39 protein-coding genes, 1 pseudogene and 1 riboswitch are annotated in these 40718 nt (G+C 36.2%); of the genes and pseudogenes, 25 read left to right on the top strand and 15 right to left on the bottom strand.

Annotation, left to right across the window (positions count from 1 at the left end):
- Nucleotides 1-112: 112 nt before the first annotated feature.
- The gene (locus GQ593_RS10495) at nucleotides 113-349 is read right to left on the bottom strand and encodes a helix-turn-helix domain-containing protein (RefSeq protein WP_065637466.1); all 237 of its coding nucleotides are present in this window, start codon (nucleotides 347-349) and stop codon (nucleotides 113-115) included.
- A gap of 151 nt (nucleotides 350-500) precedes the next feature.
- Between GQ593_RS10495 and GQ593_RS10490 the strand changes: the two genes are divergently transcribed.
- From GQ593_RS10490 to GQ593_RS10455, 8 genes are all read left to right on the top strand, one after another.
- The gene (locus GQ593_RS10490) at nucleotides 501-1190 is read left to right on the top strand and encodes a LexA family transcriptional regulator (protein ID WP_160431969.1); all 690 of its coding nucleotides are present in this window, start codon (nucleotides 501-503) and stop codon (nucleotides 1188-1190) included.
- Between the two features lie 278 nt (nucleotides 1191-1468).
- Complete coding sequence (gene mnmA, locus GQ593_RS10485; RefSeq protein ID WP_160431968.1) at nucleotides 1469-2578, top strand: tRNA 2-thiouridine(34) synthase MnmA; 1110 nt, start codon at nucleotides 1469-1471, stop codon at nucleotides 2576-2578.
- Between the two features lies 1 nt (nucleotide 2579).
- Nucleotides 2580-3227, top strand: coding sequence for a high frequency lysogenization protein HflD (hflD, locus tag GQ593_RS10480; protein ID WP_160431967.1), 648 nt, complete (start codon nucleotides 2580-2582; stop codon nucleotides 3225-3227).
- 47 nt (nucleotides 3228-3274) lie between these two features.
- Nucleotides 3275-4645 carry an adenylosuccinate lyase gene (purB, locus tag GQ593_RS10475; RefSeq protein WP_160431966.1) on the top strand — a complete coding sequence of 457 codons (1371 nt, stop codon included), beginning with the start codon at nucleotides 3275-3277 and terminating at the stop codon, nucleotides 4643-4645.
- 136 nt (nucleotides 4646-4781) lie between these two features.
- On the top strand, nucleotides 4782-5708 hold the full coding sequence (hemC, locus tag GQ593_RS10470) for a hydroxymethylbilane synthase (RefSeq protein WP_160431975.1): 927 nt from the start codon (nucleotides 4782-4784) through the stop codon (nucleotides 5706-5708).
- Nucleotides 5705-6436, top strand: coding sequence for a uroporphyrinogen-III synthase (locus tag GQ593_RS10465; protein WP_160431965.1), 732 nt, complete (start codon nucleotides 5705-5707; stop codon nucleotides 6434-6436). The genes hemC and GQ593_RS10465 overlap by 4 nt, the downstream gene beginning before the upstream one ends.
- A gap of 242 nt (nucleotides 6437-6678) precedes the next feature.
- A complete protein-coding gene (locus tag GQ593_RS10460; RefSeq protein WP_160431964.1) occupies nucleotides 6679-8142 on the top strand; it encodes a uroporphyrinogen-III C-methyltransferase in 1464 nt (487 codons plus the stop codon).
- A gap of 10 nt (nucleotides 8143-8152) precedes the next feature.
- A complete protein-coding gene (locus tag GQ593_RS10455) occupies nucleotides 8153-9052 on the top strand; it encodes a heme biosynthesis HemY N-terminal domain-containing protein (RefSeq protein ID WP_160431963.1) in 900 nt (299 codons plus the stop codon).
- 79 nt (nucleotides 9053-9131) lie between these two features.
- Here the strand turns inward: GQ593_RS10455 and GQ593_RS10450 are convergent, their stop codons facing one another.
- Together GQ593_RS10450 and GQ593_RS14275 are read right to left on the bottom strand one after the other, a co-directional pair.
- Nucleotides 9132-9455, bottom strand: coding sequence for an AzlD domain-containing protein (locus GQ593_RS10450; protein ID WP_160431962.1), 324 nt, complete (start codon nucleotides 9453-9455; stop codon nucleotides 9132-9134).
- Nucleotides 9452-10147 (bottom strand): annotated as a pseudogene (locus GQ593_RS14275) (AzlC family ABC transporter permease). Before GQ593_RS14275 ends, GQ593_RS10450 begins: the two are co-directional and overlap by 4 nt.
- Before the next feature lie 226 nt (nucleotides 10148-10373).
- On the opposite strand from GQ593_RS14275, the gene gmk reads away from it, so the two are divergent.
- Entirely contained in the window at nucleotides 10374-11000 is a 627-nt protein-coding gene (gmk, locus tag GQ593_RS10440) for a guanylate kinase (RefSeq protein ID WP_160431961.1), read from the top strand.
- Nucleotides 11001-11054: 54 nt separating this feature from the next.
- Here the strand turns inward: gmk and gloA are convergent, their stop codons facing one another.
- The gene (gloA, locus tag GQ593_RS10435) at nucleotides 11055-11462 is read right to left on the bottom strand and encodes a lactoylglutathione lyase (RefSeq protein WP_160431960.1); all 408 of its coding nucleotides are present in this window, start codon (nucleotides 11460-11462) and stop codon (nucleotides 11055-11057) included.
- Nucleotides 11463-11689: 227 nt separating this feature from the next.
- Nucleotides 11690-12190, bottom strand: coding sequence for a glycine zipper 2TM domain-containing protein (locus GQ593_RS10430; RefSeq protein ID WP_160431974.1), 501 nt, complete (start codon nucleotides 12188-12190; stop codon nucleotides 11690-11692).
- A gap of 166 nt (nucleotides 12191-12356) precedes the next feature.
- Between GQ593_RS10430 and GQ593_RS10425 the strand changes: the two genes are divergently transcribed.
- The 3 genes from GQ593_RS10425 (at nucleotide 12357) to pgm (ending at nucleotide 14809) form a co-directional block, all read left to right on the top strand.
- On the top strand, nucleotides 12357-12542 hold the full coding sequence (locus tag GQ593_RS10425; RefSeq protein ID WP_160431959.1) for a hypothetical protein: 186 nt from the start codon (nucleotides 12357-12359) through the stop codon (nucleotides 12540-12542).
- A 22-nt stretch (nucleotides 12543-12564) separates the two neighbouring features.
- Nucleotides 12565-13068: a replication initiation regulator SeqA gene (locus GQ593_RS10420; RefSeq protein WP_160431958.1), complete on the top strand. Its 504-nt coding sequence runs from the start codon at nucleotides 12565-12567 to the stop codon at nucleotides 13066-13068.
- A 103-nt stretch (nucleotides 13069-13171) separates the two neighbouring features.
- Entirely contained in the window at nucleotides 13172-14809 is a 1638-nt protein-coding gene (gene pgm / locus GQ593_RS10415) for a phosphoglucomutase (alpha-D-glucose-1,6-bisphosphate-dependent) (protein WP_160431957.1), read from the top strand.
- 634 nt (nucleotides 14810-15443) lie between these two features.
- On the opposite strand, the gene GQ593_RS10410 is transcribed toward pgm, so the two are convergent.
- Both GQ593_RS10410 and GQ593_RS10405 read right to left on the bottom strand, forming a co-directional pair.
- A complete protein-coding gene (locus tag GQ593_RS10410) occupies nucleotides 15444-15758 on the bottom strand; it encodes a DMT family transporter (protein WP_065639205.1) in 315 nt (104 codons plus the stop codon).
- A gap of 27 nt (nucleotides 15759-15785) precedes the next feature.
- Nucleotides 15786-16109: a DMT family transporter gene (locus tag GQ593_RS10405; RefSeq protein ID WP_194240578.1), complete on the bottom strand. Its 324-nt coding sequence runs from the start codon at nucleotides 16107-16109 to the stop codon at nucleotides 15786-15788.
- A 552-nt stretch (nucleotides 16110-16661) separates the two neighbouring features.
- On the opposite strand from GQ593_RS10405, the gene GQ593_RS10400 reads away from it, so the two are divergent.
- The 3 genes from GQ593_RS10400 to GQ593_RS10390 are packed head-to-tail and all read left to right on the top strand — an operon-like array spanning nucleotide 16662 to nucleotide 18893.
- Complete coding sequence (locus tag GQ593_RS10400; protein ID WP_160431956.1) at nucleotides 16662-17318, top strand: nucleoside recognition domain-containing protein; 657 nt, start codon at nucleotides 16662-16664, stop codon at nucleotides 17316-17318.
- Nucleotides 17311-17778 (top strand): YjiG family protein, encoded by a 468-nt coding sequence (locus GQ593_RS10395; RefSeq protein WP_091349585.1) that lies wholly within the window; start codon nucleotides 17311-17313, stop codon nucleotides 17776-17778. Before GQ593_RS10400 ends, GQ593_RS10395 begins: the two co-directional genes overlap by 8 nt.
- A gap of 14 nt (nucleotides 17779-17792) precedes the next feature.
- Nucleotides 17793-18893: a M20 peptidase aminoacylase family protein gene (locus tag GQ593_RS10390; protein WP_160431955.1), complete on the top strand. Its 1101-nt coding sequence runs from the start codon at nucleotides 17793-17795 to the stop codon at nucleotides 18891-18893.
- 108 nt (nucleotides 18894-19001) lie between these two features.
- On the opposite strand, the gene ribB is transcribed toward GQ593_RS10390, so the two are convergent.
- The 6 genes from ribB to eco form a co-directional block, all read right to left on the bottom strand.
- Nucleotides 19002-19646 (bottom strand): 3,4-dihydroxy-2-butanone-4-phosphate synthase, encoded by a 645-nt coding sequence (gene ribB / locus GQ593_RS10385; protein ID WP_160431954.1) that lies wholly within the window; start codon nucleotides 19644-19646, stop codon nucleotides 19002-19004.
- Between the two features lie 187 nt (nucleotides 19647-19833).
- Nucleotides 19834-20010: riboswitch (FMN riboswitch) on the bottom strand.
- Nucleotides 20011-20120: 110 nt separating this feature from the next.
- On the bottom strand, nucleotides 20121-21122 hold the full coding sequence (locus GQ593_RS10380) for an ABC transporter permease subunit (protein WP_202115459.1): 1002 nt from the start codon (nucleotides 21120-21122) through the stop codon (nucleotides 20121-20123).
- Nucleotides 21123-22034: an ABC transporter permease subunit gene (locus GQ593_RS10375; RefSeq protein WP_160431971.1), complete on the bottom strand. Its 912-nt coding sequence runs from the start codon at nucleotides 22032-22034 to the stop codon at nucleotides 21123-21125.
- A 279-nt stretch (nucleotides 22035-22313) separates the two neighbouring features.
- Nucleotides 22314-23450 carry a putrescine ABC transporter ATP-binding subunit PotG gene (gene potG / locus GQ593_RS10370; RefSeq protein WP_337189720.1) on the bottom strand — a complete coding sequence of 379 codons (1137 nt, stop codon included), beginning with the start codon at nucleotides 23448-23450 and terminating at the stop codon, nucleotides 22314-22316.
- Between the two features lie 101 nt (nucleotides 23451-23551).
- The gene (locus GQ593_RS10365) at nucleotides 23552-24661 is read right to left on the bottom strand and encodes an extracellular solute-binding protein (protein WP_160431953.1); all 1110 of its coding nucleotides are present in this window, start codon (nucleotides 24659-24661) and stop codon (nucleotides 23552-23554) included.
- Nucleotides 24662-24999: 338 nt separating this feature from the next.
- Nucleotides 25000-25494 carry a serine protease inhibitor ecotin gene (gene eco / locus GQ593_RS10360; RefSeq protein WP_160431952.1) on the bottom strand — a complete coding sequence of 165 codons (495 nt, stop codon included), beginning with the start codon at nucleotides 25492-25494 and terminating at the stop codon, nucleotides 25000-25002.
- A gap of 101 nt (nucleotides 25495-25595) precedes the next feature.
- On the opposite strand from eco, the gene ydiK reads away from it, so the two are divergent.
- Complete coding sequence (gene ydiK / locus GQ593_RS10355; RefSeq protein ID WP_160431951.1) at nucleotides 25596-26648, top strand: AI-2E family transporter YdiK; 1053 nt, start codon at nucleotides 25596-25598, stop codon at nucleotides 26646-26648.
- Nucleotides 26649-26846: 198 nt separating this feature from the next.
- Complete coding sequence (pssA, locus tag GQ593_RS10350; protein ID WP_160431950.1) at nucleotides 26847-28202, top strand: CDP-diacylglycerol--serine O-phosphatidyltransferase; 1356 nt, start codon at nucleotides 26847-26849, stop codon at nucleotides 28200-28202.
- Between the two features lie 522 nt (nucleotides 28203-28724).
- Here the strand turns inward: pssA and GQ593_RS10345 are convergent.
- Nucleotides 28725-28958 carry a hypothetical protein gene (locus GQ593_RS10345; protein WP_160431949.1) on the bottom strand — a complete coding sequence of 78 codons (234 nt, stop codon included), beginning with the start codon at nucleotides 28956-28958 and terminating at the stop codon, nucleotides 28725-28727.
- Between the two features lie 291 nt (nucleotides 28959-29249).
- On the opposite strand from GQ593_RS10345, the gene prfA reads away from it, so the two are divergent.
- The 5 genes from prfA (at nucleotide 29250) to GQ593_RS10320 (ending at nucleotide 36678) form a co-directional block, all read left to right on the top strand.
- Nucleotides 29250-30335, top strand: coding sequence for a peptide chain release factor 1 (gene prfA, locus GQ593_RS10340; protein ID WP_160431948.1), 1086 nt, complete (start codon nucleotides 29250-29252; stop codon nucleotides 30333-30335).
- Entirely contained in the window at nucleotides 30332-31168 is an 837-nt protein-coding gene (prmC, locus tag GQ593_RS10335) for a peptide chain release factor N(5)-glutamine methyltransferase (RefSeq protein ID WP_160431947.1), read from the top strand. Before prfA ends, prmC begins: the two co-directional genes overlap by 4 nt.
- A gap of 20 nt (nucleotides 31169-31188) precedes the next feature.
- Nucleotides 31189-32043, top strand: a complete 855-nt coding sequence (gene kdsA / locus GQ593_RS10330) for a 3-deoxy-8-phosphooctulonate synthase (RefSeq protein ID WP_160402554.1) — start codon at nucleotides 31189-31191, stop codon at nucleotides 32041-32043.
- A 528-nt stretch (nucleotides 32044-32571) separates the two neighbouring features.
- Nucleotides 32572-33990: an OprD family outer membrane porin gene (locus tag GQ593_RS10325; protein WP_160431946.1), complete on the top strand. Its 1419-nt coding sequence runs from the start codon at nucleotides 32572-32574 to the stop codon at nucleotides 33988-33990.
- A 9-nt stretch (nucleotides 33991-33999) separates the two neighbouring features.
- Nucleotides 34000-36678, top strand: a complete 2679-nt coding sequence (locus tag GQ593_RS10320; RefSeq protein ID WP_160431945.1) for a beta-N-acetylhexosaminidase — start codon at nucleotides 34000-34002, stop codon at nucleotides 36676-36678.
- A 75-nt stretch (nucleotides 36679-36753) separates the two neighbouring features.
- Here the strand turns inward: GQ593_RS10320 and rraB are convergent, their stop codons facing one another.
- The gene (gene rraB, locus GQ593_RS10315; protein WP_160431944.1) at nucleotides 36754-37149 is read right to left on the bottom strand and encodes a ribonuclease E inhibitor RraB; all 396 of its coding nucleotides are present in this window, start codon (nucleotides 37147-37149) and stop codon (nucleotides 36754-36756) included.
- A gap of 19 nt (nucleotides 37150-37168) precedes the next feature.
- Here rraB and rnm point away from each other — a divergent pair, with 19 nt between their 5' ends.
- The 3 genes from rnm (at nucleotide 37169) to rluB (ending at nucleotide 39865) form a co-directional block, all read left to right on the top strand.
- Nucleotides 37169-38050 carry an RNase RNM gene (gene rnm, locus GQ593_RS10310; RefSeq protein ID WP_160431943.1) on the top strand — a complete coding sequence of 294 codons (882 nt, stop codon included), beginning with the start codon at nucleotides 37169-37171 and terminating at the stop codon, nucleotides 38048-38050.
- Between the two features lie 108 nt (nucleotides 38051-38158).
- On the top strand, nucleotides 38159-38779 hold the full coding sequence (locus GQ593_RS10305) for an L-threonylcarbamoyladenylate synthase (protein ID WP_160431942.1): 621 nt from the start codon (nucleotides 38159-38161) through the stop codon (nucleotides 38777-38779).
- 81 nt (nucleotides 38780-38860) lie between these two features.
- Complete coding sequence (rluB, locus tag GQ593_RS10300) at nucleotides 38861-39865, top strand: 23S rRNA pseudouridine(2605) synthase RluB (RefSeq protein ID WP_160431941.1); 1005 nt, start codon at nucleotides 38861-38863, stop codon at nucleotides 39863-39865.
- The last annotated feature ends 853 nt before the right edge of the window (nucleotides 39866-40718 follow it).

Genomic DNA, 40718 nt, shown 5'->3' with positions numbered 1-40718 from the left:
GCATAGAAGAATTCCTCTTATCATGGACTCTTCTCTATTAGATCAAAGAACTCGCCAAAAAGCGAGTTCTTTGTCATCAATCTGAGACGCTTATTAGCGTCTTTTTATTTTTCTAGTTAATTTCAATTTTAGCTTTTGGCTGATAGCGTGATGGCCAAATTTTCTCAGCAGGAACTTGCAAGTAATCAGAAATTATTCGCTCATACTTAGGGCAATGTCGATACAATGCGTTTCTCAACGTATCTGCCTGCAAGCCACTGGCTCTTGATAATGCCCTTAAATTTCCGCCCCTGATTTTAATTTCACCTACGACTCTAGATGGAGTCCAGTCTTGATCTTGTTCTCTCATTATGAGATCCTCTATTAGTTAAATTCTTGCTATTGTAGAGATTATCGGTATTAAAATACTTAAAATATAAAAAAACACTAGCAAAGGATATCACATAAAAAAACGAATTAAAATAACAAAAGCAAAAAAAACACAAGTAATGGAATAAAAAATGACTAAAAACAATGTAAAAAAACAAAATGAATTTGAAAAAACGCGCATATTAACCGAGACAGGGGTAATTCATTTTAGGGATAGATTAAACTTAGTATTAGAAGGAGCATCTGGAAACGCTTTCGCCAAAAAAGTTGGTATGTCAGAAGCGGTAATACGTGATTACTTATCTGGCAAAACCTATCCGGCCTTAAATAGACTGGCCATTATTGCCCAAAAATGTGATGTACCCATTGAGTGGTTAGTGACAGGCAAAGGAGAGTGCCGTTTACTATCTGAATCTGGAGGCCGGAATTCAGTATATATTCCATTTCATCAATTGAACGAAACAAGTAAATCTTATTCCCAAATAGAATCCATTCCGTTCGAAATTACCTTAATAAAACATCTAGGTTGCAATCACGAAGACTTAACTGCGGTTTGGGCAAAAGGCGACAGCATGGAACCCACGATATCAAATCATGATATTCTGATTATCAATAAAGCCCATCACAAACCGATTGATGGCTATTTGTATGCTGTTGAATATGAAGATCAAATCTGTATTAAACGAATTCAAAATCAAGGTGTTAATTTGGTATTACTTTGTGATAATCCTAAGTACCCAGCTATTATTGGTGAGAAGAATGAATCACAAAATTTTAAAATTATTGGACTTGTTATTTATCTTTTAAAAGATCTTAACTAAGCCCCATTTAACCTTAATAATAACATCTTTATCAGTTTTTACTGATAAAGATGTTTTAACTTGTATAAACTCGTTTTTTTCCACGAAAAATAAAACTAAAAAAACGTGAAAAAGTTTCAGAAAACTATGCGTTTTAGTATAAATTTTATGTAAAGTTAATTTAAATAAAAAATCAATACAGCGATAGCTATCCGCATAACTTTATGCTTTTTTCCATAGTTATGCTAAAATTAACTCCAATTTTTTTATTAATTTTACCTATTAATACAGTCGCAAATATGAAAACTCGAAAAAAAGTCGTTGTCGGTATGTCTGGTGGTGTGGATTCTTCTGTCTCGGCTTATTTATTACAACAACAAGGATATGAAGTTGTTGGATTATTTATGAAAAATTGGGAAGAAGATGACACAGAAGAATATTGTTCAGCCGCTGTCGATTTAGCGGATGCGCAAGCAGTTTGTGATAAATTGAATATTAAATTACATACTATAAATTTTGCAGCAGAATATTGGGATAATGTATTTGAACATTTTCTATCCGAATATAAAGCAGGTCGAACACCAAACCCAGATATATTATGTAATAAAGAAATTAAATTTAAAGCTTTTTTAGAATATGCAGCAGAAGATCTTGCAGCTGACTTTATTGCCACAGGGCATTATGTCCGTAAACGTCAAATAGGCGACAAGGTTGAATTATTACGTGGCATCGACACTAACAAAGATCAGAGTTACTTTCTTTATACCTTAAGTGAAGCACAAATAAGTCAAAGCTTGTTTCCTGTTGGTGAGCTTGAAAAACCCGAAGTGCGTAAAATTGCACAACAGCTTGGCTTAGCTACCGCAGCTAAAAAAGACTCAACGGGTATCTGTTTTATTGGTGAACGCAAATTTAGTGACTTTTTAGCCCGATATTTACCCGCACAAGCAGGTAATATTCGCACGGTTGATGGCAAAGTCATCGGTCAACATCAAGGTCTGATGTATCACACATTAGGGCAACGTAAAGGGCTAGGTATTGGTGGCTTAAAACAAGCCGATGACACACCATGGTACGTTGTTGACAAAGATCTTATCAATAACGAACTGATTGTGGCACAAGGTCATGATCATCCTGCGCTATTTTCTGATGGATTAATTGCTCAGCAACTTCATTGGGTGGACCGTAAAGTAGTAACCAAACCATTTAGTTGTACCGTAAAAACGCGCTATCGCCAACAAGATATTGCTTGCCAAGTTATCCCATTAGGCGATGACAAAATCAAAGTTATGTTTGATAATTCAGTTGCAGCTGTTACGCCGGGTCAATCTGCCGTCTTTTATAAGGATGAAGTCTGTCTTGGTGGTGGTATTATAGAAGAAAGAATTAAAAGCAATAAGGAGTATTAAAGTGAATAATAAATATCATCATATTGCTATCGCTCTTGCTGGTGCTACGCAAAGTGCCATATTAGTGCCCCAACTTGCTAACACAGGCGCTTGCAGTACTATGCTTTATGAACAAACAATAAAAAGTGTATTTAAAACCTCGCCAACAACAACGGCCGATGTTTATGATGGTATTAAAAATATCCAAACAGGATTACAAACGCTAATACAACTATTATCGTCTGGACAAAAAGAACAAATGCAAATAATTCGCTACCTGTTTGGCACGCTTAGTATTACAAGCAAATTATTAAAAAATAATGACGCATTAGATAATATAGACCAGCGATTAAAACGCATTGCAGGACTTTATTCAGAGATGAATGATGAAACTGTTAGGGCTCATGTGAATGATCTGTCTTACTCATTAGCGGGAATTTATTCAGATATCATCAGCCCAATATCAACGAAAATCAAAGTTATTGGCAAAGCCGAATTTTTACAAAACTCAATAGTACAAGCTAAAGTAAGAACGGCACTTTTGGGGTGTGTTCGATCGGCCATTTTATGGTATCAAGTTGGCGGTAGTCGATTTCAGTTTATTTTTTACCGTAAACGTATTTGTAATGCCGCACAACAACTATTAGACCAAATTAATCGCGCAAACTAATTTACGCTTTATAATTGATATTTCAAAATAGCAACGGAGTTAAACTGATGGAATTATCTGCACTCACAGCCCTTTCACCAATTGATGGACGTTATGGCGACAAAACAACAGAATTACGCACCATTTTTAGCGAATATGGTTTATTAAAATACCGCGTTCAAGTCGAGGTTTGTTGGTTGCAAAAGTTAGCCTCACAAGCAGATATTTTAGAAGTTCCAACGTTAAGTCAATCAGCTATCAATCATCTTAATCAAATTGTAGACCAATTTAGTGAGCAAGATGCAAATCGCATTAAAGAAATTGAAAAAACCACGAATCATGATGTCAAAGCGGTAGAATATTTTTTAAAAGAAAAAGTCAGTACCAACAAAGAATTACACGCTATTAATGAATTTATCCATTTTGCCTGCACATCAGAAGACATTAACAACTTATCTTATGCATTAATGCTAAAAACAGCCAGAGATACCGTTTTAGTGCCCTATTGGAATAAACTGATTGACAAAATCACCGCGCAAGCAAAAGCCTATCGCGATTTACCGCTACTTTCAAGAACACATGGTCAACCCGCTACACCATCAACTATTGGTAAAGAGTTTGCTAATGTCGCTTACCGCCTAAAACGTCAATTAAAACAACTACAATCGGTTGAGATACTAGGTAAAATTAATGGTGCAACAGGCAATTATAATGCACATATGGTTGCTTACCCACAAGTAAATTGGCATAAATTCAGCGAAGAATTTGTTAGCTCGCTAGGATTAAAATGGAACCCTTATACCACACAAATTGAACCCCATGACTATATTGCCGAATTTTTTGATTGTGTGGCGCGCTTTAATACCATTATGATCGACTTTGATCGCGATGTTTGGGGATATATTTCATTAAATCACTTTAAACAAAAAACTATTGCTGGCGAAATCGGCTCTTCAACCATGCCACACAAGGTTAACCCAATCGACTTTGAAAATTCAGAAGGAAATTTAGGTATTGCCAATGCGATCATGAACCATTTAGGTAGCAAATTACCTATTTCCCGCTGGCAACGCGATTTAACTGATTCAACAGTATTACGCAATCTAGGTGTAGGTATTGGTTATGCCATTATAGCTTACCAATCAACCTTAAAAGGCTTAAATAAACTGGAAGTTAATCACGATTACTTACTTGAAGAACTTGATCGAAACTGGGAAGTATTAGCCGAACCAATCCAAACAGTCATGCGCCGTTACGGCATTGAAAAGCCTTACGAAAAACTAAAAGAACTAACCCGAGGAAAACGTGTTGATGCCAAAGGCATGCAAGAATTTATTGACTCGTTAGATCTGCCTGAAAGTGAAAAAACACGACTAAAACAATTAACACCGGCTAACTATATTGGTTATGCTGTTAGCTTTGTTGATAATTTAGAATAATGACTAACATTCAATTAGCCTGATACCAAACACTCTGTATCAGGCTAATTGACTATCAAGTGTTCAACTTAATCAAACCGACGTATAAGTTACAAAGTTAATATAAATAACTTAAACCAAAAAACAAAAATAGAGAATTCAATTGAACATTCGCATTGCAACACGTAAAAGCCCTTTAGCACTATGGCAAGCTAATTTTGTTAAGCAACAATTGCTAGCTGCTCACCCTCACTTGACAGTGGAATTGATTCCCATGGTTACTAAAGGCGATATATTGCTAGATAGTCCCCTATCAAAAATCGGAGGCAAAGGGCTATTTGTTAAGCAACTTGAACAAGCCATATTAAACAACCAAGCGGACATTGCCGTTCACTCCATAAAAGACATTCCTGTGGAATTTCCGAAAGGATTAACGCTCGCTACAATATGCAAACGAGATGATGTACGTGATGCATTTATTTCAAATAAATATTCAAATCTAAATGAGTTACCAAATGGTGCGGTAATTGGTACATCAAGTTTACGACGTCAATGTCAGTTACGAGCAAAATATCCCCATTTGAAAATTAAAGATCTTCGAGGCAATGTGGGTACTCGCTTAGCTAAGCTTGATAATTATGAATATGATGCCATTATTTTAGCCTCAGTTGGTTTAAAACGTTTAGCATTAGAAGATAAAATCAAACAGTACATTGACACCAGCTTAATTTTACCGGCTGTCGGACAAGGCGCAATTGGCATCGAAACGCGAACAGATGATAAACAAATATTAGAGATTCTGTCAGTGCTTGATGATAAAAATAGTCGAGTTTGTATTCAGGCAGAACGAGCCATGAATAAAGCGTTACAAGGTGGATGCCAAGTACCCATTGCTTGTTATAGCCAGTTAAACAATGAGGTCTTATCATTACAAGGCCTTGTTGGACGCATTGACGGTTCAAAAATAGTCAAAATCGCATTAACAGGTGATATAACCGAGGCTGAAAAGCTAGGGCAAGAACTGGCAAAACGCTTACTAGAACAAGGTGCAAAAACAATATTACAGGAATTGAATGGCGGATGATTTATGTCACTAGACCCTCTCCTGAGGGTGAAATGCTTACCCAACTGTTTAACCAAGCAAAAGTGCCTGCACAACATCTGCCATTTTTTAATATTTCACAAGGACATGATCTGCTCAATTTACAAGAACAGTTAAATCAACTTTTACCCAACGATATTGTTATCGTTGTTTCACCACAAGTAACACATGTTATTAACACTTACCTTTCCAATCTAATATTACCAGCTAACCTGCGTTATTATGCGATAGGTAAAAAGTCAGCACAATTATTTAGCCAATTTACCACAGCTAAAGTCAATTACCCTAACATAGAAAATAGCGAAGGACTATTAACAAAACTCCAACAAGAACCTGTACAACATCACACTATTTTGATTTTATGCGGTAATTCAGGTCGGCAATTATTAGCTCAAACACTAACAAATCGAAAAGCCAAGGTAAAATCAATAGCCTGTTACTGCCGTAAACCGATCCACTATCCACCGAATATATTATCCAGTAATATGGAAAAGCAAATTATCATTATTATTACTAGCCTAGAGCACTTAATTCAGCTTGAATTATATAGCAATCTTGAACATAAAACACGGGCTACTCTTGTTGTAACCAGTCAACGAATCTTTGCAAAAGCCAAACAATTCAAATGGCAAAAAATTCTACTGGTCAATAGCGCAAATAATCAAAAACTTTTTGAGGCTGTAACGGTAAACTACGGTATGACAAAATAATTTAGATAGGTTCGGAAAGTAAATTATTGGTCAGTATTACAAGAAAATGATGTTCAAGGCTAAATAGATAATAGCTATTAAAAACATGATGGTTAATTTACTTAAATTGATAGTAATAACCTACCTAAAAGTAGTCTATGATACTTGCTTATTAAGGCAATCATTAAAATTTATTTAAAACAATATTAACTCTATGTCATAATGCCAATATAAATTTCTAATAAACCTAAATGAGGTCATTTATGCCGCCAAGACATTATGGTGCCAATGCAACACTATCAACAATGAGTACAACTTCATTTAGTCAACCAACAGCGATTCAAAATGAAGCGAATAAGACTATGAAAGAAGACACAAAAAATCAAGAAAATACACAATCTATTCCAACAGTGGAATCTAAAGCTCGTCCACAAGCCAATAATAGCAACCACGCCAATAAAACAAACAACGCACCTGTTTCAAAACTCTCTATTATTGCTATAGCATTAACCGCTTGTTTAGGTGGCTTTGGTTTTTATTATGGTCACCAGCAAATTGAAAAGCAAAAAAAGACTATCTCAACTTTGCAAACTGAATTGGCCAATTTAAAACAGACAACCAAGCAGAGTATAACAACCGATTTGCAAAATAGTATTACCGACGCTATTAATAAACAAAATCAGCAATTCAATTTGTTAGAACAACGCGTGGATCGTGAACTTAGTGATCAGCAAAAAATACAACAACAATTAAGTAATCAAATAAATGATACTTCAAAACTTACCGAACACAGTCTACAAAACATTAACGAACGTTTATCTGCCATGTCAGCGACTGATCACCATGTCTGGCTAATTTCACAAGCAAATTATTTAGTACATTTAGCAGGTCGAAAAATTTGGAATGACCAAGATTACACATCAGCCCGATTACTACTAAAAAGTGCCGACGAAAGCCTAGCCCAAGCTGATGATCCGAGCCTATTACCAGCACGACAAGCCATTAGTAAAGATATCAATTCGCTTTCTCAAGTAAGTTTTATTGATACCGATGGCATTATTATGAAACTCATTGGTTTATCTGAATCGCTTACCGAATTACCTTTAGTGGGTAATTACAAAGATATCGATCTTGGCATGACTTCATATAACGAAGATACTACAAGTACAGAAACTAGTAACGCTCAAGCAGAACAGGCAGATAACAATCAGCAAGCCCGAGCGCACAATGCAACTGATAAGTTTAATAATGATGTATCATCATCAGTCAATAATTGGTCGAGTAATTTATTAACTAGTGCCAAAACCTTTATGGATAAATTTATTACCATTGAAAAGCTTGACGATAAAGATCACAGCTTTAAAGCGTGCTTAGAACAAGCGGGTAAAGATGAAAAACAGATCGTCAAGTGCCAAATATTAAAAGCGCCACTAAGTTTAGAGCAATCACTTTATCTGCGCGAAAACATTCGCTTCCGACTATTGATTGCCGCACAAGCAGTGCCAAGACATCAAGATCTCATTTACCAGCGTGCGCTTAATGATGCTGCAATTTGGGGGAATGCTTATTTTGATGGAAATGCACCAAGCGTTAAAGCCTTCATTGATGAGCTTGATAATTTGCAAAATCAATCCATCAGCAATCAAAACGTACCAGACAACCTAACTAGCATTGGCGAGCTTGAAAAATTAATGCAGACCCGCGTTCGTTCAACGTTGACAAAATAGGAGAATAATAATGATAAAAATACTAATTATTTTCTTAGTATTAGTGGGCGGATTCTTTCTGGGACCATTATTGCAAGGACACCAAGGCTCAGCGGTATTTGAATTTGCTAGGTATCGTGTCAGTATGTCATTTTATTCATTTATCATTCTTGAATTAATTGGCCTGCTGTGTCTTTATTTAATTTATTGTTTTTTTAATAAGATATTTAACTCCAAAACGGCGTTAGGCAATTGGTTACGCTTAAAGTCTCCTCAAAAATCGATAAAACGCCTAGAACAAGCACAAATGTTATTGCTAGAGGGTGATTACCAACAAGCTGCTAAACTTTTTATCAAAAGTGCTAAAGGAGCAAAAAATACCACCTTATCGTATTTACTTGCCGCACAAACCCAAATCGATAACAATGAATTCATTAAGGCCAATCAATCACTTGAACAAGCCGCTAGAAATTGTCAACCTAAAGCGTTATTTGCCTTCCAATTAGTACAAATTCGATTGCAACTAAAAAACCGTGAATACGCTGCTGCTCGAATAACGTTAGATCAGTTACTAAACGAAAAACCTCGTCATGCTGAAGTACTTAAATTGGCAGATCAACTTTATTATGAAATGAGTGACTACCAAGCAATTATTGACCTATTGCCTGCAATGTACAAAGCTAAAGTGTATAGCGAATCCCAATTAGATCTGTTTAAACAAACAGCTTATATTGGTCGAATCGAGCAATTAGCAACTAATAGTGATGTACAAACACTCGTAAAATGGTGGAATTCACAACCAAGAGCCATTTTGAATAATATTACTTATCAAAAAGCAATGGCCAACTATCTTCAACAACTGGGACAAGATAGTGAAGCTAACAAGCTATCAAAATCAATTGGCAAACTTGAGGCAAAAGAAAGGACATAAACAGGGCATTTGCCCTGTTTTTGCTCCTGCTCGACATAACAATTTACCACAACAACATTCAAAATTAGTTATTGCTCAATCAACCCATAAAATAACGAATTAATGCCATAAAGCACATACCAGCAACTACAATGCACATCAAGTTTTTAGTTACAAAGGCAACAATTGCGGTTGGAATTGTAGCTAAACAATATTCCACATTAAAATCCGGAAACTGCCCTTGTTTTGCCACAAATAGGTTTTGTACAAATAACGCAGTTAAAATACATAAAGGCACGTACGACAAAAAACGAATGACAATATCAGGTAACTGAAACTTTCGAACTAACATAAATGGAATGACTCTTGGCAACCATGTTACGAGTCCACACCCTAAAATGATTAATAAACTATAAATTGTCATACATCACGATCCATTACTATTCCCATAAAACAACCACAAAAAGTACTGATTAAAATTGCCATTTCAGGTGATACAAAGCGCATTAACAAAATCAACATAACCGCAACGGTTAACATGGCTAAAAGTCGATTTTTAAGACTTTTGCTTTTATCACCAATCAATTGTAAATAGAGCAAACCAACAAACATAGCCACTAAAGCATAATCTAAACCAAATTGAGTTGGGTCTGGTAACCACTCACCAATTAAAGCACCTAGCAAACAAGATAATATCTAAGTAATATAGGCAGTTAAATTAAGCCCATGCATCCAAGCAGCATTAACAGGCACTTTATTGGTAATTGCATTCATTGCCACGGCAAAACTTTCGTCAGTCAATAAGCTACCAATACCAATATTATTGAATAAAGAGAATTTTCGAAAAGCCGGTGCAGTTGCCATACTCATTAAAAAATGACGTGAATTAACTAAAAAAACTGTAAAAATAATTGCTGAAATGGGTGTCGCCACCATCATTAATCCGGCAATAATAAATTGCGCTGCTCCAGCATAAACAATGATAGCTAATAATGTCACTTCGAATACTGATAGATGAGCCGATTTACCCACCACACCAGCGGCAATACCAATACCAATATAGCCAAGTAAAGTTGGAACACAGGCATAAATGCCGTCTTTAAATGTCAAAGGCATAATAATTCCTTGATGATAATATTCTATAGATTAATATTGTTTTTATTACAAAGAGGTACTAAAGCGCGCTGTTTGAGCCTATTATTTACTAAAACTTATGCACTAAATTAAATAACTTAACTGACAATAAACAACAATATATTACCAAATTTTGCTATAATATCGCTTAACTAATATTAATGACAATCAAAATAACTTAATAGCAATTAACGTGGCAAACCTATCTATGTATACAGGAACTCTATTTATTATCTCTGCACCAAGTGGTGCTGGTAAATCAAGTCTTATTCAAGCTTATTTAGCCCAACAAAGTCTGCATCAAGCTAAAGTGTCCATTTCGCATACTACGCGCAATCCTCGCCCTGGCGAAACGCATGGCAAACATTATTATTTTGTAGATCACAAAAACTTTGAATCCTTAATTGAACAGCAGGCATTTGTCGAATATGCTAACGTATTTGACCACTATTACGGTACATCTAAAGCCGAAATCGAACAAAGCCTATCGCAAGGGATTAATGTCTTTTTAGATATTGATTGGCAAGGTGCTAGGCAAGTACGCAAAAAAATGCCTCAAGCAAAAAGCATATTTATATTACCGCCTTCACTAAAAGAACTTGAAAACCGCCTAGTTAAACGAGGACAAGATGACAGCAGTGTGATTGCCAAAAGAATGCAAAAAGCACAAGACGAAATTTCGCATTATAACGAATATGACTATGTCATTATTAATGACGATTTTGATACCTCATTAAATGCCTTGAGCGCTATTATTACTGCTGCCAGCTTAGAGCAATCAAAACAGACCATCACCTATAAGCAATTATTAGCAGATTTGTTGGCAGTTAATTAAAATTAAGATATAAAAAATATCGCCAGAAATCGGCGATATTTTTTATCGAATAACTTAATGACCTAATGCTTTATCGGCCTGATCGTTTTGAATCAACTCTAGCTTATAACCATCCGGATCTTCAACAAAAGCAATAATGGTTGTTCCCCCTTTTACTGGTCCAGCTTCACGCGTTACTTTGCCTCCAGCCTGTTTTACGTCATTACACATTTTAGCAACATCATCAACACCAATAGCGATATGCCCAAATGCTGAACCATGATCGTATTGGTCAGTGCCCCAATTATAAGTTAACTCAATAACTGAACTGGTTGTTTCATCTCCATATCCTACAAAGGCTAATGAATATTTGTATTGCGTGTTTTCACTAGTTCTTAACACTCGCATTCCCATTACACGAGTATAAAAATCAATTGAACGCTGAAGATCACCAACTCGGATCATAGTATGTAATATACGCATTGCTTTATTGTCCCTTATAACGATTAACAATTTATTTAAGTTTATACGTTAGTATTCAGACAGGCAAATTTTTGTTGAAAATTGAGTGTTTATGGACAAAATGCAAACAACAATGACAATTGAATTAAGTTGGTTGATAAGTTAGGTATTTCGCTCACCATCAAGATGAGCGAAAGTGACTGTTAGCTAAGGACAATATGCCCACAGCTAAAGATAAAAATTAACTACTATTTTTTTGGACTGCTATTATAACGTGGTGATGCGCTAATTTGCTTACCGTTAGTGACTAAACGAACAGGTTGACCCGCGTAGAACTCATTAACCGAACCCTTTTGGACAATAACTATATTTGAACCATTTTTTTGCTTGATTTCTAACTCAACACCGCTAGCTTGGCTAGCTTTATTTTGAATTGCATCCCCCAAAATTGCGCCACCAATAGCACCAGTTGCTGTAGCTAATACACGTCCTGTACCATCGCCAATAGTATTACCTAAAACGCCACCTAGCACAGCACCACCTAAACTACCCGCTACATTTTCGCTCTTACCATTTGACGCATTAGTTTGAATTTTAACTGGACGTACTGAAACAACTGTACCATAACTCACCTGTTGAACTTGTTTTGCTTGATCTGCAGTATAGACATCGCCGGAATAAAGATCACTATTACTACATCCAGATAAAATTGCAGCTAAAATAGTTAATGTGACGATTTTTTTCATAATTGATTCCTCATATAATATTCATGCAAATTTTTTATATATAGTTTAGAATAATATTGTTTTATAAAAACAACAATATCATTTTCATTATTTTATCAATAGCCAATACAATTTATACTTAAGTTGAGTTATACTCAGCGCAATATTTTATCAAGCATACATTGGATATATGAAACGGTTATTTTTTCAATTAATATTATCAGTTATGATAGCTGCTTGCCATGATGCTAATCAATCGCCTAAAAAAACCGATAGTGCTGTTTTTGAACAGCCATCGAATGATTGTTTAGATAACAAACCGGCTAATGGTACACATTTTGACAAGATTCCGGCTTTAAAATGTCCCGTAAAATAATTTAATAGGCATATGTAACATAATGAAAACTATCGAAATCGACGAAGAACTATACCAATTTATTGCAGGCCAAACCAAACACATTGGCGAAGATGCATCAAGTATATTACGACGTTTATTGAACATAAACCAACCTACGTTGGCAAAACAACATATCATCGCACAAAAGGAAAATCATTATCCCCTTTTTAATGACTTATTAACTAGCGAAACATTCACAAGCGAAAAATCAATAATAAGTCGCTTTATATTATTACTTAGTGCACTGTATAACTATAACCCTGCACTTTTTGCTATTGCTGCCACATCATTACATGGTAGTAAGCGACAATATTTAGCCAAAGATAAACAATTACTCGAAAAATCGGGCAAAAACACTAAACCCCGCGAAATCATTGGCACGCCTTATTGGGTGATTAGCAATACTAATACGGCCAGAAAACTGTATATTATTGAATCAATAATGAGTGATATGGGGATATCTGAAACCATGATACACCAAGTTACCAACGCTTTTTTACCTTAACAGAATACTGAAAAGCAAATATAAAGCTAAAAACGCGATATGAGCTCAAGCAATTCACGTAGTTAGCTATTATAAAATCTTATTTTATGAAAAGGAGTAAAAAATGGCCCAGCAAAGCCGCGCAGGATTGTTAGCTCAACCATCTGATCTTATTAACGTTGAAACATTACGAAATGACTATTACCAAATCCAACCTGATACGGACAATGCTAGCCAATTAGTTATTTTTGGTACATCAGGTCACCGCGGAAGCTCTAATAAAGGTACATTTAATGAGACACATATATTAGCCGTTGCCCAAGCGATTGCCGAATACCGCAAAACAAATAACATTACAGGCCCTTGCTTTATTGGTCAAGACACCCATGCCTTGTCAGAACTTGCACTAAAATCCGTACTTGAAGTGTTTGCTGCTAACCAACAAACGGTGGTTATAGCGCGTGATTGGGGCTATACACCAACGCCTGTCATTTCACATGCTATTTTAACCTATAATCAAGGCAAACAATCACAACTGGCAGACGGCATTGTTATTACCCCATCGCATAATCCACCTGAAGATGGTGGCATAAAATATAACCCTACCAATGGCGGACCTGCGGATACCGACATCACCAAACAAATAGAAAACCGTGCCAACGAACTACTAAAAAACAAACTCAATGGCGTAAAACGTATTACCTTAGATAAGGCTATAAATTCAAATTATATCCATACCAAAGAATACGAAACCGACTATATTAACGATCTTGAAAATATTTTAGATCTGTCACTAATCAAATCATCATCACTTAAAATTGGCGTTGATCCACTTGGTGGTGCAGGCGTTACTTATTGGCCACGAATTGCTGAAAAATATGGTATTAACCTCAATATTGTCAATAATAAAGTCGATCCAACTTTCAGCTTTATGCATCTAGATCATGATGAGGTCATTCGCATGGACTGCTCAAGCCGTTGGGCTATGGCTGGGTTATTAACATTAAAAGACCAATTTGACTTAGCCTTTGGCAATGACACCGACTTTGACCGTCATGGCATTGTGACGCCAAAAGGACTAATGAACCCAAATGCCTACCTTTCCACCTGTGTTAATTACTTGTTCCAAAACCGCCCACAATGGCACAAAGATATCGCAATTGGTAAAACGCTAGTCACAAGCTCAATGATTGACCGAGTGGCAAATAGCTTAAACAAACAGTACTTAGAATACCCAGTTGGTTTTAAATGGTATGCCGATGGACTTTATCAAGGCAAACTCGGCTTTGCAGGCGAAGAAAGCGCAGGCGCATCGTTTTTAAGAACCAACGGCAAAGTTTGGACAACAGATAAAGACGGTATTATTTTATGCCTACTTGCTGCTGAAATGACAGCAAAACTAGACAAAAATCCGCAAGAGCAGTATCAACAACTCGAAGCGAAATTTGGTGTTTCTTATTACGGACGAATCCAAGCCCCCGCATCGTTTAGTGAAAAACAAAAACTAGCCAAATTAGATGCCAGCCAATTAACTACCGACAAGCTCGCAGGCGAAAATATCACCCAATGCCTAACCACCGCACCAGCAAATAATGCACCAATTGGTGGACTAAAAGTTATCACTGAAAACGGCTGGTTTGCCGCTCGCCCTTCAGGCACAGAAGATGCCTATAAAATTTATGCAGAAAGCTTTATAAGCAACGAGCATTTAAATACACTACAGCAAGAAGCACAAGAAATTGTAGCCAAAGTAATTAAATAATTACTCAAAAGTAAATAAAAATGGCAACTGTATGGTTGCTATTTTTTTATTAAAGCAGGTTAAATTGGCTTTTAGATATTTTATCTATTAGATGAAATAAATAATATTAGTGTCAAATTCTGGATTGAAGATTAGCAAATCCCTCAATTCCCTTGCCAAACATTCTTGTTTAACGTACTAATCTTGTTTTATTTTTTATAACCTAGATAAATCCCAATTTAGCTCAGCACTATTTTTACAAACTGATGTGTTAACCCAATGTCTTTATATCACTACATGTACTTATTCCAATAATGAACGTGAATATCTAGGCATAGGTGCACTCCTATTTGTTAAAACATGTAACAATCATCTTATCAATTAAAAATTTAAAAAAACTGCCTGCCCACGAACAAATGGGAAAGCAGAAAAAGTAATACGCACTTTAATGGAAATATGGCATAAACAGCAAACATTCGAAATATTCAAAAGATAGACAATAAAAACTTAAGCAATTTATTAATTTTTATACTACAGTTAAACCGCATAAAGCGATTTTGAAGAAAACACCTTACGAGTTTTTAGAGGATTATTTTAATCATGCGTGTAAACAATTCGATATTTTTCTACAGTTTAACAAATCAATCACAACTCATTATAAAGTAGAATGTAAACCCACAACCCCAATGATAATAATGGCCAGCCCAAATAACCGAGGTGTATTTTTAGGTTCATTAAATAGCAGCATATTAGCTAACACTGCTCCCGATGTGCCAAGGCCAACCCAAACAGGGTACACAATGCTCAATTCAAGATAATGAAGTGAAAAGTAAAAAAGTATAAAAGAAACAAAAAACCCCCCCCAATACAAAACAAGTCTAAGCAGACTTTTTTGCTCTGCATATAGCTTAAGGCCAATTGCACCAATTACTTCAAAAACTGATGCAATTAATATCAACAGCCATCCCATGATTAAAATTGTCCTTATATTATAATATTAACTATCAGCTCGTTTGAGTTGTACAACACCAATAATAATGAGTGCCACAAAAAAAAGCTGAATTAGCTTAATTTCTTTGTCAAAAAGCAATATATCAATTACTGTTGCGCCAACCGCACCAACGCCCGAAAATATAGCATAAACTGTGCCTGTGGGTATTGTCTTACAAGCATTGGTCAAGAATGTAAAATCAACAATAATAAGAGACACAATAATAACCCATTGCCAAAGCTCTGTTGCGATGCTAAACCCCAAAATCCAACACAATTCAAAAAAGCAGGTCAGCATCACAAATGCCCACTCTTTATTCACGCTAAACATAGCTACCTCGCTTTTGCTATTTTATCTTTTGCTGTACTATTTTTAAATATAATGCTTGATTATGCTCTATTGCTGATAAGCAATGATTAAACAAAAGATGGTTCGCAAATAGAAAATTTGCCACCAAAAGATTTTAATTGCTATATATTTCTAACCACTAAATCACAATGGTCTAATATTTATGAACTATGGCCATAGTTTTTATTATTTTTCAATAAAGTAGATAATTCTATACTGATAAAATATAAATAACAAGGACCAAACAGTATAATTCAATATTTTACGTATTATGTATAATTGGTTTATCAACTCCAATATCTTATCGCATCGTATCTTTTTATCAAGATATAAAAAAAACAGATGAATTATTAGAAAAAAATAAAAATAGTTATATTTTTCAATTTTATTTAAAATTGTTATAGAATGCTAAAATAGCAATTTTAGGTTATTTTTTCATTGAAAAATAGATTAAACGCCTTTCGCGCTTATTAAGTATCGCTACTTATAGGATATATCAAAAAGTTAAACATAATAAAATAAAGGGAAGATAGCATGTCAAAAAAATCAGACAACGAGATCAAAGTGGGTATAAAAGCCTATGTGTCACTGGTGGTGGCAATTTTGTTTTTTTCGGGGTTGTTTTTTAATGTAGAGGGTAAAGAATGGCTAGGTGCATTTGATTTTACTAGCTTAAGCGGTAAATTTGGCACCATGCTTCATCCTGAAAAGAACACCTTTGTAGGCGAAGGGGGTAACAGTGCAAGAGCTGGTTTTATTTTTGCTTTATCTCTTATACCAACGGTTATGTTAGCTTTAGGCGTGTTAGAGATCTTTACCCATTACGGCACAATCCGTGCAGCACACAAATTGTTAACACCATTATTAAAACCAATTTTAGGCGTTCCTGGCAAAACTGGACTTGCATTAATTACCGATCTACAAAGTACTGATGCAGGTGCTGTATTAACCAAAGAATTATATGACGAAAAGCAAATTACCAAAAAGGATCTGATCATCATTAGTGCTTGGCAATATTCTGGAGCAGGTTTAATCAATAACTACTTTTCGATTGGTTCAGCATTATTTGCCTCAATGACCGTGGCCATTTTTATTCCTCTTGTCATTATGTTAGTGCTTAAATTTGTTGGCGCTATACTTGTCCGCTTGGTATTAAATTCAATTTATAAAAAGGATTTTATCAATGAGTAATTCACAAAAACAAACAAATAATCCTTTAGATATCTTTGTTATTGGTGCACGCAAAGGATTCAATATCGCCATTAATAATTTAATGCCAAACATCTTAATGGCATTTGTTATCACCGAAATTTTAAAACGTTTAGGTATAATGCAATTTATTGGAACTTATTGCGCGCCAGTCATGGAAATTTTTGGCCTACCTGGCGAAGCCATTACCGTACTATTGACCGCATGGCTATCAGCATCAGCGGGGACTGGTGTTGCCGTTAACTTATTTACTAGTGGCACACTCAATGCAACAGCAATAACCATTCTTGCTCCCGCTATTTTCTTAATGGGCTCACAATTGCAATATATGGGACGATTATTAGGCGTTGCAGATGTACCTAAAAAATACTGGCCTTTACTCATGTTAAACAGTATTTTTAATGCACTAATTGCAATGGTTATTATGCGATTTATTGTTTGATAAAGGAGATCTCAATGTCTAATGTATTAGAACATTATCAATATTTACATCAAATTCCTGAATTGGGATTTGAAGAACACAAAACATCGGCATATATTGCACAGCAGCTAGAACAAGCCGGCTATAAAGTAACCCGCAATGTTAATAACACAACAGGCATAATTGCCCAATATGATAGCGGAAAACCGGGTCCTGTTCTGGCTTTACGAGCTGATATGGATGCATTGGGTCATATCATTGACGGTAAGCATTGTGCAAGGCACACATGTGGTCATGATGGCCACTCATCAATATTATTAACTGCGGCACAAGAACTAATCAAAGAAAACAACATCAAAAAAGGACGATTAAAACTGATCTTCCAGCCAGCTGAAGAGCTTGGTTCAGGCGCTTTAGCCATGATTGAAGGTGGCGTTATTGACGATGTTGACATGATTATCGGCTTACATTTACGCCCTAAAGATGAATGTCCTAAAGGCTTTGCCTCAGCAGCCATGTACTATTCGGCATCCACTACCGTTGAAGCAAATATTCATGGAATACCTGCGCATGGTGCTCGCCCACATTTAGGCATTAATGCGCTTGATGCAGCAACACTTGCCATTCAAGCAGTTAACACCATTCATCTTGCACCAAGTTTAACCTATAGCGTCAAAGCAACACGTTGTATTTGTGATGCAGGAGTAACTAATGCTATTCCATCTGAAGCGTATGTATGTTGGGATCTAAGAACCTCAACAAACCCGGCAATGAATGAACTCAAAGCCAAAACTCTAAATGCAATAAAACTCAGTGTTGAATCTATCGGTGGCAAAGTGGATATCAATGTCACTAAAGAGATCCCAGCTGCTGAAATTGATAACGATGTCACTCAAATTATTGCCGAAGCAATTGTTGATGTACTTGGAAAAGAAGGTTTAAAAGATCCAATCTTTACTCCAGGTGGAGAAGATTTTTTCAACTATCCATGTCAACGCAATGTCAAAGCTGGTTTTTGGGGATTAGGTGCTGATTTAACCCCAGGATTACATCATCCAGAAATGAAATTCGACACTTCAGCATTAGAAAACGGCGTCAAAATAACAAAAGCCTGCGCATTAAAAGTACTTGGTTGATTTCAACTCCTATCCGCCGATACTTTCGGCGGAAAATGACATAAATAGCAAACAATATTTTAATATTACTATGATTTTAAACAATTATTTAAAATCACTTTTTTATTACTACACTGTTAACGATTTACGATACTCAACAATATCTTCAATGGTCACAACTGGCATATGATATTGTTTAGCAAACATAACCACTTCAGGTGCTCTTGCCATAGTACCATCATCGTTGGTTAACTCACACAGCACTGCGGCAGGTTTTAAACCTGCTAATGTCACTAAATCAATCGACGCTTCAGTATGGCCTCGGCGAACTAAAACACCGCCCTCTTTAGCAACTAAGGGAAACACATGCCCTGGATGATTAAGATCGCTCGGCTTAGCATTGTCATTCACCGCTGCCTTAATAGTTGTAACGCGATCAGCCGCTGATACACCAGTTGTAACACCACTAGCGGCTTCAATCGAAATAGTAAATGCTGTATTGTTTTTGCTGGTATTATTTGCCACCATCATCGGCAACTGTAACTCGTCACAACGTTTTTGTGGCAAACATAAACAAACAATGCCACTTCCGTAACGAATCGTCAGCGCCATTTGCTGGCTAGTGATAGACTCGGCAGCCCAAATAATATCACCTTCGTTTTCACGGTCTTCATCGTCTAAAACCAACACACCTTGACCGGCTTGAATTGATGCGATCGCTTTTTTGACACGTTCGATGGGCGTGCCAAACTCATTTAAATTAAACTGATTCATGGTAAATACCTATATATTTTCACTTGCTCATTTCATTATTTACTTAATCAACTCTAAATAACCGTTCAACCATTTAACGATGATCTATTTAGCCATTAAATTAATTAAGTACAAATAAATAAAATACCAGAATCAGGGCAGTGCTCGACTAGCATGGTTTTGCCTTTCAGCAAATATTGGAAAGATAAGCAACTCTCTTTTATCCAGACTTTAACTGTCGGCTTTGGAATTTCACCAAATCTGCTTGACCTTAACCTGTTAAAATTAACTGAACAATAAAAAAATCACCACAGTTAACAAGACAAATTAAGCGCTCGTGGGCTATACCACCGGTGGGGACTTACACCCCGCCCTGAGAATTTTGCCAAAAAGATTGACAGGTCACACTATAATACAAAATGATAAAAAAAACACGGAGATTTTAAAACGAAATATTGCCGCAAAGCGCGGCAATAATAGAAAGTGTGGTGTGTATTAATGCATACGAGTTTCATTTATTCGACGTCGTTCAGCTTGACGCATCCATAACCATGAAATAAACCCGATAATACCAACTATCAATAAAATAATAGTTGCAAGCGCATTAATTTGCGGATCGACGCCTAATTTCACTTTTGAAAAGATCAACTTCGGTAATGTCATTGCTCCCGGCCCCGTTACGAAATTAGCAATCACCACATCATCAAGAGACAAAGTAAAGGCTAATAACCAACCAGAAACTAATGCCGGTGCAATCATTGGCAATGTAATAATAAAGAACACTTTCAATGGATTAGCACCTAAATCTAAAGCGGCTTCTTCAATTGATTTATCAAGTTCACGGAGCCTTGCACTAATCACCACTGTCACATAAGCCATACAGAAGGTCGTATGCGCCATCCAAATAGTAATTGCGCCACGGTCTTTTGGCCATCCAAGAATTTGTCCCATACCGACAAATAAAAGCAATAATGCCAACCCTGTAATAATATCAGGCATAACAAGTGGTGCTGTTGTCATAAATGAAAACAGATTTGCGCCTTTAAATCGTTTAAAGCGAACAACAGCATAAGAAGCAAGCGTACCTAAAAGTGTTGCAAAAGTTGCTGCACATGCGGCAATTGCTAAACTCAGGCCAACAGCTTTAAATAACTCTTCATTATGCATTAGCTCAAAGTACCATTTAGTTGAAAATTCAGCCCACACCGTAACTAAGCGAGAACTATTAAATGAATAAACAATTAAAATAATCATTGGGATATATAAAAAAGAAAATACCACCAATAAAATAAGTCCTTTAAGGCATCGAAAAATGAGCGATAATGTCACAATCACTGTTACAATCACACTAAAGATCAAACAGTTAATATATAAGCTCATATCGCTAAGCAGATTTAACCCAGCCGAACTAATCAGTATCGATAGTACTAACGAACCCAATAGCAATGAGATAAATACAATCACAGAAGATCGCAAAATAACAGGTAAATCATTCATTTATTTACCCTCCATTTGTCGGCTTTGAAACTTATTGAAATAGTAAATTGGCACTATTAAAATCAACAACATAACTGTCGCAACAGCAGATGCTGCTGGCCAATCAGTATCCCGAGAGAATATAGTCCAAATTTGCGTACCAATCATGATACTTTGAGATGGTCCTAATAATTCAGGTATTACATATTCGCCAACGGCCGGAATAAACACCAGCATACCGCCTGCAATAATGCCATTTTTGGTAAGTGGTACAATAATTTTGAAAAAAGTCCTTATTGGCTTACAACCTAAATCTAATGCCGCTTCAATTAACGTCGAATCCACTTTACTTAATGAAGTATAAATAGGTAACACAACAAACGGTAAATAAGAATACACAATACCGATATAAACTGCCAAATAAGTCTTTATAATCACCAGCGGCTGATCAATAACCCCTAACCACATTAAAAAGTGATTTAACAAGCCTTCTTGATTTAAAATACCAATCCACGCATAAACTCGAATTAAAAATGACGTCCAAGACGGCAAAATAATCAACAATAATAGAATATTACGTGTAGATTGTTTACATTTTGAAATTGCCCATGCTAATGGATAACCAATTAAAATACATAATATGGTTGAAATAGCCGCAATTTTTAATGATTCTAAATAAGACTCAAGATAAATATTATCAGTAACTAAGTTAATATAATAACCAAAGTTCAAAGTAATATTTAGCAACCCGTCATCGAAACTAAACAAATCAGTATAAGGCGGAATCGTAAAGATTTGTTCAGAAAAACTAATTCTAAATACAATTAAAAATGGCAATAAAAAGAGCAAAAGCATCCATAAATAAGGAATGGCAATAACAATTAACCGCCCATAAAGAGTCATTAGATCGGCATCTGAGCGTTGTTGTTGCATTTTTTTATAAGCAAAATAGATTGCCACAAGCCCCGCGGGGACAAATAATATACTGCCAGCAATAATCAGCCTATAAGCAAACCTAGATGGTTTATAATTTACTAAATATAACCCCAAGCATGACAATAAAAAGCTCAATGTCATTGCGGTAAATAGCGCATCTAAAAATAAGTTATCAAACGCCCCTGTTGTTGCAAAACGCAAATAAACATTGAGCAACACAAATGCATTTAACAACAATCCTAATACAATGGATCGCATTATGATATCCTCTTTTGTTTATTCAGTAAGCACAACACAACTATCTACTTCCCAACTTAAGTTAACTATGTCACCCCAAGTTGGCATGCCTTTGCGATAGCGATGCTCGTTTTGAAGCTGCGCAATAATAATTTGCCCACTTGGTAGTTTAACGTGATAAATCGACAGATCCCCAAGATAAGCGATCTCGACAACTTCACCTGTCGCGACGTTGTAAGCATCTTCTGGGATTTCGTCACATAATTTAATTTTTTCTGGACGCAGCGCGACTTGAGTCGGTACACCTTCAACTGCAGGTGAATCATAATCAACTTTTAAAGGGCGCTTAATCATAGGGCAGTTAATGATCAAACCATCTTCTTGTGTCTCTTGCAAAATACCGTCAAAGACGTTTACCGAACCAATAAATTCGGCACTATAACGACTATTTGGATGTTCATAAATTTCTTCAGGCTCACCAATTTGTACAAATTGACCTTTATTCATAATCGCAATGCGCCCCGCCATGGTCATGGCCTCTTCTTGATCATGAGTCACCATCACACACGTTGCGCCCACTTTTTCTAAAATGCTCACCACTTCAAGTTGCATTCGATCACGAAGTTGTTTATCAAGCGCCCCCATAGGCTCATCAAGTAACAATAATTTTGGACGTTTGGCTAAACTTCTGGCTAAAGCCACACGTTGGCGCTGACCACCTGATAGCTGGTGCGGTTTACGTTTGCCAAATTGTTCCATATGCACAAGGGCTAGCATTTCTTCAACGCGTTGTTTAATTTCGTTATGATTTAATTTATCTTGCTTCAAACCAAAGGCTATATTTTGCTCAACCGACATGTGAGGAAACAGAGCATACGATTGAAACATCATATTAATGGGACGATCATAAGGTGGGACTTGCGATAAATCTTTGCCATCAAGAATGATTTGCCCCGATGTAGGCTGTTCAAAACCCGCGAGCATTCGTAATAACGTAGATTTACCACTACCCGATGCCCCTAATAAGGCAAAAATTTCACCAGTATAGATAGTCAAATTGACATCATCAACGGCATAATAATCATCATTAAAAACTTTGGTTAAGTTTTTAATCTCCAATAGTGGAGTTATCATCTTTTTTTTAGGCTGTACCTGATTTGTTGTTTTATTGTTCACTCTATTTTCCTCATAACAACAAGCCAAAAAAAACGAGACGGAAAGACTCAATAGCCCATCCGTCTAGAATTATCATTTTAACGCGATATACAAAATATCGATTATTTACCCGTTTTGAGTTTTGTCCATGTACGGGTAATTACACGTTCAAGTTTAGGGTCTTTAACTTGCAAAGTGAATAGTTTTTCCATCACTTCTGGTTTTGGATAAACCGCTGGATCGTTTTTCACTTCTGGTTTTACAAATTTGTCATTTGCTTCTTTATTAGCGCTAGCAAAGTTCACATCGTTAGTGACTTGTGCGGCAATTTCAGGTTTCATCACAAAATTTAAAAACTCATGAGCTTCGTCAGGGTTGTCTGAATCTTTTGGAATCGCAAAGGTATCAAAAAAGACTAATGCGCCTTCTTTTGGAATTTGATAACCAATATGCACACCATTTTTCGCTTCGTTTGCCCTATCTCGTGATTGTAAAATATCGCCAGACCAACCTAAAATGACACAAATATCGCCATTTGCTAAATCGGTAATATATTGTGAAGAATGGAAGTAACGAATATTTGGTCTTACCTTTTCTAACAACTCATAAGCAACACCAGTATAATCTTTAGCGTCAGTACTGTTCGGATCTTTACCTAAATATCGAAGTGCACTGGCAAAAATTTCGGTTGGCGCATCTAAAAATGCCACACCACAATCTTTGAGTTTTTCCATATTTTCAGGTTTAAAGACTAAATCCCAACTATCGACTGGCGCGTCTTCGCCCAAACGTTCTTTAACTTTATCAATGTTATAACCGATACCTGTTGTCATCCACACATAAGGGATAGCATATTTATTGTCGGGATCATGAGTTGCCATTAACTTCATTAAATTTGGATCAAGATTTTTCCAATTTGGTAACTTGCTTTTATCTAATGGTAAATAAACACCTGATTTAATTTGTTTAGCTAAAAAGCTATCAGAAGGAGAAACCACATCAAAACCAGAATGGCCCGCCATCAATTTACCTTCAAGGATTTCGTTTGAATCGTACACATCATAAACAAGCTTGATGCCAGTCGCCTTTTCAAAATCCGAAATAGTGTTAGAACCAATTTGCCCAGCCCAATTGTAAAAATGCACGACGCGATCTTTAGCAATAACAGATTGAGATAACGCTAGTGAAACACCAGCCACGATTGAAAGAATTGTTTTACGTTGAGTAAACATGCTCACCACTTCTCCTCTAGTTGTAGGGATATTACATGTCAGACACAAGCCCATTGCAAAGACACAACGGACCCCCAAATTTTGCTATCGACGATGTTAACAAAGATATAAATAACCAATATCACAATCGCCGAGCGAAACCGAGGTAATCAGGCAATCACAAGTCATTAATAAAATAAATGAACGAGTAGAGCTAACCTTGCATTACGAGGGATAAAATACCTTTTTTTTTCAAGATGTCCACATAAAAAATCAAATATTGGAAGTTTAGGTATTGAGTGGTTACATTTTAACCACTCAAGGAGTGAGTAATAGCCAATTAACAATAATTAACGGAATTATTCGGCGGTAGCTTGCATGGTTTTAGCATTAGGTTGCCAAACACGGTATTTAACTTGTAAATCGTTAGGCACATAAAAAACTAACGGTACACTGCTGTTATAATTAAATAAACCTAAATTATGGTTAATTGTCACAAATTGGTTTTTATTAGTACCTTCAGGGCAAGCCATTAAGGTTGAAATATTACCAACTGTCTTTTCAACAACGTAATAAGAATAACCCCAACCTTTAAGCTCTTCTTGCTTAACTACGCCGCCTAAATTATGGAAATTACAATCAACATTCATCTCTTTACCAATGATCACTTCAACTTTTGTATTGTTCTCATTAGTAATAGCAGGCAAATGGATAGCATAACGCGTAAAGCCAACTTGAGCTGCGGGGAATGGCGCAGTATCATTGGCATTTTGCGCAACAGGCTTCACTTTCGGGGAATTTGCACACGCGGTTAACGCCACACCTAATAATGTTAATAACAGTAATTTTTTCATTTTAAATCTCCATTAAATAATTAATCATAAACACCATCATATTAATTTTGCATGATAATGCGTATAATAGCGCAATCTAGGTTAATAAATATGGTACAAAAATGCCAGCAGAAAAAAACACTACCGATCTACTCAAGCTGATTTTAAACCTATTAATCATTGGGTTGCTAATCATTATTACCTATCGTGTTATTGAAGTTTTCTTATTCGGATTCTTCTGGGCGGTGATGGTGGTCATCGCCACTTGGCCATTAATGATAAAAATTCAGCAAAAACTATTTAACAAACGCTGGTTATCACTGTTAGTAATGGCGCTAATATTAGCGTTTGTTTGTGTTATACCTTTTATATTAATTATTAGCTCGGTAGCACAAAATGGTCACCATCTTATTGAATGGGGCAAAACATTATCCCATCAAAAACTACCCACCTTTGACTGGCTTGAAAGCATACCGGCCTTTGGTTCCGAGCTACACCAAAAATGGTTAAACCTGATTCAAACTGATGGTACCGATTTAGTGACAGCTATACAGCCTTATGTTGGCACCATGATAGGCTGGTTACTTGAACAAGTCACCAATATTGGCATATTCATCTTTCATGCTGGTGTGATGATTATTTTTAGCCTATTACTTTTTTTAAAAGGTGAAAGCATCACCAAATACGTCTATTTGTTAGCTAATCGGCTGTCAAAACAATATGGTGAAACCACCGTCACCTTAGCAGGGCAATCCATACGTGCAGTGGCTCTTGGCGTTGTGGTTACCGCCATCACTTTAGCCTTAATTGGCGGGTTAAGTTTTATATTAACCAACATGCCGTTATCGGGCGTACTCACGCTAATCTTATTTATTTGCTGTGTGGCACAAATTGGTCCTGTAATTGTTATGCTTGGGTGCATCCTTTGGCAATTTTGGGCGGGCAACACCATTGCGGGCATCGTATTAATTGTTATAGCAATTATCTTAACCACTTTAGATAGTGTAATGCGAGCTTACTTAATAAAAAAAGGCGCCAATTTACCGTTTTTACTCATATTATTTGGGGTAATTGGGGGGCTACTTGGCTTTGGCATAATGGGACTATTTATTGGACCTGTAGTACTAGCATTAACATACAAAATAATTCAAACATGGGTTGATGAACAATCTTAAACCATTTATCATCACCCAGTAATAAAGCATTAAGAGCATAAACACGTTGCTAAAGGCCTAATAAAAAGCCACTTAATCGACAGCAACTTAGCCAAAATGCACATAATTTAAAAGGAGTATTATTTTACTGGCCTTATTCGGGTTACATAGATAAACAAAATCGTCACGTAGCTAGCCAGTTATAATGATAAATAAATCATGCGAATACCATTTATAAAATACAATCACCAAAAGCACCTTGATGAATTAGCCAAAATTCAACAAGATGCTAGACAATACCACATATGTGCTAATCCGAAAGCGTACCGACTTGCGTTAATCGAAAGTATAAAAAAAGCTCAGCACCGTATTTATATTGTCGCGCTTTATCTAGAGCAAGATGAAGCAGGCCAAGAAATTCTCAACGAACTGTATCAAATAAAACAACAGCGCCCCAATTTAGATATCAAAATATTTGTTGACTGGCACCGTGCACAACGAGGGCGAATTGGCGAAGACAAAGCCCATACCAACGCTAATTATTATTACCAACTAAAACAGCAACACCCTGAGATCGACATTCCCATTTATGGCGTACCAGTTAATCGACGCGAAATACTTGGTGTACTGCATCTAAAAGGATTTATCATTGACGACACGGTCATTTACAGCGGTGCTAGCATTAACAATGTCTACTTACACAAACGTGAAAAATACCGTTATGACCGTTACCACTTTATTACTAATCCATTATTAGCAAACAGCATGGTGCAGTTTATTCACGACCACTTTTTGCCACATCAAGCGCTGCAACTGCTTAATACAGGTACGCACAAAACCCGCAAACAAATCAAATCAGAAATTAAAACCCTACGTCAGCATTTAATGGATGCTAGCTATCAATACAATGCCAATGCTGATAACCAAACCTTATCAGTTGCGCCAATTATGGGGCTTGGACGTAATAACGCATTAAATAAAATTATCCATCACCTCATTAATGTAACCGAACAAAAAATCACCTTTTGTACGCCTTACTTTAATTTGCCAAGCATTTTAGTACGCGACATTATTCGTCTGCTACGTAAAGGCCGCCAAGTCGAACTGATTATTGGTGACAAAGAAGCCAACGACTTCTATATTCCGCCAGATAAACCTTTTAACATATCGGGTGGATTACCGTACTTATACGAAATCAACTTAAGAAACTTTATTGAGCGCCTGCAACCTTTTATTGATAAGGAACAACTCATCATACGCCTATGGAAAGATGAAAACCAAACCTATCACTTAAAAGGTGTCTGGGTAGATAATAAATGGGTGCTTATAACTGGCAATAACCTAAACCCACGAGCATGGCGACTTGACCTTGAAAACGGCATATTAGTGCACGATCCAAAACAAGAATTAAAAGATAAATTCAATCAAGAACTTAGCACTATTCGTCAAAAAACCACGTTGGTTACGCACTTTCAACAAATCCAAGCGAGCCAATTTTATCCTAGCCAAGTCCATAAATTAATAAAACGGCTTAGTCGAATAAAAATAGATAGAATTATTAAGCGGTTGCTATAAAGTTTTTTTGCTAAGGCTTTTGCTCAAAAGCCTTAAAACCTTTTAAGAAAAAGCTTTCCTAATAAAGATAGCACGCCAAATTGCTGTTTGGCGTGCTAACCTCTCGGAGTTATCAGCTCATTGCGACGAAAGATTAATGCTTGAATTAATCTTTGGGCGGTATAACAAGTGACATGTTTTTTCTTATAAAAATTGTTCAAGTAGAGCATTGATTTTACTGAGATTTTCATTCTAATACTTGTAAAAAATCAATTATTTACAAGATGTTTTTTTGGATATAAGCAATCCGAGTTAACATGTTAGAACTGAATTTCTTGTTTGATAAATTACACAAGTATTCATTTTATTGAATTTAGCCTTTGTACTTTTTTGATTAGTATTTCTTGAATAATATAAAATGTACAAATGAGCCATTATATTATTCTTTATTACTTATCGGGTTCTTTTAGTCTTTTGAATCTAGATGAATGTCATTATATGTCGTGTTTGAATACTTTCTGAAAATAAAATAATCTGTAGCGATTAACAATAAGGTTGATAAACATGATAAATATCTAAATCAATCACATAGTCCACCGCAATATTTTTATCATATGGATAAATTTGACAACCATAACTAAGGCAAAAAGTGTGAGTGAAATTTTGGGTATCAACCATATTAAGAACAGTCATCATACGTGATTTTAACTGCTCTATTGATGTTATTTTTCCTGAAATTAATGTATTACCATAAAAACTTTCAATTTCAATTATCATTTTTTCAGATTTTAAAATTTAGCTTGTAATAGAATTTAGTTAACGTAATTGATAAACAACAGAAGATTGGTACAGAATAAGTTTTTTTAACCAAAACCACAATCACAAAACTCAAGAAGACTAATATTGAATTTCGGATATACCGGGTATTTGCATATAACCTCAATCTCTTTGCTATATATTGTTTATACGATATAAGCCTGATAACTAGTCCAAACTGTATTTTAAAGCCGATTAAGTATATAATGCCCCACAAATTTAATTAATTTCTATCATTTAAAATATATTTTTATGAAATCTTCAATTATCAGTAAGTTAGAAACGCTACAAGAGCGTTATGAAGAAGTTCAAGCATTGTTGTCTGATGCTTCGGTTATTGCCGATCAAAATCGTTTTCGCACACTGTCTAAAGAATATTCACAGTTAACTGGAGTGGTTAAGTGTTTTTCTGATTGGAAGCAAACACAAGAGGATATTGAGACAGCTAAAATGATGCTATCTGATCCTGAAATGAGCGAAATGGCGCAAGAGGAATTAAACGAAGCATTAAGTCGAATTGAAGAGCAAGAAAAGCAATTACAAGTGCTATTACTTCCTAAAGATCCTAATGACGAATATAACTGTTTTGTCGAAGTGAGAGCGGGAACGGGTGGCGATGAAGCAGCTATATTTGCTGGTGACTTAGCCCGAATGTATACACGTTATGCAGAATCACGCAATTGGCGCGTTGAAATAATGAGTGCAAGTGATGGTGAGCATGGTGGCTATAAAGAAGTGATTATGTTAGTCAGTGGTGATGGTGTTTATGGTCATTTGAAGTTTGAATCGGGTGGGCATCGTGTTCAACGTGTGCCAGAAACAGAATCGCAAGGTCGTATTCATACTTCAGCTTGTACTGTTGCTGTTTTACCCGAAGTGCCTGAGGCTGAAATGCCCGAAATTAATCCTGCTGATTTAAAAATTGATACTTATCGTTCATCTGGTGCCGGTGGTCAGCATGTTAATACTACCGATTCGGCCATTCGTATTACCCATCTACCGACTGGTATTGTGGTTGAGTGTCAAGATGAGCGCTCACAACATAAAAATAGAGCCAAAGCGATGTCGGTATTGGCAGCACGTATTCAAGATGCGGAACTACGCAAGCGTCAACAAGAAGAAGCCTCTACAAGACGTAATTTATTAGGATCGGGTGATCGTTCAGATAGAATTAGAACCTATAACTATCCACAAGGTCGAGTTACTGATCATCGAATTAACCTAACACTTTATCGTTTAGACGAAGTAATGGCAGGAAAATTAGAGATGCTAATCGACCCAATTGTACAAGAATATCAAGCAGATCAACTGGCCGCTTTATCGGAACAAGATGAATGACTTATTTACAATGGCTTAAGTGCGCATCTCAAACGTTAACTGATAGTGAAAGCCCAAAACGTGATGCTGAAATTTTGCTGAGTTTTGTTACGCAAAAAACGCGAACCTTTTTAATGGCATTTAGCGAAACATTGCTTACTGATGATGAGCTAATTGCTTTATCTGAATGTTTAAAACGCCGGCAAAACGGCGAACCTATCGCTTATATTACTGGCGAAAAAGAGTTTTGGTCTTTGAAGTTTAATGTTTCTAACGCTACATTAATACCGAGACCTGATACCGAAAAATTAGTCGAATTAGGTTTAGAGTATCTACCTAAAGTGCCATGCGAAGTGTTGGATCTTGGTACGGGTACGGGTGCGATAGTTATCGCTATGGCAACTGAGCGTCAAGACTGTTTATTTACCGCAATTGAAAAAAATAAAGATGCGCTAATCTTAGCTCAACAAAATGCAACACAAATTGGGGTAAATAATGTTTATTTTTTACACGGAGATTGGTATAAACCAATCAAAAACCGCAAGTTTTCAATGATTGTCAGTAATCCTCCTTACATTGAACCAACCGATATTCACTTATCACAAGGTGATGTGCGTTATGAACCAAGAAGCGCCCTCGTTTCTGAAGATGACGGTTTAGCTGATATTAAACTAATTGTAAAAGGTGCAACTAAGCATTTAAACCAATATGGTTGGTTACTGATAGAACATGGTTGGAAACAAGGTGAAGCTGTGCAAACCATTTTTAAACAACACGGATTTCAATTAGTTGAAACTTTCACCGACTATAGTGGTAATGATCGAGTTACACTGGGTCGCTGGTTCAAACCTTAACTAGGAAAATTTTATTTATGATGCAGCAAAAAAAAGTAAATGTTGGTGATATTACTGTCGCCAATGATCTACCCTTTGTACTATTTGGTGGTATGAATGTGCTTGAATCTCGCGATTTAGCAATGAAAATCTGTGAGCATTATGTCACTGTCACTGATAAGCTGAATATTCCTTATATTTTTAAAGCGTCTTTTGATAAAGCGAATCGCTCATCAATCCATTCTTATCGTGGACCAGGCTTAGAAGAAGGGCTTAAAATATTCCAAGAGCTTAAACAACAGTTTGGCATTAAAATTATTACCGATGTCCATACCGAAGCGCAATGCCAACCCGTTGCTGATGTGGTTGATGTGATTCAATTACCGGCTTTTTTAGCAAGGCAAACGGATCTAGTTGTTGCAATGGCGAAAACAGGCGCAGTTATTAATGTCAAAAAACCGCAATTTGTCAGTCCTGGACAAATGGGTAACATTGTTGAGAAATTTGAAGAAGCGGGCAATAACCAAGTGATTCTTTGTGATCGCGGTAGTTGTTTTGGTTATGACAACTTAGTGGTGGATATGCTTGGTTTTAACATTATGAAAAAAGCCAGCAAAGGCTCACCAGTTATTTTTGATGTTACTCATGCCTTGCAGTGTCGTGATCCAATGGGAGCTGCATCTGGCGGGCGTCGTGGTCAAGTGACTGAACTGGCTCGTTCTGGTATGGCTGTTGGTATTGCTGGACTATTCTTAGAATCACACCCCGATCCAAGCCATGCAAAATGTGATGGCCCATCCGCGTTACCACTTAATAAACTAGAGCCTTTCTTAAAACAGATGAAAGCGATTGATGAGCTAGTAAAAAGCTTTGATGAAATTGATACAGAAAATTAAAAGTAACATATTTTTTAATTTGAAAGAATAGACTATTGATTGTAAATAATACATTCTTTTTCATGTCAATAAAAAGAGGAATCGAGTGATTCCTCTTTTTTTTACCTTATTGCTTTCTTCGTCTTATTTATCCGATTTACATCCATTTTTGTTTTTATAAGTTAATATCAATTTTCATTCGTATTTTAAACTCAAAATCTGATTTTTTTATTTTTCATAATAAAAAAAGTTGTGATTTTTATCTAAAAAATCGTATAAATAATGGCTATTTTGGTGATTTAGATCACGATTTTAGATTGTTTAATTTGCTAGATAAAATATGTTTATGCATTATAAAACTGCGTATTTCAAGTCAATATCACCATTGATAACGTTCTTATTAGGCTACACTGATTTGTATACGCTAATGAAAATAATGTGTCTTTCGAATTCTAAGAAAATATTAATCTGTTGTTCTGCTTGCCCATGTAAGTTAGAGCTTGATGAATTTTATTATTAATTAAACAGAATAATTTTAGGAAAATAAAGATGAATATCTGTAATGCACAAATAATACCTCGACCATTTAATCCTTTAACTAAACTGATTTTGTCCTTATCTATTTTAACCAGTGCAATCCCTGTTTATGCATCGGGTGTAAATGACTTTATTGAAGATTCTTCATTAACTGGTAATGTCTTTTTTTGGAATCGCGATCGTGATCGTAAAGATATCGAAACTGATAAATATAAAAGCAATATTAGGCAATCAACCTTTAATAGTAATTTGGACTTCCGCTCTGGGTATATTGCCAATAGATTTGCTATCGAGCTAGGCGGTTATGGCGCTTGGGAAGTGAGTAATGGTGGCAATGGTCATCCAAATGAAATTGGATTTAGTGGTGCAAACACTCGTTGGGATGAAAATTGGAAGAAAGACGTCAGTGGGCTTAGCTTTTATAAAGCACAAGCGAATTTTAAAATCGATGAGTTATTGTGGCTGAAAGCAGGTTATATTCAACCTTCGGGACAAACGTTACTGGCACCACACTGGAGCTTATTACCGGGCACTTATCGTGGATTTGAATTGGGTTCCACACTTGATTTTGATACAGCCGGTGTATTATCGATGTCTTACATGTGGACAGATAAATATAAAGCACCATGGTATAAAAGGCTCTATGAATTCAAACAATGGGGCGCGGGTAAAAAAATTGATTATTTACATTCTGCTGGCTTGAAGTATGACTTCAAAAATAATTTAGTACTAGAAAGTGCATTTGGCCAAGCGCACAATTATATGAACCAATTTTTTGGTAAAGTGTCTTATAAAATGGACGTGTTTGATAGCCCTCTAACCATGAGTTATCAATTTTATGGTGCTAAAGATCAGTCTCATAAAGGCAAAGATGTTTATGATGGTTTAGCATGGCTACAAGCGGCGACATTAGGTTATCAAGTTGGTCCTGTTGGTCTGCGACTTGAAGGGGTTTGTGTTAAAGCTGAAGGTGAGCAAGGATTCTTTTTACAACGTATGACACCTGATTATGCTTCATCAAATGGCCGTTTAGATGTATGGTGGAATTCACGTTCCGACTTTAATGCCAATGGTGAAAAAGCCCTATTTGCTGAAATAACTTATGATTTAAGTAAGCTATCTTACTCTTTAGCAGGTTGGAAAACAGGGGCTTCTTATGCTTATGGTTGGAACGCAAAACCAAGCACTAATCGACAATTCAATCAAAAACAACGTTTGATTGAATCAGCATATAACTTTGATTTAGGGTATACCGTGCAAGAAAGTTGGGCAAAAGATACGACTTTCCAATTGCACTACACCAAATATAACAATCACTCAAATAGTATACCAAGCTGGGGCGGTGGATATGGCAATATCTTTCAAGATGAGCGAGATATCAAATTCATTGTCACAATTCCATTCACTGTGTTTAGCGCTCAACCAAAATAGGTAAAAATGATGAAAAAGATAAAAACCGCAATATTAGCCACTTCAATTGCTTCTTTGTTAAGTATGGGAGCAACCCAATCTGTTTTTGCTTCGCAACAAATTGTTGACTCAATGAGTTCACAACTCAATGTTAAATATGAGGTAATAGACAATCAAGCTGGGGAACATGGTGTAAATTGTTCAGCTTTAGGTGCTGATTGGGCTGCTTGTAACAAGGTGCAGATTTCGTTAAAGAATAATGGTTCAGCAATCAAGGATAAGGATTGGGCTATTTATTTTAATAATATCCGGATGATTTTAGCGGTAAATAATGAACAGTTCAAAATAACCCACATTACTGGCGATCTTCATAAAATCGAGCCAACAGAAAAATTCACCTCGATTCCAGCTAATGCCACAGTAAATATTCCGGTTATTGGTGAATATTGGATGGTAAGTGAAAGTGATTTAATGCCTCGTTGGTATATCACATCAAGTAATGCTAAACCAAAGATCATTGCTAATACTAACACGGGGACTGACAATTTATCGGCTTTTGTTGCACCAATTCAACAAAACTGGAAAAGGACAACCGATGATCACAATACACTAATGACACCTAATACTCGTTTCCAATATAATTCGGATATTAAGAAATTATCGGCTGAATCACTCCGCGGGCAAATTTTGCCAACACCTGCAAAAATGATATTAAGAAACGAAGATATAACAATTGGTCAGCAAGGGGTGAATCTAATACTTAATGACTTAAATCAAGAAAGCTTAACAATTTTAAACACGGCGTTTAATGCATTAAATATTCCCGTTACTCAAAATGGTTATAAAATAAAAGCGGCAATTGCTCCTGAACAATTCAAACAAGGACAATCAGGGGGATATCAATTAGATATTAAAAAAGATGAGGCTTTAATAACAGCTTACGACGAAAGCGGTATTTTTTATGCTGTACAATCCATTTTATCATTGATTCCCGTAAACGAACTTAAAACAATTCCAACACTAAATGTGTTTGATTCCCCCCGTTTTGCTTATCGCGGTATTATGCTCGATATTGGTCGTAATTTTAAATCAAAACAAGCCATATTACGTTTATTAGATCAAATGGCAAAATATAAACTCAATAAGTTTCATTTCCACTTAAGTGATGATGAAGGTTGGCGAATTGAAATTCCAGACTTACCTGAACTAACCGATATTGGCAGCAAACGTTGCCACGATCTTACTGAGCAACATTGTTTATTACCACAATTAGGTTCGGGTCCTGAAAGTGATACGAATGGATCAGGGTTTTTAACTCGTCGAGATTATATAGAAATTGTAAAATATGCGAAAGCACGCTTTATCGAGGTGATTCCTGAAATTGATATGCCCGCTCATGCCAGAGCCGCAATTGTATCAATGGAAGCACGTTATAAACGTTTAGTAGCAGATGGAAAAGAAGCACAAGCTAATGAGTTTCGACTAGTTGATCCAACCGATACTTCTAATACCACAACAGTACAATTTTATAATCGTTTAAGTTATTTAAATCCTTGTCTTGATTCATCTAAACGTTTTGTCAATAAAATTATTGCTGAAATAGCAAAAATGCATATTGAAGCTGGCCAACCACTTCACACTTGGCATTTTGGTGGTGATGAGGCTAAAAATATTCGTTTAGGCGCAGGTTATCAAGATCTACAAGCAAAAGATAAAACTGATGCTAAAGGAACGATAGATCAAAGCATAGAAGATCATCCATGGGCAAAATCTCAAGCTTGCCAAACTTTTGTGTCAAAAGGAAAGGTAAAAGATATTGAACATTTACCTAGTTATTTTGCACAACAAGTCAGTTCGATAATAAAATCTCATGGCATTAACCATATGCAAGCGTGGCAAGATGGCATGAAATATGCTGAGAATGCAAAATCTTTTGCGGTTGATAAAGTGACAGTTAACTTTTGGGACACATTATATTGGGGCGGTTTTGACTCTGTAAATGAGTGGTCCAATAAAGGTTATCAAGTGATCATTTCTAATCCTGATTACGTCTATTTAGATATGCCATATGAAGTCAATCCAAAAGAGAGTGGTTATTATTGGGCAACCCGTTTTAATGATGAACGTAAAATATTTAGTTTTGCACCCAATAATTTGCCACAAAATGCAGAAACCTCAGTTGATCGCGATGGTAATCCATTTACGGCTAAAGGGACAATGAATTGGTCTGGCGCTTATGGCATATCTGCTCAGATTTGGACTGAAGATATTCGGACAGATAAAAAAATGGAATACATGACATTTCCACGTTTGTTGGCCGTCGCTGAAAGAGCTTGGCATCAGGCCGATTGGGAAATTGACTACCAAAAAGATCGTCAATTTGCTCAGGGAACAACGCATTATGTTGATCAACAACAATTACTTAATGATTGGATTCGCTTTGCAAATTTAGTTGGGCAGCGTGAACTGCAAAAATTGGATTTAGCTAGTATAGATTATCGTTTGCCTGTTCCAGGTGCTAAAATTGAAAACGGTCAATTAGTAGCAAATATTGTGTTTCCTGGTTTAACCATTGAATATTCAACCAATCAAGGTAAAACTTGGCATCGCTACACTGAACCAGTAGGCATTAGAAAAGGCGAAACAGTCTCTATTCGTAGCGTATCACCAAATCACAAAAGAACGAGCCGTATAGAAGAATTGAAATAGATTAAATTAACCCAATATTCTTATCCGTTGTTTAACGGATAAGAATAGTCAATAACAAAATAGATTAATAACACATTAATGAAGTGTGTCCATAAGTTCACTATCATCGAAATCATCATCGCTTCCATCTTCAAAATAAGTGCCCCAACCGTCATAATTGACGCCAAATTGGGCGGTAAGAGTAATGATTTCGGCAATTTGCGCATTGATTAATTCAGCATTAAGCGGACTTTCGGCAATGATATCAAAACCGATAACAACGTTGCCCGCATCGTCAACATCCTCATCGGGATCAGTTGCTTCATAGCCTAACTTATAAGCTTCTACTGCTATTTTTTCTAGTTTATCAAAATCTTGCGATGAAACATGATGTTCAATAATATAAAGCGCATGAGGATCGCTACCATCTTCTAACAATTCTTGAATAATAGCGTTAGTATCTTGCTGAGCAAGAATAATTTGATCTTTCATAATATACCTTTTAGTGGTCATGCAAATTGTGTGGTATATTACACGTTTCAAAATAATTTTCGAGAAAAAAGTGATCGTTGATTTACATTCTCATACTACGGCATCGGATGGTGTTTTAACGCCCAGCGATCTTGTCAAAAGAGCGGTGGATAACCAAATCGATATTTTGGCTATTACCGATCATGACACCGTTAAAGGCTTACCTGAAGCTCAACAAACAATTGCTAATGAAAATTTGCCTGTTAAATTAGTTTATGGTGTTGAAATATCAACGGCTTGGAAAAATAACGAAATCCATATTGTGGGACTCAATATTGATATTGAGCATCCTCAATTATTGACACTATTATCAGCACAAGAGCAAGGACGAATTAACCGAGCGTTGGCAATAAGCCAAAAATTGGCAAAGGTTAGTATTGAAAATGCTTATCAGCAAGCACAACAATTTGCGAAAGGAGACATTGTTTCGCGAGCTCATTTTGCAAGATTTTTAGTTGCTAATGGCTATGTTAAGGACATCAAACGCGCATTTAAAAAATACCTAGGTAAAGGGGGGTATGCTTATGTGCCTGCAACATGGTGCAGCATTGCTGATGCGGTTAATGCCATTCACATGGCCGGAGGGCAAGCGGTGCTTGCGCATCCAAGTCGTTATGATCTAACCTTAACTAAATTGAAATTATTACTGAGTGAATTTAAAAACTGTGGTGGTGATGCAATTGAGGTTTCACAAAGCAGGCAAACGCAAGATGATTTACATCGATTAGCTAAATTAGCCAATGAATTTGATATGTTAGCATCGCAAGGTTCGGATTTTCACGATTTAGTTAATTATTTGGATTTAGGCAAAACAATGCCATTGCCAGGTAGCGTTACGCCAATTTGGCATAATTGGCAATAATAATAAAATCAGGATTAAATGGCTGTATATTTGCATTTGGTCAAAATATTGACGGAATTACGCTAAACATTGAAAAATAAACTAAAAAAATTGATATAGAAGAAAACTATGAGCCAAATTTTTTATATTCATCCAGATAATCCGCAAACTCGATTATTAGATCAAGTTGTTAAAATATTAAATGACGGTGGCGTTATCGCTTTTCCGACTGATTCTGGGTATTCCTTGGGTTGCTTACTGGATAACAAACATGGCGTTGATCGCATCTGCCAAATTCGTCAGCTAGATAAAAATCACAACTTTACTTTAATGTGCCGTGATCTTTCAGAGCTATCTTGCTATGCTTTTGTTAATAACACGACTTTTCGATTATTAAAAAATAATACACCGGGCAAATATGTGTTTATTTTACAAGCGAGTAAAGAGGTGCCACGTCGATTAATGAACGAAAAACGTAAAACCATTGGATTACGTGTACCAGATAATAAAATTGATTTAGCGTTACTTGAATTATTGGGGCAACCATTAATGAGCGCAACGTTAATTTTACCTAATGATGATCAAGCGCAATCCGATCCCGACGAAATAGAAGATAAAATTGGTCATCAGCTTGATGCAATTGTGCACGGAGGCTATATAGGTGAGCAACCCACGACCGTGATTGATTTAACAAATGGCTATCCAGAAATTATTCGTCAAGGAAGTGGAGACACTAAGCCATTTGAATAAATGACCGTTTTTTATTGTCGATATTTAGGCAATAGAGTGAATAGTAAAAATGATACCTGAGAAGGTAACAGCGAGGATAATATGAAAAATAGCAAATCTGCATTCCCACAACGAGGCAAAAAGACAAATAGCGTTAAAGCTAAAGAAAGCCAATCTTATGAAAAAACGAAAGCGTCAAGTGCACCAACTGTGACACGAAAAACTTCGGTACATGATAATACTGAAAAACTGCAAAAAATATTAGCCAATTTAGGTAACGGATCGCGCCGCGAAATTGAAGCCATGATTATAGCCGGTAAAATCAGTGTGGATGGTAAAATTGCCACTTTAGGTGATCGCGTTGATGTGAATGCAAACCCTAAAATACGTATCAACGGGCACTTGGTTCAGCTTCGAAGCAAAGAAAAAGAAATTTGTCGCGTGCTTGCTTATTACAAACCGGAAGGTGAAATTTGCTCACGTCATGATCCACAAGGTCGAGCCACTGTTTTTGAACGTTTGCCTAGGTTAAAAAATGCTCGCTGGATCAATATTGGTAGACTTGATATTAATACATCAGGTTTATTATTATTTACAACAGATGGTGAACTTGCAAATCGCTTAATGCATCCAAGGCACGAAATTGAGCGTGAATATGCTGTGCGTGTATTTGGTAATGTGACTGATCAGCAGATTAATCAACTTCGTAAAGGAATACAACTAGAAGATGGTCCAGCCTCATTTCAATCAATAAAAGCGCAAGGTGGCGATGGGCTTAACCAATGGTTTAATGTCGTAATCACCGAAGGACGTAATCGCGAAGTGCGCCGTATGTGGGAAGCTATCGAGGTGCAAGTTAGCCGATTATTGCGTATTCGTTATGGCAATATCACTTTACCTAAAGGATTATCGCGTGGAACTTGGATGGAACTGGGTATTGACTCAGTCAATTACTTACGTGAACTAGTCGGTTTACCACCAGAAGCCAAAAGCTTTACAACAAGTTCATCCTCTGACAAACGAATAGCAAGACCTAAGCGCGTAAAATTTAATCAACAGACTAAAACTACTCGTCAAAAAGTAACCCAAAAAGCAACCCGAAAATAACCTTTATAGATAGGAAAACGACGAGTTGTTTACACGTTAAGACTAAAAAACTCATAAGGCGTTTTTACCCAAAATCGCTTTATGTGGTTTAACCCTATTATAAAAGTTAATAAATTGCTTAAATTTTTATTGGCAAGCGGTTTTTTTGAATGCTTGATTGCCACAATGGTTATCATACGAATTACCCCATAGTCACTACCAATCCTCAATTAATGACGAAACGGTATAGAATCCTGAATATTTTTTACAAAAATATAACCTAAAGTGAACATCACATCTTCATTAAAGCCCCTATCGCTTTCAGCTTGCCTACTTGTTAGTGGGAAAACGGTTTATGAATAATTGTTACAATGGTTATCATACGAATTACCCCATAGTCACTACCAATCCTCAATTAATGACGAAACGGTATAGAATCCTGAATATTTTTTACAAAAATATAACCTAAAGTGAACATCACATCTTCATTAAAACCCCTATCGCTTTCAGCTTGGTGGCGATGAAGCAAATACAGGCATTCAAATTGTTACACAGCTGGCTGATTTAGTGCAAAGCGTGCAGGCATTGAAATTATAAAAAATAGCGCTTTTGAATAAGCATTTTATTGTATAAAAACCAAATAAAATCAAAATTCTTATTGACTGTTTTTACAAAAAATAAAGTGATATTTTGTGAAGTAGATTGGTTGGATATGCTGTGATTTTGGAGATTTTCATGTTTGCTAGCCAAAATAGTCACAATTTCACCCTCGCCTGAGCGAGGGGATGGTTGGATCGGCTACACTAATTCATACAACTTTTTTAAGGGGTAAGGTAAACTTATCACCACTAAAAAAGGAACAAATATGAATAAG

It is taken from the genome of Gilliamella sp. Pas-s25 (assembly GCF_009795885.1).
Taxonomy (GTDB): Bacteria; Pseudomonadota; Gammaproteobacteria; order Enterobacterales; family Orbaceae; genus Gilliamella.
This window is presented reverse-complemented; position numbering and strand designations above follow the sequence as displayed.

Excerpts from the sequence above, each read along its gene's own strand:
- GQ593_RS10495 (WP_065637466.1), bottom strand. The coding sequence starts at position 349 with ATGAGAGAACAAGATCAAGACTGGACTCCATCTAGAGTCGTAGGTGAA.
- GQ593_RS10490 (WP_160431969.1), top strand. The coding sequence starts at position 501 with ATGACTAAAAACAATGTAAAAAAACAAAATGAATTTGAAAAAACGCGC.
- mnmA (WP_160431968.1), top strand. The coding sequence starts at position 1,469 with ATGAAAACTCGAAAAAAAGTCGTTGTCGGTATGTCTGGTGGTGTGGAT.
- purB (WP_160431966.1), top strand. The coding sequence starts at position 3,275 with ATGGAATTATCTGCACTCACAGCCCTTTCACCAATTGATGGACGTTAT.
- GQ593_RS10465 (WP_160431965.1), top strand. The coding sequence starts at position 5,705 with ATGATTTATGTCACTAGACCCTCTCCTGAGGGTGAAATGCTTACCCAA.
- GQ593_RS10460 (WP_160431964.1), top strand. The coding sequence starts at position 6,679 with ATGCCGCCAAGACATTATGGTGCCAATGCAACACTATCAACAATGAGT.
- GQ593_RS10455 (WP_160431963.1), top strand. The coding sequence starts at position 8,153 with ATGATAAAAATACTAATTATTTTCTTAGTATTAGTGGGCGGATTCTTT.
- GQ593_RS10450 (WP_160431962.1), bottom strand. The coding sequence starts at position 9,455 with ATGACAATTTATAGTTTATTAATCATTTTAGGGTGTGGACTCGTAACA.
- gmk (WP_160431961.1), top strand. The coding sequence starts at position 10,374 with ATGTATACAGGAACTCTATTTATTATCTCTGCACCAAGTGGTGCTGGT.
- gloA (WP_160431960.1), bottom strand. The coding sequence starts at position 11,462 with ATGCGTATATTACATACTATGATCCGAGTTGGTGATCTTCAGCGTTCA.
- GQ593_RS10425 (WP_160431959.1), top strand. The coding sequence starts at position 12,357 with ATGAAACGGTTATTTTTTCAATTAATATTATCAGTTATGATAGCTGCT.
- GQ593_RS10420 (WP_160431958.1), top strand. The coding sequence starts at position 12,565 with ATGAAAACTATCGAAATCGACGAAGAACTATACCAATTTATTGCAGGC.
- pgm (WP_160431957.1), top strand. The coding sequence starts at position 13,172 with ATGGCCCAGCAAAGCCGCGCAGGATTGTTAGCTCAACCATCTGATCTT.
- GQ593_RS10410 (WP_065639205.1), bottom strand. The coding sequence starts at position 15,758 with ATGGGATGGCTGTTGATATTAATTGCATCAGTTTTTGAAGTAATTGGT.
- GQ593_RS10405 (WP_194240578.1), bottom strand. The coding sequence starts at position 16,109 with ATGTTTAGCGTGAATAAAGAGTGGGCATTTGTGATGCTGACCTGCTTT.
- GQ593_RS10400 (WP_160431956.1), top strand. The coding sequence starts at position 16,662 with ATGTCAAAAAAATCAGACAACGAGATCAAAGTGGGTATAAAAGCCTAT.
- GQ593_RS10395 (WP_091349585.1), top strand. The coding sequence starts at position 17,311 with ATGAGTAATTCACAAAAACAAACAAATAATCCTTTAGATATCTTTGTT.
- GQ593_RS10390 (WP_160431955.1), top strand. The coding sequence starts at position 17,793 with ATGTCTAATGTATTAGAACATTATCAATATTTACATCAAATTCCTGAA.
- ribB (WP_160431954.1), bottom strand. The coding sequence starts at position 19,646 with ATGAATCAGTTTAATTTAAATGAGTTTGGCACGCCCATCGAACGTGTC.
- GQ593_RS10380 (WP_202115459.1), bottom strand. The coding sequence starts at position 21,122 with ATGAATGATTTACCTGTTATTTTGCGATCTTCTGTGATTGTATTTATC.
- GQ593_RS10375 (WP_160431971.1), bottom strand. The coding sequence starts at position 22,034 with ATGCAACAACAACGCTCAGATGCCGATCTAATGACTCTTTATGGGCGG.
- GQ593_RS10365 (WP_160431953.1), bottom strand. The coding sequence starts at position 24,661 with ATGTTTACTCAACGTAAAACAATTCTTTCAATCGTGGCTGGTGTTTCA.
- eco (WP_160431952.1), bottom strand. The coding sequence starts at position 25,494 with ATGAAAAAATTACTGTTATTAACATTATTAGGTGTGGCGTTAACCGCG.
- ydiK (WP_160431951.1), top strand. The coding sequence starts at position 25,596 with ATGCCAGCAGAAAAAAACACTACCGATCTACTCAAGCTGATTTTAAAC.
- pssA (WP_160431950.1), top strand. The coding sequence starts at position 26,847 with ATGCGAATACCATTTATAAAATACAATCACCAAAAGCACCTTGATGAA.
- GQ593_RS10345 (WP_160431949.1), bottom strand. The coding sequence starts at position 28,958 with ATGATAATTGAAATTGAAAGTTTTTATGGTAATACATTAATTTCAGGA.
- prfA (WP_160431948.1), top strand. The coding sequence starts at position 29,250 with ATGAAATCTTCAATTATCAGTAAGTTAGAAACGCTACAAGAGCGTTAT.
- prmC (WP_160431947.1), top strand. The coding sequence starts at position 30,332 with ATGACTTATTTACAATGGCTTAAGTGCGCATCTCAAACGTTAACTGAT.
- kdsA (WP_160402554.1), top strand. The coding sequence starts at position 31,189 with ATGCAGCAAAAAAAAGTAAATGTTGGTGATATTACTGTCGCCAATGAT.
- GQ593_RS10325 (WP_160431946.1), top strand. The coding sequence starts at position 32,572 with ATGAATATCTGTAATGCACAAATAATACCTCGACCATTTAATCCTTTA.
- GQ593_RS10320 (WP_160431945.1), top strand. The coding sequence starts at position 34,000 with ATGAAAAAGATAAAAACCGCAATATTAGCCACTTCAATTGCTTCTTTG.
- rraB (WP_160431944.1), bottom strand. The coding sequence starts at position 37,149 with ATGAAAGATCAAATTATTCTTGCTCAGCAAGATACTAACGCTATTATT.
- rnm (WP_160431943.1), top strand. The coding sequence starts at position 37,169 with ATGCAAATTGTGTGGTATATTACACGTTTCAAAATAATTTTCGAGAAA.
- GQ593_RS10305 (WP_160431942.1), top strand. The coding sequence starts at position 38,159 with ATGAGCCAAATTTTTTATATTCATCCAGATAATCCGCAAACTCGATTA.
- rluB (WP_160431941.1), top strand. The coding sequence starts at position 38,861 with ATGAAAAATAGCAAATCTGCATTCCCACAACGAGGCAAAAAGACAAAT.